This window comes from Fibrisoma montanum (genome assembly GCF_003583365.1).
Taxonomy (GTDB): Bacteria; Bacteroidota; Bacteroidia; order Cytophagales; family Spirosomataceae; genus Fibrisoma; species Fibrisoma montanum.
On sequence record NZ_QXED01000014.1, the window covers coordinates 1 to 57,671 of the forward strand.

44 protein-coding genes (1 of these 44 running past the window's edge) are annotated in these 57,671 nt (G+C 57.4%); 28 read left to right on the forward strand and 16 right to left on the reverse strand.

The annotated features are described in order from the left end of the window. The first annotated feature begins 303 nt into the window (after positions 1 to 303). The 9 genes from DYU11_RS29855 to DYU11_RS33395 all read left to right on the forward strand — a co-directional run bounded on the left by DYU11_RS29855 (position 304) and on the right by DYU11_RS33395 (position 7,331). On the forward strand, positions 304 to 1,203 hold the full coding sequence (locus DYU11_RS29855) for a helix-turn-helix domain-containing protein (RefSeq protein ID WP_119671414.1): 900 nt from the start codon (positions 304 to 306) through the stop codon (positions 1,201 to 1,203). Positions 1,204 to 1,292: 89 nt separating this feature from the next. Next, on the forward strand, positions 1,293 to 2,123 hold the full coding sequence (locus tag DYU11_RS29860; protein ID WP_119671415.1) for an SDR family oxidoreductase: 831 nt from the start codon (positions 1,293 to 1,295) through the stop codon (positions 2,121 to 2,123). Positions 2,124 to 2,325: 202 nt separating this feature from the next. Next, on the forward strand, positions 2,326 to 3,303 hold the full coding sequence (locus tag DYU11_RS29865; protein ID WP_119671416.1) for a GntR family transcriptional regulator: 978 nt from the start codon (positions 2,326 to 2,328) through the stop codon (positions 3,301 to 3,303). Positions 3,304 to 3,445: 142 nt separating this feature from the next. Next, positions 3,446 to 4,423, forward strand: a complete 978-nt coding sequence (locus DYU11_RS29870) for a helix-turn-helix transcriptional regulator (RefSeq protein ID WP_119671417.1) — start codon at positions 3,446 to 3,448, stop codon at positions 4,421 to 4,423. 85 nt (positions 4,424 to 4,508) lie between these two features. Then, the gene (locus DYU11_RS29875; protein ID WP_119671418.1) at positions 4,509 to 4,901 is read left to right on the forward strand and encodes a RidA family protein; all 393 of its coding nucleotides are present in this window, start codon (positions 4,509 to 4,511) and stop codon (positions 4,899 to 4,901) included. A 181-nt stretch (positions 4,902 to 5,082) separates the two neighbouring features. Beyond that, the gene (locus DYU11_RS29880) at positions 5,083 to 5,499 is read left to right on the forward strand and encodes a DUF1761 domain-containing protein (RefSeq protein WP_119671419.1); all 417 of its coding nucleotides are present in this window, start codon (positions 5,083 to 5,085) and stop codon (positions 5,497 to 5,499) included. A 195-nt stretch (positions 5,500 to 5,694) separates the two neighbouring features. Then, complete coding sequence (locus DYU11_RS29885; RefSeq protein WP_119671420.1) at positions 5,695 to 6,336, forward strand: YdeI/OmpD-associated family protein; 642 nt, start codon at positions 5,695 to 5,697, stop codon at positions 6,334 to 6,336. Between the two features lie 238 nt (positions 6,337 to 6,574). Next, on the forward strand, positions 6,575 to 6,889 hold the full coding sequence (locus DYU11_RS34040; RefSeq protein WP_374756013.1) for an AAA family ATPase: 315 nt from the start codon (positions 6,575 to 6,577) through the stop codon (positions 6,887 to 6,889). Between the two features lie 274 nt (positions 6,890 to 7,163). Beyond that, positions 7,164 to 7,331, forward strand: a complete 168-nt coding sequence (locus DYU11_RS33395) for a hypothetical protein (protein ID WP_158600395.1) — start codon at positions 7,164 to 7,166, stop codon at positions 7,329 to 7,331. Between the two features lie 182 nt (positions 7,332 to 7,513). On the opposite strand, the gene DYU11_RS29895 is transcribed toward DYU11_RS33395, so the two are convergent. After that, the gene (locus DYU11_RS29895; RefSeq protein ID WP_119671422.1) at positions 7,514 to 9,097 is read right to left on the reverse strand and encodes a sulfatase family protein; all 1,584 of its coding nucleotides are present in this window, start codon (positions 9,095 to 9,097) and stop codon (positions 7,514 to 7,516) included. Between the two features lie 402 nt (positions 9,098 to 9,499). On the opposite strand from DYU11_RS29895, the gene DYU11_RS29900 reads away from it, so the two are divergent. Together DYU11_RS29900 and DYU11_RS29905 are read left to right on the forward strand one after the other, a co-directional pair. Further along, the gene (locus DYU11_RS29900; protein WP_199736830.1) at positions 9,500 to 10,033 is read left to right on the forward strand and encodes a phage tail protein; all 534 of its coding nucleotides are present in this window, start codon (positions 9,500 to 9,502) and stop codon (positions 10,031 to 10,033) included. A gap of 103 nt (positions 10,034 to 10,136) precedes the next feature. Next, positions 10,137 to 20,828, forward strand: coding sequence for a putative Ig domain-containing protein (locus tag DYU11_RS29905; RefSeq protein ID WP_119671424.1), 10,692 nt, complete (start codon positions 10,137 to 10,139; stop codon positions 20,826 to 20,828). Between the two features lie 335 nt (positions 20,829 to 21,163). Here DYU11_RS29905 and DYU11_RS29910 read toward each other — a convergent pair whose 3' ends face one another. From DYU11_RS29910 to DYU11_RS29925, 4 genes are all read right to left on the reverse strand, one after another. Further along, positions 21,164 to 22,720, reverse strand: coding sequence for a tagaturonate reductase (locus DYU11_RS29910; protein WP_119671425.1), 1,557 nt, complete (start codon positions 22,718 to 22,720; stop codon positions 21,164 to 21,166). Positions 22,721 to 22,753: 33 nt separating this feature from the next. Beyond that, the gene (locus DYU11_RS29915) at positions 22,754 to 23,407 is read right to left on the reverse strand and encodes a bifunctional 4-hydroxy-2-oxoglutarate aldolase/2-dehydro-3-deoxy-phosphogluconate aldolase (protein WP_119671426.1); all 654 of its coding nucleotides are present in this window, start codon (positions 23,405 to 23,407) and stop codon (positions 22,754 to 22,756) included. 118 nt (positions 23,408 to 23,525) lie between these two features. Further along, positions 23,526 to 24,521 (reverse strand): sugar kinase, encoded by a 996-nt coding sequence (locus tag DYU11_RS29920; protein WP_119671427.1) that lies wholly within the window; start codon positions 24,519 to 24,521, stop codon positions 23,526 to 23,528. Between the two features lie 12 nt (positions 24,522 to 24,533). Beyond that, positions 24,534 to 25,889 (reverse strand): MFS transporter, encoded by a 1,356-nt coding sequence (locus tag DYU11_RS29925; protein ID WP_119671428.1) that lies wholly within the window; start codon positions 25,887 to 25,889, stop codon positions 24,534 to 24,536. A gap of 145 nt (positions 25,890 to 26,034) precedes the next feature. On the opposite strand from DYU11_RS29925, the gene uxuA reads away from it, so the two are divergent. Both uxuA and uxaC read left to right on the forward strand, forming a co-directional pair. Further along, a complete protein-coding gene (uxuA, locus tag DYU11_RS29930) occupies positions 26,035 to 27,222 on the forward strand; it encodes a mannonate dehydratase (protein WP_119671429.1) in 1,188 nt (395 codons plus the stop codon). Between the two features lie 217 nt (positions 27,223 to 27,439). After that, positions 27,440 to 28,870 carry a glucuronate isomerase gene (gene uxaC, locus DYU11_RS29935; protein ID WP_119671430.1) on the forward strand — a complete coding sequence of 477 codons (1,431 nt, stop codon included), beginning with the start codon at positions 27,440 to 27,442 and terminating at the stop codon, positions 28,868 to 28,870. 111 nt (positions 28,871 to 28,981) lie between these two features. On the opposite strand, the gene DYU11_RS29940 is transcribed toward uxaC, so the two are convergent. From DYU11_RS29940 to DYU11_RS29965, 6 genes are all read right to left on the reverse strand, one after another. Continuing rightward, positions 28,982 to 31,213: a xanthine dehydrogenase family protein molybdopterin-binding subunit gene (locus DYU11_RS29940; RefSeq protein ID WP_119671431.1), complete on the reverse strand. Its 2,232-nt coding sequence runs from the start codon at positions 31,211 to 31,213 to the stop codon at positions 28,982 to 28,984. Positions 31,214 to 31,288: 75 nt separating this feature from the next. Further along, positions 31,289 to 32,338, reverse strand: a complete 1,050-nt coding sequence (locus tag DYU11_RS29945; protein ID WP_119671432.1) for an FAD binding domain-containing protein — start codon at positions 32,336 to 32,338, stop codon at positions 31,289 to 31,291. Positions 32,339 to 32,376: 38 nt separating this feature from the next. After that, positions 32,377 to 32,895 carry a (2Fe-2S)-binding protein gene (locus tag DYU11_RS29950; RefSeq protein WP_119671433.1) on the reverse strand — a complete coding sequence of 173 codons (519 nt, stop codon included), beginning with the start codon at positions 32,893 to 32,895 and terminating at the stop codon, positions 32,377 to 32,379. A gap of 192 nt (positions 32,896 to 33,087) precedes the next feature. Then, positions 33,088 to 33,801 carry a head GIN domain-containing protein gene (locus DYU11_RS29955; RefSeq protein WP_119671434.1) on the reverse strand — a complete coding sequence of 238 codons (714 nt, stop codon included), beginning with the start codon at positions 33,799 to 33,801 and terminating at the stop codon, positions 33,088 to 33,090. A gap of 53 nt (positions 33,802 to 33,854) precedes the next feature. Next, complete coding sequence (locus DYU11_RS29960; RefSeq protein WP_119671435.1) at positions 33,855 to 36,380, reverse strand: PspC domain-containing protein; 2,526 nt, start codon at positions 36,378 to 36,380, stop codon at positions 33,855 to 33,857. 15 nt (positions 36,381 to 36,395) lie between these two features. Further along, the gene (locus DYU11_RS29965) at positions 36,396 to 36,800 is read right to left on the reverse strand and encodes a PadR family transcriptional regulator (protein WP_119671436.1); all 405 of its coding nucleotides are present in this window, start codon (positions 36,798 to 36,800) and stop codon (positions 36,396 to 36,398) included. A 257-nt stretch (positions 36,801 to 37,057) separates the two neighbouring features. On the opposite strand from DYU11_RS29965, the gene DYU11_RS29970 reads away from it, so the two are divergent. From DYU11_RS29970 to DYU11_RS29995, 6 genes are all read left to right on the forward strand, one after another. Next, positions 37,058 to 37,942 (forward strand): alpha/beta hydrolase, encoded by an 885-nt coding sequence (locus DYU11_RS29970; protein WP_119671437.1) that lies wholly within the window; start codon positions 37,058 to 37,060, stop codon positions 37,940 to 37,942. 141 nt (positions 37,943 to 38,083) lie between these two features. Further along, positions 38,084 to 38,953 (forward strand): tetratricopeptide repeat protein, encoded by an 870-nt coding sequence (locus DYU11_RS29975; protein ID WP_119671438.1) that lies wholly within the window; start codon positions 38,084 to 38,086, stop codon positions 38,951 to 38,953. Between the two features lie 100 nt (positions 38,954 to 39,053). After that, a complete protein-coding gene (locus DYU11_RS29980) occupies positions 39,054 to 40,061 on the forward strand; it encodes a bifunctional heptose 7-phosphate kinase/heptose 1-phosphate adenyltransferase (RefSeq protein WP_119671439.1) in 1,008 nt (335 codons plus the stop codon). Further along, the gene (locus DYU11_RS29985; protein ID WP_119671440.1) at positions 40,058 to 41,329 is read left to right on the forward strand and encodes a beta-1,2-mannosidase; all 1,272 of its coding nucleotides are present in this window, start codon (positions 40,058 to 40,060) and stop codon (positions 41,327 to 41,329) included. The genes DYU11_RS29980 and DYU11_RS29985 overlap by 4 nt, the downstream gene beginning before the upstream one ends. 85 nt (positions 41,330 to 41,414) lie before the next feature. Next, complete coding sequence (gene porU2, locus DYU11_RS29990) at positions 41,415 to 44,795, forward strand: putative type IX secretion system sortase PorU2 (RefSeq protein ID WP_119671441.1); 3,381 nt, start codon at positions 41,415 to 41,417, stop codon at positions 44,793 to 44,795. After that, entirely contained in the window at positions 44,792 to 46,072 is a 1,281-nt protein-coding gene (locus tag DYU11_RS29995) for a glycosyltransferase family protein (protein WP_119671442.1), read from the forward strand. The genes porU2 and DYU11_RS29995 overlap by 4 nt, the downstream gene beginning before the upstream one ends. Here DYU11_RS29995 and DYU11_RS30000 read toward each other — a convergent pair. Further along, entirely contained in the window at positions 46,028 to 47,197 is a 1,170-nt protein-coding gene (locus DYU11_RS30000; RefSeq protein ID WP_119671443.1) for a M50 family metallopeptidase, read from the reverse strand. The genes DYU11_RS29995 and DYU11_RS30000 overlap by 45 nt on opposite strands. 596 nt (positions 47,198 to 47,793) lie before the next feature. On the opposite strand from DYU11_RS30000, the gene DYU11_RS30005 reads away from it, so the two are divergent. Genes DYU11_RS30005 through DYU11_RS30015 form a run of 3 tightly spaced genes read left to right on the forward strand, consistent with a single transcriptional unit; the run spans position 47,794 to position 49,647 of the window. Continuing rightward, positions 47,794 to 48,642, forward strand: coding sequence for a methylated-DNA--[protein]-cysteine S-methyltransferase (locus DYU11_RS30005; protein WP_119671444.1), 849 nt, complete (start codon positions 47,794 to 47,796; stop codon positions 48,640 to 48,642). A gap of 55 nt (positions 48,643 to 48,697) precedes the next feature. Then, entirely contained in the window at positions 48,698 to 49,387 is a 690-nt protein-coding gene (locus DYU11_RS30010; protein ID WP_119671506.1) for a 2OG-Fe(II) oxygenase, read from the forward strand. After that, a complete protein-coding gene (locus tag DYU11_RS30015; protein WP_119671445.1) occupies positions 49,384 to 49,647 on the forward strand; it encodes an Ada metal-binding domain-containing protein in 264 nt (87 codons plus the stop codon). The genes DYU11_RS30010 and DYU11_RS30015 overlap by 4 nt, the downstream gene beginning before the upstream one ends. A 30-nt stretch (positions 49,648 to 49,677) precedes the next feature. On the opposite strand, the gene DYU11_RS30020 is transcribed toward DYU11_RS30015, so the two are convergent. Continuing rightward, a complete protein-coding gene (locus DYU11_RS30020; RefSeq protein ID WP_119671446.1) occupies positions 49,678 to 51,225 on the reverse strand; it encodes an aminotransferase-like domain-containing protein in 1,548 nt (515 codons plus the stop codon). 24 nt (positions 51,226 to 51,249) lie between these two features. Here DYU11_RS30020 and DYU11_RS30025 point away from each other — a divergent pair, with 24 nt between their 5' ends. From DYU11_RS30025 to DYU11_RS30035, 3 genes are all read left to right on the forward strand, one after another. Then, the gene (locus tag DYU11_RS30025; RefSeq protein WP_119671507.1) at positions 51,250 to 51,873 is read left to right on the forward strand and encodes a pyridoxamine 5'-phosphate oxidase family protein; all 624 of its coding nucleotides are present in this window, start codon (positions 51,250 to 51,252) and stop codon (positions 51,871 to 51,873) included. Positions 51,874 to 51,919: 46 nt separating this feature from the next. After that, entirely contained in the window at positions 51,920 to 52,693 is a 774-nt protein-coding gene (locus DYU11_RS30030) for a GNAT family N-acetyltransferase (RefSeq protein ID WP_119671447.1), read from the forward strand. A gap of 157 nt (positions 52,694 to 52,850) precedes the next feature. Further along, a complete protein-coding gene (locus DYU11_RS30035) occupies positions 52,851 to 53,489 on the forward strand; it encodes a 3-keto-disaccharide hydrolase (RefSeq protein WP_119671448.1) in 639 nt (212 codons plus the stop codon). A gap of 106 nt (positions 53,490 to 53,595) precedes the next feature. On the opposite strand, the gene DYU11_RS30040 is transcribed toward DYU11_RS30035, so the two are convergent. Beyond that, the gene (locus DYU11_RS30040) at positions 53,596 to 54,564 is read right to left on the reverse strand and encodes an SMP-30/gluconolactonase/LRE family protein (RefSeq protein WP_119671449.1); all 969 of its coding nucleotides are present in this window, start codon (positions 54,562 to 54,564) and stop codon (positions 53,596 to 53,598) included. Between the two features lie 199 nt (positions 54,565 to 54,763). Here DYU11_RS30040 and DYU11_RS30045 point away from each other — a divergent pair, with 199 nt between their 5' ends. The 3 genes from DYU11_RS30045 to DYU11_RS30055 all read left to right on the forward strand — a co-directional run bounded on the left by DYU11_RS30045 (position 54,764) and on the right by DYU11_RS30055 (position 57,066). Further along, a complete protein-coding gene (locus DYU11_RS30045) occupies positions 54,764 to 55,126 on the forward strand; it encodes a hypothetical protein (protein WP_119671450.1) in 363 nt (120 codons plus the stop codon). A 115-nt stretch (positions 55,127 to 55,241) separates the two neighbouring features. Next, positions 55,242 to 56,285: a tRNA preQ1(34) S-adenosylmethionine ribosyltransferase-isomerase QueA gene (gene queA, locus DYU11_RS30050; RefSeq protein ID WP_119671451.1), complete on the forward strand. Its 1,044-nt coding sequence runs from the start codon at positions 55,242 to 55,244 to the stop codon at positions 56,283 to 56,285. Positions 56,286 to 56,346: 61 nt separating this feature from the next. After that, complete coding sequence (locus tag DYU11_RS30055; protein ID WP_119671452.1) at positions 56,347 to 57,066, forward strand: 2-C-methyl-D-erythritol 4-phosphate cytidylyltransferase; 720 nt, start codon at positions 56,347 to 56,349, stop codon at positions 57,064 to 57,066. Between the two features lie 7 nt (positions 57,067 to 57,073). Here DYU11_RS30055 and DYU11_RS30060 read toward each other — a convergent pair whose 3' ends face one another. Both DYU11_RS30060 and DYU11_RS30065 read right to left on the reverse strand, forming a co-directional pair. Then, positions 57,074 to 57,502: a nuclear transport factor 2 family protein gene (locus tag DYU11_RS30060; protein WP_119671453.1), complete on the reverse strand. Its 429-nt coding sequence runs from the start codon at positions 57,500 to 57,502 to the stop codon at positions 57,074 to 57,076. 96 nt (positions 57,503 to 57,598) lie between these two features. Further along, positions 57,599 to 57,671, reverse strand: the 3' end of a protein-coding gene (locus DYU11_RS30065; RefSeq protein ID WP_119671454.1) for a serine hydrolase domain-containing protein. The gene runs 1,226 nt beyond the window's last position; 73 of the gene's 1,299 nt are visible here — the last part of the coding sequence; the start codon falls outside the window, past its right edge; it ends in the stop codon at positions 57,599 to 57,601.

The window sequence follows — 57,671 nt, forward strand, 5'->3', positions numbered from 1 at the left end:
GACTCCTGGACGATGGAATAGCGGTCCTCGGGGGTGAACGTTCGTCTGGTTTTGCTCATCATTTCTGAAGTTAAAAGGACTTAATTGTTTTTACAATTTTGTCCAACTCTTCAGGGGGCTAAGACATCCTTAAGCTCATAATCAATACACGCCAACAGTGACCTGCGTCAAATATAACAAAAAGATCTAACTGGTACGAACTGGTACGATTTATTATTAACAATGCATCAAAATATCGGTTGTGATGATGTAGTGAAGTACAAGGTAGAACATTTACGGCTCTCATAGCCGGACAATTCAGTCATGACAAAACATCAGAACATTGCTGACTTTGCTCCCTCCCAGGCGGCAACATCACCGCCGGTGTCCGGTACGATTGCCGTTATTCGTTTAGATGATTTATCGGCTGAAAGCGTGGCGGCAACGGCCGTTTACACCCGAAAAGACTTTTACAAAATATCGCTCATTACCGGGCATGCTACCTACCACTACCGGGACCAGTCTTATCGAGTGGAGCCTGGTCAGTGTGCGCTGGTATTTACCAATCAGGAAACACCGTATCGCTGGGAGGTGCACAGCGGTAGCTGTAGTGGCTATGCCTGCTTGTTCACGGCCGATTTTTTACCGATGCATACCCATCTCCGCCCCGCCAACTTGTTGGTGTTTGATGCAGACCGGCAGTCGGTCTATCAGCTGGCCCCTCAGGAGAAAGAGACCTTTACCGCTTTGTTCCTGAAAATGTTGGCGGAGCAGGATTCTGACTACGTCGGTAAACATCAGTTGCTGTTTTTGTACGTGTTGGAGTGCATCCATCAGGCGCTAAAGCTGCAGCCCGAGTCTGACATCCGGAAGCAAACCGCAGCAACCCGGCTAACAGAGTCGTTCAAAACGCTACTGGCCGGGCAGTTCCCGCTGGTTACCCCATTTCAACCCATCCGACTGCGCAGTCCTCAGGCCTTTGCTCAGGAGCTGGCTGTTCATCCTAATTATCTGAATCAAGTCCTGAAGACCGTAACGGGCCGGACCACCACGCAGCTCATTGCTGAACGGCTCATGCAGGAAGCCCGCGCGCTGCTGATGCATTCGAATTGGTCAATCAGCCAGATCAGTAACAGTCTGGGATTTGAGGAGCCAACGCACTTTACGAAAGCTTTTCGCAGTCATACCAGACAGACGCCTTCGTCGTTCCGACAAACCAGTTGAATTAGGTCAGCTTTCCTTTGAATCTCGTCAGAGGGGGCGCTGACACGCCGTATACCTTTGTGGTGTACTTTTAGCTACTATTATTGCTCATGAAAACATGGTTCATTACCGGAGCTTCTTCCGGCCTGGGACGAGCGCTGACAGAGAAACTGCTCCAGCAAGGAAACCAGGTAGCCGCAACCGTTCGTAAAGAAGGTGCGCTCGATGAGTTAAAGCAACAGTATGGCGATCAGTTATGGATAGCTTTGCTGGACGTTACCCATACAGATGCCATTCGACAAACTATCGACCGGGCGGTGGCTGACCTGGGTAGGCTTGACGTCATTGTCAATAGTGCTGGCTATGCCCTGTTCTGTGCCGCTGAAGAAGCAGAAAACGAGCAGATTCAGCAGTTATTTGATACCAATATTACGGGCTCAATCCAAGTCATCAGAGCTGCATTGCCCTATCTTCGTGAACAGGGTGGGGGGCATATTCTCCAATTGTCGTCGGCGGGGGGACAAACTACGTATCCTAACTTTAGCTACTACCACACGACGAAGTGGGCTATCGAAGGCTTTTGCGATACCCTCGCCAAGGAAGTGGCGCCTTTTCACATTGACGTGACTATTGTGGAGCCAGGAGCTCATCACACATCATTTGGGTCAGCCATGGTTACCGCTCCTGTAATGGACGTTTACGAAAACACGCCCGCTGGTGATACGCGCCGGGCTATCGCGGAAGGGACATTTCCAATTACCGGCGACGTTAATAAAACGGTGCAGGCGATGATCGACTGCGTTGGGACTTCGCCAGCACCCAGGCGACTGGCTCTTGGCAAAGATGCTTACGAAGATATGCGGGCCTCACTCATGGCGCGACTGGCCGAACTTGAGGCTCAAAAAGACCTGGCGCTGTCTAGTGTGATCGATACGCAATAGAATAGTTATCAATTTAGCTATGTGTTTACAGAACCGGCGTTACTACGTCCGGTTCTTTTTGTTTGGGAGATGCTACCGTTGAGAAGCTACTATAAAAAAGTAAGTACCAGGGTAGGGCAACTCACCTCCGGGAGAACAACGCGTTTAGTACGTTGAACAGGTAGCCTTCAGACAATGTATCTTTGCGGCATACCCTGCCTACGTGAAAGAGAACAAATCAAAATACAACCTGATCGTTAGCCACGTAACGAACCGAATCGCCAGCGAGGAATACAAGAAAGGGGACTGGATACCGTCCATCAACGAGTTCCGAAGTCTGTACAATCTGTCGCGTGATACGGTTTTTGCGGGTTTACGCGAACTGGTCGCTAAGGGAATTATTGAGTCTAATCATGGAGTGGGCTACTTTGTGACCCGTACCCAAATTGAAGCCGGTCATAACATATTTCTGCTCTTCAATGAACTCAACGAGTTTAAAGAGGTGCTGTTTAAATCGTTTATGGAGTCGGCTGGCACCTCAGTAACCGTTGATATCTATTTCCACAATTACAATCGGAAGGTGTTCGAAACGCTGGTGCGTGACGCCAACCACAAATACACCGACTACGTCATCATGTCGGGAAAATTTCAGGGTATTGCACCGTTGCTGGACTCGCTTGCTGGACGTGTGTTTTTACTGGACCATTTCCATCCTGAGTTAAAAGGAAAGTATTCGGCCGTGTTCCAGGATTTCGAAAAGAACACGTACGAAGCCTTAGTTTCTGGACGGGACCTGCTTCGAAAATACAAGCGGATTTTTATGGTTCAACGGGAAGAGAAAGAGCCCGAAGAACGGTACGATGGACTTAAGGCTTTCTGCAAGGAATACGGGTTCGATCATGATTACATCCCCACAACCGCAGACCGGATGATCAGCCAAGGGGATGTTTACATCGTTGTGAAGGATGAAGATCTGGCAGCCCTTATTAAGCAGGCGATCGCTCAGCGGCTAACCCCCGGAACTGACTTCGGCATCATCTCCTATAACGATACCCCATTGAAAGAGATCTTGGCCGGGGGCATTACCACCCTTTCTACGGATTTCAAATTAATGGGAAAAACCATGGCGCAGCTCCTTGATACGAAAGCCATTTGCACCATCGAAAATCCCTGGCAGCTTAACATTCGTCAATCCCTTTAATGCTGACCCCAGTTTGTTAGCGTTACCAACGGGTTACGGCGCCATTGTCCCTTTAGCAGGTCAGATGTGAGCGTCGGCGACTGTAAGTAAAGTCAATGCCGCTTGCTTGAATTTCATTAGTAAAAAGCATATTGTCTGCTACATGATTGACAACGAAATAACCCGCCTTTCCCGACTGGTTGCCCTTTTAACGCTGCTTCAGACAAAGCGCCTGCTGACCGCCACCGAACTAGCCCAGCGCTTTTCGGTCAGTACGCGGACGATCTACCGCGACATTCGTTCCCTCGAAGAAGCGGGCGTTCCGGTCGTCACCCAGGAGGGCAAAGGCTACATGCTGATGGAGGGGTATCGGCTCCCCCCCGTTATGTTTACCCGGGAGGAAGCCATTGCCCTGCTCACGGCCGAAAAGATGGCCGCTCAACTCACGGACGCCCCCACCGCCCAGCTCACCGGCTCGGCTATGGACAAGCTGCGCTCGGCCCTGCGCCGGAATGACCGCGACCACCTTGAAACCCTCAGCCCACACATTCAGGTGCTGGGACCCGTTAATCAACCGGGTCATTCGAATGCGTATCAGCAGTTGTTAACGGCCATCACCAATCAGCGCGTGGTGCAGCTGACCTACTGGGCACCCGACGCGGAGGCTCCTTCCCAACGTGAGGTAGAGCCGATTGGCCTGTACATGAACTATCGCTGGCACATGGTAGCCTATTGCCGACTCCGGCAGAACTTCCGTGATTTTCGACTCGACCGCATCCAGCACCTAACCGTTAGCCAGGAAAGGTTTACGGCTCGCCCCGAAACCCTTCGGCAGTACCTGACGGCCGAAGCTGAACGGGGAACGAAGCTAAAAGTTGTTATTCGCTGGCAACGGGAGGCTATCCTGCCCGCGCTGGCCCAGCACTGGCAGGATACCAAATATCAGTATGGCTGGGCACATGAGCAGCTCCTACCCGACGGGCAGGTGGAGATGACGTTCATTATCGGCTCGCTGACGTACCTGGCCGCCTGGCTGCTGCCCTACGCCGGTGCGGTAACCGTAGTTGAACCGCCCACGCTGCGGCAGCACCTGTCCGAGCTCTCGGGACGGGCCCAAAACTTTTTTGCGTTCCCTGAATAGGGTATGACATAAGGCTGTCACTGGCCGGAACGACCTTTGTAATGTCAACCGACAAACATCCTTATTCACAAAAACGCAAACGCAAATGCAAAAGCAACTTATTGATCCCTGGAAGTGGGGCGAGCGCACAAACTCAGTACAAGCCGTTGAGGTTAAGCAGGTTGAAGGTACGTTGTATTGCTCGGGCCAGGTAGCCATCGACGCGGACGGGCAAGTCGTTGCCGCCGATATGCGAACCCAACTGCTCCAGACGATCCAGAACCTGGAACAGCTTATCGAAGAAGCGGGCTACGCCTGTAGTGGGATCGTTCGGCTAAACGTGTATACCACCTCGACGGCCGAGTTTTTCAGCACGTGTATGGATGTGTATCCGGGCTGGCTGGCCAAGCATGGCATCAAGCAAGCCACCTCGATGGTTGAAGTGAACGGGTTGTTTGGCGGATTGACCATCGAACTCGAAGCGACGGTTGTCAAGTAAGTCTTCGGCTACACTGGGGCGGCTGCGTAACTGCCCCAGTGTAGCTACTAAATGCCCTCCGTTTTTCGTAGTCCCGAATAGAATAGGCCTCGGGCTTTCAGTAGGGACAGCGACCGCTCGGGCGGGTCGGCTTTATCATAATTACCGGTCAATATCTCGTTCACCTCTCCTCCTTATAGCCATGTTTACTGTATTATCCGCTATCAACTGGTTTAGTGTTGTGGTCGCTTTTGTCGTTTATTTTATGCTGGGTGGCCTGTGGTACACGAAGCTTTTCCCGCAGGCGTATAAGGTGTCGCTGGGCAAAGCGAACCAGACGCTCAACAATCAGTCGCCCCTCTACATTGTCGGCCCCGCCTTGTGTGTACTGGTCATTCTCTTGGCCAGCACGGTGCTGATGTATGCGCTGGACATTCATTCGTACGGTAGTGCGCTGCTGTTTGCCTTATTTATTGGCATGGGTTTTCTGGTGTCGAATACGACCAACATTGCCATTAATCCGAACATTCCCCGTCCTTTTCTCTACAGCGTGATCACGGGTACGTATCACCTGGTAGGCATTACGCTGGCCTGTCTCATTTTGGTCGCCATGCGTTGATGAATTAGTCGGTACCAGGCAGTATTCATAACGGCTGGGTACTAGTTATATAATTCGACTTTCAAGCACGCTTAAGCTATCACTGGATGTGATAGAGCTTTTTGTCGGGATGACAAAAGCTCATTTAGATTTGGAGACTATCCATAACTCACGTTAACGTAAAACTAGGCTCATTCACCTTAAGATCTTACCCGGATGCAACAAGCCATTAATTCGTTTGCGCCAACGAGTCGCCAGCACTGGCGGGCGTGGTTGCAGGAACATCACCAGACCGCCCAGGCCGTTTGGCTGATCTATCCCAAGAAAAAAGCCCCGACGGTAGGCGTAAATTATGCGGAAGCCGTTGAGGAAGCCCTTTGTTTCGGTTGGATTGATAGCCGGGCCCAACCCATCGACGACTATCATTACCGTCAGTTTTTCAGCCCTCGAAAACCCACCAGCGGCTGGTCGAAGGTCAACAAAGCGCGCATCGAGCGGCTGACAAAAGCCGGACTAATGACCCCAACCGGTTTAGTCTGCGTTGAACGAGCGCAGCAAAACGGATCGTGGCTCTTGCTGGATGACATCGAAGCGCTGGTCATCCCGGCCGATCTGGAGGATGCTTTTGGCCAAAAACCAAACGCCAAAGCGTTCTTTTGTGGTCTGAGCCGGTCGGATCAACGCACGTTGTTACTGTGGCTGGTATTAGCCAAGCGGACCCAAACCCGCCAGAACCGCCTGGCCGAACTGGTCGAAGACGCTAATCGACAACAGAAACCAAAAATTTTACAGCGAGTGCGTGGGCAGCGTTCGGATAATCTGTTAAACGACGGGATCAACCAGGAACCTGCCTTGTGACTATCGGATAGCCGAGACTTCGACTGGGGCCAAGCGAAATTGAATGTGATGGCTGACCACGTATATTTATGGGTCTGGTTTTTATTGGAGTTACTTCGTTTGTCCGGTGATTCCTTCAACACATGTTGGCTCTTGTAATAATTGTATCCGGCGGCTATCAGCGTCACAATAAGTACGGCATCATGGACAAATTTGCATTCGGAATGCAAATTTGTCCATGATGCCGGAGCTTTGTGGCATGCTCCAACGCCTGCTCACCCCTAAGCTGCTTCAACTCGCCCAGTACTACCCCGTCATTACCCTAACCGGGCCTCGGCAGTCTGGCAAGTCAACCTTGGTACAGACCGCTTCCCCCGACCTACCATGTGTGCTCCTGGAAGAGCCTGATGTACGAACTCTTGCCCAAACGGACCCGCGTGGGTTTCTGGCCAATTATACCAACGGAGCCATTTTTGATGTGGTTCAGCGAGTGCCAGACCTGTTTGGGTATCCCCTCGTCCAACAGTTACGTCGTCTACGGCGGCCCGCTGCTGCAAACTACCTCGTCCGGTAGTTTTGTGCCTCTATCAGGGTTAGCTCGTTTGTTAGCGGGCGAGTTGAGCTAATAAACAAGTTGCTGTGCAGAACGAATGGATGATTTGATCAGTACACTCTACTGATCAAATCATCCTGACAGTTTCCAATCAATGAAAATGGCTAACCCATGCTCCTGGGTTAGCCATTTTCCTAGTGTGTTGACAAAGTCACCTGATGACTCGTTAGCCGGGATCGCTCATGGCTTCACCAGACGCCCCCCGGAGTTGCCGTTACCCGGCCAGAGCAACACAATGGAGACGGAGGGCTCACCAACCTCCTCTCACAATGGGCTGCTCATCTTCGACGACAACGACGTCATCCGGGCCTATGTGCGCCCGGTGTTTGCCGCCGACTACCCGATTGTCAAAGCCGCCGACCTGCTGGCCACGGGTGAGGCTACTGTCCCGCCGGTGGCTTAAGCGGTTGGGGTTGATAGGCTGTCGTATTTAGGTAAAGTGGTTCAGCATCGGTATGGGGGCGTCGCAGTATAGCCAGGCCGCTGATAACCATCGACCATTCCCTAGTGCGCTAAGGAATGGTCGATTCATGCTAGGCCGATACCGCCGATATAAGGCCGTAAATGAGCAAGGCGTAATGAAGGTTACTGCGCCGACGACGCCGGCTGCCGTTGGTCAATAGCGGCCCCTACGTCCTCTGCCATAGCCATTGCACCCAGTTTCTGGGCTTCGAGCGTTAGGAGTTTTTGGTGAAGCCGTTCGCGTTCGGCAGCAATCAGTTTGTCATTATAGAGCGGATTGGCTGGATTGGCCAGGTTGTTGGTTTCCAGCGGGTCGTGTTCCAGGTCATACATTTCGTATTCGCGGGGGTAACTCTGGGGCGGATCCTGCTCGGGGGGCGCAATATAAAAGTAGTACGCATACTTCCAGCGCTCTTCGCGGATGCAGCGAATGCGGTTGGCCGCTGGCAGTGGGTTGATTGCGTTGCCGTTGCCCGCCCGGAAATCGTCGAACGTAAACAGAATGGCATCCTGCACCGGCTCGCTCATCCGGGGATGCCGGATCACGGGCGAAAGATCACAACCCCGGAAGGTATAGCCCAGCGGATTGCCCAGCTTCAGAAACCCATCGATGGTGGGCATCATATCGACGAGGCTGAAAAACTGGTCGCTCACCGCCGGTTCGGAAAACAGCACCGGGTTGGAAATCACCAGCGGCACGCTCATGGTTTCTTCGTAGGCATTGAATATCTTCTGCCGCATGCCGTGGTGGGTCATGCCCATTTCGCCGTGGTCGGCGGTGCGTACCACCAGGGTCGTATCGGCCAGCGAGCGTCCGGTTTTGGTGTCGTACACCTGATAGAGCACATCGAGCACGGTATTAATCTGGGCGTCGGTGTGTTTAATGAGGTTAGCATAGAAGTTCAAATACTGCCGCTTCATCTCGTCGGTGGGCAACGGCCCCAGCCCCCCCGCCAGATACGGCACCAGCAGTTGCTGCACGGTTGGCTTGAGGCTCAGGTCTTCGTGAACTGTTTCGGGCAACTGAATATCGCCCTCCAGAAATTCAGGACCATAATCGTCCTGCCAGGTTTTGGGGAAGGCCAGCACGTCGTGCGGATTTACCAGCGACAGAAACAGCGCAAATGGTTCGGTGTTGTTGCCCTGCTGCACATTGTAGAGAAAATTGATAGCCTGGTTTATGTAAGCCAGGTCGCGGTTGGCTCGCCCACCCCCAAAGTGTTCCGGGGCCACATCTTCGCCCGCGTCGGGGGGCAGCCAGCCCGCAAAGCCGTACTCCATCATTTCTTTAGGCACCATGTTGTCGAAGCCCCCGTAGGTATCTTTAGAGAGGTGCCACTTGCCAATGTAACTGACCGCATAACCTCCCGCCGTCAGCATCCGCGACATATTCTGGAAGTCGGTGGCCAGGGTTGGCTCCTGGTCCGAGTAGGTCATAGCCTGGGTGAGCGTCAGAATAACCCCGTGCTCGGGCGGGAACGTACCTGTGAAAAGAGTAGCGCGGCTGGGTGAGCACATACAGGTGCTGCAATAGGCGCGGGTGAAGGTGATACCATGCCGGCGCAACCGGGGCATGGCCGTCAGGTTCTGCATTTCCCAACCGGGTGGAAAATGCATCAACCCCCGATCCTGATCGGTGATGATGAAAAGCAGGTTAGGCTTTTCGGGGAGTGTACCCTGGGTCGGTACTGGTTTTTGGGATTGCATAAATGCGTAGGAAGTAAACGTGAACGATGTATTTACCCCGGCAAGTAAGACCTAATAACTAGCATCCGCTAACACTCTCGTTACGTTAATTAACACTAATGTTTCATTAACTCGTTTTTTTTGTGTTAGTGTACAAAATTTGTTTAGAAGCAGTTTTGATTAATGATTTATGGTAGTAAGTAACTTTTTTGGGCCATAGTGCTTCGCTCAAATCGCTACTTAAAAAAATAAAATCAGCCCTTTTTGCGGAGAGTGTAACGAGAGTGTTAAACAATGCAACGAGAGTGTTAGCGCCTGAGCGGGCCGGGATGGTACTTGCGCGTACATTCCCGTCAGTCGCCAATCCTTTGTAAAAGACGGGGCCGTCGTTGTTTCACTTTCTCACAACCGTCTTAGTATATTATGGAACCATTTATCGGTCAGGTCCAACTTTTTGCTTTCGATTTCGCCCCCAAAGGCTGGATGTTGTGTAACGGTCAACTGCTGTCTATTGCCCAGAATTCAGCCCTCTACTCCCTGCTCGGTGTCAAGTATGGGGGGGATGGTATCAACACCTTCGCCCTGCCCGATCTGCGGGGGCGCGTCGCTATTGGGCAAGGACAGGGACCCGGCCTGAATCTGCGCATCATAGGCGATGAATCAGGCACCGAACATGTAACGCTGCTGATTACTCAGATGCCGCAGCACAACCATCTTATGATGGTGTCCGACCAGCCCGCTACCGAAAGCTCGCCCCAAGGCCACCTCCCGGCCGTGGCCGCCATTGCTACCCCCGGCGGTGCAACCGTAAATGCCTATGGCACTTTTATGGATGCCTACTTCAATCCGCAGGCGATTTCCCCGGCGGGTGGCTCGCAGTCCCACGAAAACATGCAGCCTTACCTGACGCTGAATTACTGCATCGCTACGGAGGGGATCTACCCAAGTCACCCCTAAACAATTCCGCTGCTGATCGCGAGCATTCCCCTTCCTGGAAAACAGGAAGGGGAATGTCGTGGCGGTGAGCCATTGCCTAATCCTAATCTATTACCACCTTCGTATGAAAAACTCTTACTTTCCTTCGCTATTTCAAAGCCGGAGCCGCCGTTTTTGGGCCAGCCAGCCCCTCACAACCCGACTCAGCAGTATACTGGCTGGCCTGTTGCTGTTGAGTAGCTACCTGCTGGCTAAACCCGCCCCGTCCACCCACCGCGTAATAAAACCACTGCTGCTGGCTGACGTAACGTACAGCGTGCAAACCAGTCCGTTTGCTTCGCAGACATTTCAGAATTCGCGGGTGTTTTTCGACGCCGACAATGACGGCGACCCGGATTATCTCTTCCAGACCAGCAACAGCCTGAGCGCCATCGGGTTGCGGCTCAACAACGGCGACGGCAGCTTTGCTACCGCCATCAACGCCAACGCATCGGGTACCTTTACGAGCGGCCCGCTCAATGGCATTACCTTTAGCATCGGGATTGTGATTGGCCGGCAGGTGGTGATCGATTATGATAAAGACGGCGACGAGGATCTGTACGAAAGTTTCGATAGCTCAGCCGGGCGCATCCTGCGCAATAACGGCAACGGCTCTTTTACGGAAATCACCAGCCCCTTTGCCTCCCAGACCTCGGGCACCGCACGGGTGTTTTTCGACGCTGACAACGACGGCGACAGGGATATACTTTTCCAGACCGACAACAGCCTGAGCACCATCGGGCTGCGGCTTAACAACGGGAACGGCACCTTTGCTGCAGCCATCAACGCCAATGCATCGGGCCAGTTCACCAGCGGCCCCCTCAACGGCATCACTTTTGGCACTGCTATTGCCAATAATCGCCAGATTGCCCTCGATTTTGACAACGACGGCGACGAAGACCTGTATGAGAGTTTCGATAACTCGGCCGGGCGCATCCTGCGCAATAATGGTAACGGGACGTTTACGGAAACTACCAGCCCTTTTGTCTCCCAGACATCAGGTTCATCGCGGGTATTCTTCGATGTAGACAGCGATGATGACCTGGATGTTCTTTTCCAGACGGGCAATACGGTCAGCACCATCGGGCTGCGGCTCAACAACGGCGACGGCAGCTTTGCTACCGCCATCAACGCCAACGCATCGGGCACCTTTACCAGCGGCCCGCTCAATGGCATCACCTTTGGCGTGGGCATCAACCGGCCCAGCCCTAACAACAGCGGGCTGCATGTAGTGGATTACGACAACGACGGCGACCCTGACCTCTTCGATGCCCTCATCAACAGCACTGGGCGGTTTTTGCGGCAGGAAAATCCCTGTGGTTCTTCTGTCTACACCGTCACCAACACCAACGATACTGGCCCTGGTAGTTTGCGCCAGGCCATGCTCGACGTAGCGGCTACCACCTGCCCCGGCCCGTTTACTATTAGCTTCAACATTGCCGGATCAGGGGTGCAGACCATTACGCCCCAATCCGTGCTACCCATCCTGACCAAACCCGTGTTTATCGACGGGCTGACCCAACCCGGCGCTACCACCGCCGTAGGTGGCCTGCGCATCGAACTCAACGGCACTACTGCCGGCGCAACGGAGGAGCAGACGGGTCTGCATCTGGGTACGGGGTCTGACGGCAGCACCATCCGGGGCTTGGTGATTAACCGCTTTGGGGAGTATGGCATATTTGCCGATGGCAGTTCTAACCACACCATCCAGACCAACTATATCGGCACCGACCCTACCGGCATGACCCGGCAGGGCAACGGTATCAACGGCATCCGCATCAGGGGCAACAATGTGCTGATTGGTGGCACTACCCCCGGCGCGGGGAATGTGGTGTCGGGGAATCTTAGCGATAATATCAATCTGGTGGGCAATGACCATAGGGTGCAGGGCAATCTGGTGGGCACCAATGCCACCGGAACGGCCTCACTGGGCACCAACGTAAGTGGCCTGCGCATCGAACAAGTGATGAACCTCCTGATTGGGGGCAGCACACCAGCCGCCCGCAACCTGATTTCGGGCAACTTCCGGCCCGGTATACTTATTCTCTCTGGCCCCAACTCGGCCACTGTGCTGGGCAACTACATCGGCACCGACATTACCGGCACCAGTTCGCTGTCGAACCTGGTGGGGATTTATATTAGCGGTAACCTCACCAGCACCAACAGCAACACCATCGTGATTGGCGGGACGGGACCGGGCGAAGCCAACCGGATTGCCTTTAACCAGCAGGAAGGGGTTATTCTCGACGATTCTCGAAGGACACTGACGGGGGTTCGGATACGGGGCAACCAGATTTTTGGTAACGGCGCCCTGGGCATCGACCTGGGCAACGATGGCGTTACGGCCAACGACGCCACCGATGCCGACGGGGGGGTTAACCTGAGCCAGAACTTCCCCGTTCTTGGCCCGTTGCTGCCGGGGGCTACCTCGGTGGGCGGCTCCCTGACCAGCACGCAATCGTCTTCGTTCACCATTGATGTGTATGCCAACGCGGTCTGTGGAGCTTCGGGCTTTGGGCAGGGACAGACGTACCTCGGTTCGGCTACCGTCAGCACCAATGGGAGCGGACTGGCCACCTTCAGCGTAACGGTACCGCCCCTGACCAATGGGCAGTTCATTACGGCCACGGCCACTGATGTGGGCGGCAATACTTCGGAGTTCTCAGCCTGCCAGTTGGTGAGTGACCCCACGCCCACCATCGTAGGCTTTGCGGCCAATCCGAACCCTGTTTGTGCGGGCAGCCCTCTGAGCTTTACCGTTACGGTAAGCAACGTAGTGACACCCTACAGCTTCACGCTGTCCAACGGTACGAGTAGCACGATCGGTACTGCCAACAGCACGGCTTTCAGCCAGAATCTGACGGCCAGCGGCAATGGCCCCCAGACCTTCACCCTCACCGTGAATGATGGCGGCCCGTCAGCCACGGCTACCACCAGTGTGACAGTGAACGCGGTGACGGTGAGCAATCCAACCGTCAGCACGGCTATCGTCAGCACCGCTTTCAGCCAGAGCTTTACCGCATCGGGCGGAGTGGGGCCGTATAATTACAGTCTGGCCAGTGGTAGTCTGCCTAACGGGTTGACATTGAATACAACTGGGGTCCTCAGCGGCACCTCCACGGTGGACGGCAGCTTTCTCATCACGGTGCGGGCCACCGATGCCAACGGTTGCGTGGGCGTGGGGCCAACTTACACCCTGACGGTGAATGCCCCGGTAGTGCAATGCCCCACGGGTGACGTGACACTAACCAACCAGGCCCAGGTCGATGCCTTCCCCCCGGGTTGTTTCGTCGTGCCCGGCACCTTAACCATTTCAGGGGCCGACATCACAGACCTGAGTCCGTTGGCATCCCTCACCAGCGTGGGAGCCACTCTGCTTATTCAAGCTAACCCTTTGCTGACGAGTGTGAGTGGACTGAGCGCACTCCGACAAGTGGGGGGGAATCTCGGAATTTACGCAAACAATGCTCTGCCCACCCTGAGCGGTCTCGAGTCACTCACCAGCGTGGGGGTTAGTCTGGGTATTGACGATAACCCCTTGCTGACGAATGTGAGCAGCCTGAGCGGTCTCCGACAGGTGAGGGGTGATCTCTTCATTATTTCAAACGATGCCCTGTCCACCCTGAGCGGCCTCGAGTCCCTCACCAGCGTGGGGAACAATCTGAATATTTCTGCTAACCCCTTGCTGACGAGTGTGAGCAGCCTGAGCGGTCTCCAACAGGTGGGGCGTAATCTCACAATCTTCGGCAACGATGCCCTGTCCACCCTGAGCAGCCTCGAGTCCCTCACCAGCGTGGGGAGCAATTTGAATATCTCTGGTAACCCCTTGCTGACGAGTCTGAGTGGGCTGAGTGAGCTCCGACAGGTGAGGAGTACTCTCACAATTTCGTCAAACACTGCCCTGTCCACCCTGAGCGGACTCGGGTCACTCACCAGCGTGGAAGGTCTGACCATTCAAAATAACCCCCAACTGAGCCTCTGCGCTACCGAGCCCATCTGTCGGTTGCTGGCCACCTTACCAGCGGATAGAAAAAGTATCAGCGGCAATGCGCCGGGCTGCGCTACGCTGGCCGAGGTCGAGGCCAACTGCGCCGGGCCCACCATCACCGGCTTTGCGGCCAGCCCCAACCCCGTTTGTGTGGGCAGCCCGGTGAGCTTTACCGCTACGGTAAGCAACGTAGTGACGCCCTACAGCTTCACACTGACCAACGGCAGCAGTCCGCTGTCGGGCACGGCTAACACGACTGCCTTCAGCCAGAGCCTGACGGCCAGCGGCTCGGGCATACAAACCTTCACCCTGACAGTGAGTGCCAGCGGTCGGAGTACCACGGCCACCACCACCGTCACGGTCACGGCGGCTCCTTCGGCCACCATTGCCTATGCGGGTTCGCCTTTCCTCACCAGCAGTGGCCCCGTCAACGTGAGCCAAACGGGTACGGCGGGTGGCACCTACAGCAGCAGACCGACGGGGTTGAGTTTGAACACTGGGACCGGCCAGATTGTACCGGCCAACAGTAGTCCGGGTAGTTATACGGTAACCTATACCCTTGCTGCGGGCGGAGGCTGCGCGGCCTTCAGTACCACGACTAGTGTGGGCATTCAGGCTCCTCAGATCGGTGCAAGCATCACCAGTACCAAGACCGTCTCGGGGTCGTTTAGTCCAGGTAGTACGGTGACCTATACCATCACGCTGACGAACACCGCTGCAGCAGGAGGTACCCAGGCTAATAATCCCGGCAATGAGTTTACCGATGTGTTACCCAGTAGCCTAAGTTTAGTGGCCGCATCCGCTTCCAGCGGGACGGCGATGGCCAACCCAGGCACTCGAACCGTGACCTGGAATGGGAGTATTACGGGGGGGAGCTCGGTAACCATCACCATCACGGCCGTGATCAACTCCGCCACCAGTGGGCAACAGATCAGCAATCAGGGCACGATCAATTACGATAACGATGGCAATGGTACCAACGAAACTTCCGGCCTAACCGATGATCCGGGCACCGGTGCGGCTAATGACCCAACGTCCTTCACGGTCAGCTGCCCTACCTTGATTGTAAATAATCCGGCCACCGCCACCGCCACGGTGGGGCAGCCTTTCAGCCAGCCCTTCACGGCCAGTGGCGGCAGTGGTCCCTACAGCTACAGTGTGGTCAGCAGTAACTTACCGACTAGCCTGAGTGTGTCGACTGTGGGCGTGCTGAGTGGCACGCCCACAGTAGCGGGCAGCTACTCGGTGTTGGTGCAGGCCAGCGACGCTAACGGTTGTGTAGGCACAGCCAGCATGGCCTATAGCCTCACAGTAAATCCGGGGGCAGCTCCTACGTTAGCTGGGTTGAGTGCCACGCCAAATCCGGTCTGCTTAGGTAGTGTGGCAACCTTTACTGCTACAGTGGGCAACGCAACAGAGACGTATAGCTATACCCTTACTAATGGAGCGGGTACCTTTATTACCGCCACGAGTAGCAGCCCTGTTTTCAGCCAGAGCCTGACGGCCAGTGGCTCCGGGGTGCAACCCTTTACGCTAACCGTTACCAGCGGAGGGCAGTCGACCACCGCCATTACCAGCCTGACGGTGAATGGAGCCGCCCCCACCCGGCTGTACGTGAAGGCCAATGCGAGTGGAGCCAACACGGGCCTGAGCTGGCAGGATGCCTTTACGGACTTGCAGTCGGCCCTGAACTACAGTTGCCGACAGAACCTCACCGAGATCTGGATTGCCAGGGGCATCTATAAACCCACCAATACCACGGCGCGTGGCATCAGTTTCCAGATGTTGCCCGACGTAGCCATCTACGGCGGCTTCAACGGAGACGAAATGGACTTGACGCAACGCCCCCCCATCACCCCGGATAGCCCTTCTTCGACAACTCTCTCGGGTGAGATTGGCGACCCCACCAGCACCGCCGACAACTCCAACGCCATTATTGATAACCGGATTCGCCTGACCAGCACCGCCATTCTCGATGGGGCTGTTATCACCGGCCCTAGTTCCAATAGTGAAACCGGAGCCATTCGCAACACGAGTAACCCCAGCTTCGGTTCGGGTGATGTATGCAGTCCTACCATTCGCAACTGTCTGTTTATCAACAACGGCCCGGTGTCAAGTGGCGGGGTATATAACGTGGCTTCTGGGAGTACGTCTGTTGCCAGTCCTACGCTGATCAACTGCGTATTTAGAAATAACCGGAGTAGGGGTACCATAGATAATTTAGTCATTAGTGGGGGAACAGCCAGTCCGCTGCTCATCAATTGTTTGTTTGCTGACGAATCCCAGGGAAGTGCCGTTTATAATTTAATTTCCAATGGGGGGCAAATTAGACCGCAGCTGGTCAACTGCTCGTTTCTGAATAATTCAGCCGGTGTCGTGGATGGCCGGATCCTTTCTGGTGCAGGAACCATTGCCACGATCCTGACCAACTGTGTGCTGTTCAACAACAATGGCGCGAATCCTTTTCCCAACCAGACAGCTGCCAACACCTCCGTCACGGTTCAGAATAGCCTGCTGGAAGCCTCGGTAACAGGCTACATCGATGGGGGTAACAACCTGACCACGGTAGCTTCACCCTTTGTGTCGGCTACAGACTTGCGGCTCCTGCCCTGTTCGCCCGCCATCGACGCGGGCCTCAACTCGGCCACCGGCCTGATGGGCATCACTACCGATGTGGCGGGCAACCCCCGCCGGTTCAACAACGCCGGAGCGCCGGCCGGAATCGTGGACATGGGCGCCTATGAATTTCAGGGTACTACCTTACTCACCGTCACCAACCCCACCGTTACCACCGCCACCCAGGGAGTTGCCTTCAGCCAGCCCTTTACTGCGTCGGGCGGCAGCGGTTCTTTCAGCTTCTCCTTGGCGGGCGGCACCCTGCCCACCGGACTGACGCTGACAGCAGGCGGGGTGCTGAGTGGTACCCCCACGGTGGAGGGTAACTTTCCCCTCACTGTGCGGGCCACGGATGTCCTTGGTTGCGTGGGCGTGGGGCCAACCTACAACCTGACGGTTACAGCACCACTGGGGGGCCAGCCCAGCATCACCGGCTTTGCCGCTGTGGACAACAGTGTCTGCGTGGGCAGTCCGGTGAGCTTCACGGCCAGCATCGGCAACGTAACGGGCTTCTACAGCTTCACCCTGACCGATGGGGTAACGACCCTGGCCAACTCGACCAGCATGAGTGCCTTCAGCCGCAGCCTGACGCCCACCCAGACGGGCCCGCTGACGGTGACGCTGATCGCAGGTGACAACGGCTTCACCAGCACGGCTACCACCACGATCACCGTCAACGCCCTGCCCAACGCGGGGCTGGTCAACAACGGGCCCCTGACCTGTAGCCAGACCTCGGTCACGCTGACGGCCAGTGGGGGCACGAGTTACAGCTTCAGCGGGGGCGCTCTTCAGCTTGGCAGCAGCAACCGAACTACGGTAAGCGCAGCGGGCAGCTACTCGGTGAGTGTCACCGATGCCAACGGCTGCGTGAGCAGTGCCAGCACGACGGTGACTAGCACCACGGCGGTGGTGAGTGTGGCCAACCCCACCACCACCGCCGTAGCGGTCAACACTCCCTTCAGCCAGAGCTTTGTGGCCAGTGGCGGAGTGGGGCCGTATAGTTACAGTCTGGCCAGCGGCAGTCTGCCCACTGGGCTGAGCCTAAGCACGGCGGGTGTCTTGAGTGGTACGCCCAGCCAGGGTGGCAGCTTCACCATCACCGTTCGGGCCAGGGACGCCAACGGCTGCGTGGGCACCAGCCCCGCCTACGTACTGACGGTGAGCAATGCCACGCCGACTATCACCGGCCTGGCCGCCATACCCAGCACCGTCTGCGCAGGCAGTCCGGTGACCTTCACCGCTACCATCGGTAACGTCACCGGCTCCTACGCTTACACGCTTACCAGCGGCTCCAACAGCCTCACCGGTGTCAGCAGCAACCCCGCCTTCAGCCAGAGCCTGACAGCCAGCGGCTCGGGCGAACAAACCCCCACGCTGACCGTCGAGAGCGGAAGCCAGCAGACCATGGCCGTCACCAACCTGACGGTCAATCCTCTGCCCATGGCCAGCATCCTGCCCCCGGCCAGCACCACGCTGAGCTGCACCAGCCCCAGTGTGAGCCTGACGGCCACCGGCGGAGCGACCTACCGCTGGGAGGACAACTCCACCAACGCCGTGCGCACCATCAGCGCAGCCGGTACCTACTCGGTGACCGTCACCGCGGCCAGTGGCTGCTCGGCCACTGCCAGCACCGACGTGCTGAGCACCACGGCCACGGTGGCCCTCACCAACCCTGCGGTCAGCACCGCGACGGTGGGGGTAGCCTTCAGCCAGGCCTTTGTGGCCAGTGGCGGCAGTGCCCCCTACAGCTACTCGCTGGCTAGTGGCAGTCTGCCTCCCAGTCTGAGTCTATCCAGTGCAGGCGTACTGAGTGGCACGCCCACCGAGGCCGGTAGCTACTCGGTGCTGGTCAGTGCCCGGGATCAGAACGGCTGCGTGGGCACCAGCCCCCCCTACACGCTGACGATCCAGCCCGCAGATCTGCTGGTCAGCCTGACGGCTAGTCCTCAGCAGCTGCTGACCAACCAGAGCGCCACCCTGACAGCCACCGTCACCGGCGGCACGGCCCCCTACGGCTTTACCTTCAGCGGACCGGGCACTATCACCCCCAGCGGCAATTCGGCCACCGTGGCCGCCCTGCCCGCCGGGGTGCAGACCTTCACCGTCACGGTGACGGATGCCACCCAGCCCACGGCCCTGACCCGTTCGGCGACCGTCAGTCTCACCGTCAGTCCGGCCAACACCGCCCCGACAACCACCGGCCTGGCCGACCAGACGGCGACCGTCGGGACGGCCTTCAGCCTGGTGGTAGCCACGGCCTTCTCTGATGCCGAAACGCCAGACGACCTCAACCTGGTGGCCACGGGTCTGCCCGATGGCCTGACTCTGGCGGGGGGACGCATCAGCGGTACGCCCTCGATGAGTGGCGTGTCCAGGGTCACCATCACCGCTACCGATCCCGCCAGTCTCTCGGTCAGCACCGGCTTTACGCTCACCGTTGGTCCGGCGGATGAACAACCCGCCGGCCCCTTCGCCATCACGGCCGTCACCACCATCAGTTGTACTCCGCTGGTGCCCAATCGGTTCGCCATCAGCTTCACACCCCGCTACAGCGGCCTGACGGGGCAGCCCGTCAGCTTCTCGGTGGCCAATGAGCTGCTGCCCACCACCCAGCCCGGGCCCTACACCCTGCAGCTCTACACCGATAATCCGGTGATTACCCTGCGGGCCACCCAAACGGGCACACCCGCCGAGGCCGACTTCCGCTACAACTGGCTGGAAGCCTGCCGTACCATGGCCGGCAGCAACACCCCGCCCCGGCTGGTCAACGCCCTGAGCAGCCAGACGGCGACGGTCGGGCAGGCTTTCACCTATGTCATACCGGATGGTACGTTCACCGATGAGCAGACCCCGCTCACGCTGACGCTGTCGGCCCGCGGGGTGCCCGCCGGGCTGAGCTTTGCCGGCGCCACGCTCAGCGGGGTGGCCTCGACCACAGCCGGTTCGCCCCTGTCGGTAACGATTACGGCTACCGACCCTGGGGGGCTGTCGGCCAGCACCATCCTGACGCTGGTCATCAAAGCGGCTACCGGCACGCCCCCCCCCACGCAGCCCTTCGCCCTGACGGGGGTCACCACGCTGCGTTGTACGCCGGTCGCCGACCGCATCAACGTGGTCTTTGTGCCCCAGTACGCGGGCCTCAACGGGGAGGCCGTTGCCTTCGAGGTCCTCAATGAACTCGTGGCGACGACTGACCCGGCTCCTTACTCGCTGACCTTGTACCGGGACAACCCCCGCCTGAGGTTGCGGGCCACCCAGACGGGCAGCGCCGAGCCGAGTACGTTTGAGTACGACTGGCTGGCGGCCTGCTCTCAACTGGGCCAGACCAACACCCCGCCCCGGGTGGTAAGTCCGCTGGTCAGTCAGACGCTGGTTGCGGGCAGTGCCGTGAGCCTGGCGCTGGGGAACACCTTCGCCGATCAGGAGACGCCAGCCAGCCTGACGCTGACGGCCGAAGGGCTGCCGGTGGGGGTACAACTGACGGGCACGAGCCTGACGGGCACCGTCTCCCAGACAGGCGTGTCGGAAGTGCGGGTCACGGCCACCGACCCGGGGGGACTGAGCGTGAGCAGCAGCTTCCGTCTGACGGTCACGGCCCCGGGCTCAGCGACGGTGGGTGAGCCGGCTGGCTTCACCATCAGCAGCGTGCAGACACTGGGGTGCCAGGCGGTCAGCGCGGGCCAGCGCCGGGTGAGCTTCAGTCCCCAGTACGGTGGTCTGGACGGCTCGCCGGTGAGTTTCTCGGTGGCCAATGAGTTGCTGCCGACCACGGCCCCGGGGCCCTACAGCCTGACGCTGTACACGGACAACCCGGTCCTGACGCTCATCGCCCGGCAGGGGAATACGGTGGTGAGCTACCGGTATGAGTGGCTGTCGGCCTGTGGGTCGGGCAGTCGTCGGGCGGCCGAAGAGGTCCCGACGGCCCTGCGGGTGACGGTGCTGGGCAACCCGACGGCGGGTGAGTGGGTAGACGTGGAACTAGCGGGCGTGGGCTCGGAACCGGTACGTCTGGTGGTGAGCGATGAGCGGGGCCATGTGCTCAGCGAGCAGGGGCTGTCGGCCGGTCAGGGCGATGGGCGGCACCGGGTGAAGCTGGGTTCGAGCGGGGGCGTGTACCTGCTGCGGGTGAGTACGCCCAGCCGCCAGCAGGTCGTCAAGCTGCTCAAACACTAATGTGAAATGGGGCAGGCCGTATGCGCTGAATGCGGTTTGCCAGGCAGTCAGGTTAACAAGTAAACGAGCCGCAGGGGGATCCCTCTGCGGCTCGTTTACTTTCCAGTAGTATGGCTTTTACGCCTGGGTGCTCTGATCAGGCTTAGCTTGTTCGAGGCTACAAGCTGCTGAGGCTTACCCAAACCGAGCAGGTCCTTTACGATTTTGCGTTCCTTACGTATTGGTGTAACCTCCGCCTATTTTAAGCCATTTGCGGTGTATTAAGCTTAGGTAGCTAAGTGTCAGCCGATTTTGATGAGGCCCTTGGCTCTTTACATCGTCGTAGAACCAGTCGGTTACGACTGCACCGCTTTGGCAAGCGTCGGCTCAACGCCCTCGGTCAGCAGACTGCCGAGCTGTTCGGTTACCCGGTCAACAAAGTCGGGCAGCACACTCAGGTCAATGCCCCAGAGCTCGTTGTCGGCACAAACGGATACGACCAACTGACGAACCGTTGCGGTATCCGTTGGAGTTACCGACTGCCACCGGTCGTAGAAGTATTTCGCCTTTTCGTCGCGGATGGGGTAGGTGATAACGCCACCGCCGGTCGCGATCTCCCCGACGTAGCGACCGCCCTCCTCCCGAACCCCTTTCATGAACAGCAGGTAGGCCGCGAAGCCCAGCGCCATGAAAGGTGGAGCCGCTTTGAACTGCTCGTAGTACCGTTGCAGCGTCGCTACGTTGCGGGCCTGCATTTTGGCCGACTGCTGAAGCGAGATGTTCAGCAGCAGGTGGTCGAGGTGCGGGTTCCGGAAGCGGTCGAGCACATCATTGGCAAACTGTCTGATGGCCGCTTTGTCCATACCCGGTGTTTCGTAGGCCGGAACCGTCGGCACGATCTCCTCCAGCATGAGCCGCTCAACGAACCGGCTCATGATTGGGTGCTGCATCTCGTCGGCTACGGTTTCCAGACCGAGCAGGTAGCCCATCGGGGTTGCAAAGGTGTGCGTGCCGTTCAGGACCCGCAGTTTACGCTCGCGGTAGAACAGGATATCTTCATCGATAATGATGGCCGGCGAAGCCGGATCAACAAATGTAAGCGTCTGCTTCACCCGGTCGTCGCCCTCGATGGCCCAGAGGTGATACGGTTCGGTCAGGGTCAGCAGCTCGTCTTCGTAGCCGAGTTCCTGCTGCAGCTTCTGCTGCGCTTCGGCATCGGCCGGGCGGGTCACGATCCGGTCGACGAGCGAGTTGCAGAACCGGACGTGGAACTTCAGCCACTTGGTAAACAGCTTACCCAACTCGTTGAACTGCGCCAGCTTTTCGACGGCCCCGCGTAGTTTCAGGCCGTTGTCGGTGACCAGTTCGGTGGGAATCACAACCAGTCCTTTACCTTTGGCCCCGCCGACGCTCCGAAAACGCTCGTAGAGAAACGCCGTCAGCTTGCCGGGGAACGACTGGGGTGGGTTCTGGAAAATGCTTTCCTCCACGTAGTCGAGGCCAACCTCGGTCGTATTGGAAATAATAATCTGGAGGTTTGGATTGCGGGCAATGGTCAGAATCTGCTGCCACTGCGTCTGGGCCGCCAGGACGCGGCTAACGACCGATACGACCGTAGTTTCCGCTACGTCCTGCCCCTGCTGAATCCCCCGCACAACAACCGTGTAGAGGTTATCCTGTCTGGCAAACTCATCCGTTTGCGAGTCCGTCGATTTAACCACGACAATCGAGCCATTGAACCGGCCTTCGGCGTTGGCTTTCTGTACCAGGTAGTCTGGAAGTCCACGGAGCAGAACCCCGGTGCCGAATTGCAGGATTTTTTCCGGGTATTCGGGGGCCGGGTGGATAGTGCGGTTCAGTTGCGCCATAGTCGGAGAGGAAGCTGTCTGCGAAGGTTGATCGGCAGGTGTCATTGTCGTGTTAAAAAAGCCGTTTCCGGACGTAAACTATAATTCAGCAAGTATACGAACAACGTCCCGAACTGTGTGTTCTATCGTGTCAAAATTCCGATTTGCGAGTACATCTTTTGGAAAAAGATGCGAACCCATGCCCACGGCCACCACGCCGGCCCCGAACCACCGCGAGAGATTGTCCCGGGTTGGCTCGACGCCCCCCGTTACCATAGCGCTTACCCACGGGAGCGGCCCCCGCAGCGCCTTGACAAAACCGGGGCCCAGCACCTCGCCGGGGAATAGTTTTACGATCTCAACGCCAAACTCGTAGGCGGTGGTCACTTCGGTCAGCGTTGCGCAGCCCGGCATATAGGCTACCTTCCGCCGATTGCAGATGCGGGCCACTTCCTCACTGAACGACGGTCCAACGATAAAGTCGGCACCCATCTGGAGGTATAACGCGGCCGTTGGTGCATCCACGATCGTGCCAGCGCCCAGCGCCAGATCCGGAAACTCCCGGGTACACAGCCGGCGCAGCTCGGCAAATGACTCGTGGGCGAAACTCCCCCGGTTCGTGAACTCAAACGCCCGGACGCCCCCCCGGTAGCAGGCCGCCACCACCCCGGCCGCGGTTTCGGCATCGGCATGGTAGAACACCGGCACCAGCGGCACCTGACGGATGGTTTGGTATACAGTTAATCGATCCATTTTTTGGTTCGTGGTTTGTGGGGTGGGGTTTGTCGTTCGTGGTTTGTAGTTCGTAGTTGTGGCTCAGGCCAGCTAACAACAAACTACAAACCACGAACCACAAACCCCACACTCATTTTCACCTTTTCAATTTTCCCGAGCTATCCCCCCGGGCAAGGGTTTCAACTTCGTCTACGGTGGCCAGGCTGGCGTCGCCGGGAATGGTGTGTTTCAGCGCCGACGCAGCGGCTCCGAAATCGACCGCCCGCTGCAGGTCATCAAAGGCCAGCAGGCCATAAATCAAGCCGGCCATGTAGGCGTCGCCCGTGCCGATCCGGTCCACAATAGGCTGAATGTCGTGGGTAGGCGACTGGTACGTGTGCTCCCCGTCGAACAGCCAGGCGGAAAGCCGGTTGTGCGACGCACTCAACTGCTCCCGGCTGGTATCCGTTACGTAGCGGACCTGCGGAAACTGCCGTTGCAGCGCCCGTGCCGAGGCTTCAATATCAGTTTCGGTAATGCCGTACAGGTGATTGAACAGGCCGGGGTTGCCAAGTACCAGCGTACAGCCTTCCGTCAGGGCAGGTAGTACGTCCTGCGGCCGACGGCCATACTGCCATAGATTACTGCGGTACACCGGGTCGCCCGACACCGGAACCTTCAGCCGGTTGGCCGTCTGGATGGCATTCAGCAGGCAGTCGGCAGCGCCCTGCGACAGCGCCGGGGTTATGCCGGTCCAGTGGAACCAGTCGGCGCCGGCCAGTACGGTTTCCCACTCGACGGCATCCGGCTGAATCTGGGTGAAAACGGACCCGGTCCGGTCATACACGATCTGACTGGCGCGGCTGCCGGCTCCCGTTTCCAGGAAATAAAGTCCCAGGCGTCCGGGGGCGTATTGGATGTATTGGGTATCAACGCCGTATCGGCGCAGGTAGCTGGTGGCGGTGCGGCCAAGCGGATGATCCGGAAAGCAGGTGACGTGCGCCGTGTGGCAGCCGAACTGCGCGAGCGATACGGCTACGTTGGCTTCGGTGCCGCCAAAGTGCATCTCAAGCGTATCGGTCTGAGCAAACCGCCCAACACCCGGCGGACTGAGTCGGAGCATAACTTCTCCGAACGTAATAATTTTCTTCAATGAGTAAAGATGTTACGGTTTCGCACTAACGGTCAGTTCGCCTACCAGCTCTTCTACCCGCACCGGTTCCAGCCGCGGCAAAACCAGATGAATGATGATCAACGCGATCAGGTAGGCGCAACTGGAAATGATAAACATGGGCAGATAGCCAAAACTGGTAATGATCCGTCCGGCCAGCAGAGCCAACAAAATGCCGCCCACTGCCCCGAACATACCGCCAATACCGGTTACGGAGGCCACTACGTTCTTCGGGAACAGATCGGAGGCAAAGGTATACATGTTCGCCGACCAGCCCTGGTGCGCGGCCGTAGCCAGGGCAATCAGGGCAATAGCAACGGTCAGACTGCTGGTCTGGGCGGCAAAGAAAATCGGCACGACGCACAGGGCGCAGATGAGCATGGTCGTTTTGCGGGCGCGGTTGGCCGTCCAGCCCCGTTCCATAAACCGGGTGCTGAGCCAGCCGAAGAATACGCTGCCCGCATCGGAAACTACGTAAATAATCAGGAACGGAATGCCAAAACTCTTGAGGTCGAGCTTCTGATCGAGGGCGTCGTTGGAATTGAAAAAATCGGGGAGCCACGACATATAGAACCACCAGATGGGGTCGGCCATGAACTTGCCCACGGCGAAGGCCCACGTCTGTTTATAGCCCAGCAAACGGCCCCACGATACTTTCAGCGCCGGTTCGTTCTCCTGGTCGCTGCGGATGTAGGCCAGTTCTTCGGCCGAAACCTGTTTGTTCCGTTCGGGTTTGCTGTAGGTAAACCACCAGAGTGCCAGCAGGCCAAAGCCAAGGATGCCCGTGACAAAGAACGAACTTCGCCAGCCAAAATGCAGGATCAGGTATGGTACGGCAATGGCCGTGAGGATGATCCCGACGTTCGCGCCGGCGTTGAACAGGCCGTTGGCAAAGGAGCGTTCGCGCCGGGGAAACCACTCCGAAACGGTTTTGATCGATGAAGGGAAGTTAGCGGCTTCGCCGAGTCCCAGCAGGGTGCGGGCCCACCGCAGGCCGCTCATGTTTTGCACAAACGTAGTCAGCACGGCCGCGATACTCCAGATGATAATACCCAGCGAAAAGCCGCGTCGGGTACCGATCCGGTCAATCAGCCAGCCGACAATCAGGAATCCGATCGCGTAGGCAAATTTGAACGCAGCATCCACGTCGCCGTACAGTACTTTAAACCGATCGGTGGCTTCTTTGGAAAGCGTCTGGTTGGGGGCCAGATCAAGCATCTCTTTGCGAAACAACTCGTCGGTCATCGTGAACGACAGCACCTGCCGGTCCACGTAGTTAATGGTCGTGGCGAGGAATAGCAGCGCAACAATTCGCCAGCGAAAGCGGCCGGAAGTAGTTGAGTTCTGCAAAACTATTTGCGATTTTTTATTAGAAAGGACGCGTTACGTGCCTTTTTACTCAAAAAATCGTGATTACGTTGCTACCAGAGGGGTAGCCGTTCTCCGGTCTTCACCTTTCCAACAGCGGGTCAGGCCGTGTTCTGACCAGATAACTATGCTTGAGCAAACCTGGCGGTGGTTCGGTCCAACCGACCCCGTAACCCTCAGCGACGTCCGACAGGCCGGCGCTACCGGCGTCGTAACGGCGCTCCACCATATTCCGAACGGCGAGGTATGGCCTATTGATGACATCCGCGAACGGAAGGCGTACATCGAGCAGGCGGGGCTGACCTGGTCGGTGGTCGAAAGCATTCCGGTTAACGAAGCCATCAAGACCCGCAGCGGTAATTTCCGGCAGTGCATCGAGAATTACAAAGAGTCGATTGCAAACCTGGCTCAGTGCGGCATCGATACGGTTTGCTACAATTTTATGCCCGTGCTCGACTGGACCCGTACCGATCTGGACTGTCCCATGCCCGATGGGTCGACAGGGCTGCGGTTTGATGCGGCTGAGTTTGCCGCGTTTGAGCTGTTCGTACTTCGGCGGCCGGGGGCTGAATATCACTACACCGACGAGCAGAAACGCCGGGCGCAGCAGGTGTTTGAGGGGCTGGACGAAACCCAGGCCCGGCGTCTGACCCGTACGATCATCGCGGGCCTGCCCGGTTCGGAAGAAAGCTACACGGTCGAGCAGTTTCAGGATGCACTGGGTGCGTACAAGGACATCAGCGACCGGGACCTTCGGCAGAATCTGTACGCGTTTCTGCGCGAGATTGTGCCGGTTGCCGAATCGGCAGGTGTCCGGCTGTCGATTCACCCGGATGACCCTCCGTACCCGATTCTGGGGCTGCCCCGGGTAGTCAGCACCGAAGCGGATGCCCGGGCGCTGCTGGCCGCGGCCGATTCGCCGGCGAATGGAATTTGTTTCTGCACGGGCTCGTACGGTGTCCGGCCCGATAATGACCTGGTCGGGATGGTCGAGCGACTGGGCCCGAAGATTCACTTCATTCACCTGCGCAGTACCCAACGCCATGCCGACGGCAGTTTCCACGAAGCCAATCACCTCGACGGTGATGTCGATATGTTCGGCGTCATGCGGGCGCTGTTGCTGGAGCAGGAACGGAGAAAAGGAGCAGGGAGAGAGGACCTGCGAATGCCGTTCCGTCCGGATCACGGCCATCGAATGCTGGATGATCTGCGCTCGTCCAAGCGAATCAATCCGGGGTATACAGCCATCGGGCGGCTGCGCGGCCTGGCTGAGCTGCGGGGGTTGATGCTGGGCATTGTCCGCAGTGGCCTTTAAGACAAGAAGCCGGGATGATCTGTTATCTTGCCAGCAAACGGGGGGAGTTATGGAAGTTACCGACAAACCGAAACGGCCGGCTCCTTGGGTTATCCGGGACTGGAGCCAGCCGGTTGACGTGTTGTCTGACTGCCGGTTTAGGCCGGATGAACTGATTGCTTCACCGAAAAAATAAAGAAAGCCGGGAGAAACAGCCCGGCTTTTGCTTTATACAAGTATGGAAACATTGACCGGCCCCAAGGCTTTTCTTACCGACGACTTCCTGCTTCAGACCGAAACGGCCCGGCGGCTTTATCACGACTTCGCCCGCCCGATGCCTATCATCGATTATCACTGCCATCTGCCGCCTGATCAGATTGCAGCCGATAAACGCTTCGAGAACCTGACCCAGATCTGGCTTTATGGCGACCACTACAAGTGGCGGGCCATGCGTACCAACGGGGTACCGGAGCCGTTTATCACCGGCGACGTGAGCGACTACGAGAAGTTTGAAAAGTGGGCTGAAACCGTGCCGTACACCCTGCGGAACCCGCTCTACCACTGGACACACATGGAGTTAAAAAATCCGTTCAGGGTGGAGGAAATTCTGACGGCCCGGACCGCCCGGACGATTTACGAAACCTGCACCGAACAACTGCAAAGCCAGTTTACGACGCGGGCGCTGCTTCGTCATTTCGACGTGCGGGTGGTCTGCACCACCGACGACCCGACCGATTCGCTCGACTACCACCGGGCTATCTCGGAGAGCGGATTTGGGATAAAAGTTCTTCCGACGTTCCGGCCCGATAAGGCCATGGCCGCCGAAAATCCGGCTGCGTTCCGGGCCTACGTTCAGAAACTGGGCGAAACGGTCAACGTCGAAATCCGGACGCTGGCCGAGTTTCTGGATGCGCTGAAAGCCCGCCATGACTACTTTGCCGAGATGGGCTGCCGGCTGTCTGACCACGGCCTGGAAACGATCTACGCAGAGCCGTACCTCGACCGCGAGATCCGGGTGACGTTCAACAACCTGATGCACCACTGGCCCGGCGACATCGACCTGCTGAGCCCGTCCGACGTAGCTAAATTCAAGTCGTTCATGCTCCAGCAGTTTGCCGAGTGGGACTGGGAGAAGGGCTGGACGCAGCAGTTTCACCTGGGGGCGCTGCGGAATAACAACCGCCGGATGCTGCGCCAACTGGGACCCGATACGGGCTGGGACAGCATCGGCGATTTTCGCCATGCGTCGGCCACGGCCAGATTTCTGGGCGATCTGGATGACCGCGACAAGCTGGCCAAAACGATTCTGTACAACCTCAACCCCGCCGACAATGAAGTGATGGCGACCATGATCGGTAACTTCAACGACGGGTCGGTTCGTGGCAAGGTGCAGTTTGGGTCGGGCTGGTGGTTCCTCGATCAGAAAGACGGCATGGAAAAGCAGATGAACGCCCTCTCGAACATGGGATTGCTCAGCGCGTTCGTCGGGATGCTGACCGACTCCCGGAGCTTTCTGTCCTACAGTCGCCACGAGTACTTCCGCCGGATTCTGTGCAACCTCTTCGGCAACGACGTCGAGAACGGCGAACTGCCGAATGATGTCGAGTGGATTGGCCAGATCGTACAGGATGTCTGCTACAACAACGCCGAGCGGTATTTCGGATTTTAATGAGAATGAAAAATGGCACGCAGATTTTCAGGATGCTTATGATTAACTATGATTTTACATATCATAATCAATCATAAGTATCCTGAAAATCTGCGTTCTAATAACCACAAATTACATCACCTTATCCAACTGGATCGGCAGGTCATAGATGCGCTTGCCGGTGGCGTGGAAGATCGCGTTCGCAATGGCCGCGGGCATGGCCACCAGGCCGATTTCGCCTACACCCTTCACCCCGAGCGGATTGACGATCGTATCATTTTCTTCCACAAAGACGACATCGAGGTCGTGAATGTCGGCGCAGACCGGAATGTGGTACTCAGCCAGATCGTGGTTCATAAACCGGCCGTAGCGGTGATCCATCACGCTTTCTTCCTGCAGGGCATGGCTGATGCCCCAGACCATCCCGCCGATAATCTGGCTGCGAGCGGTGCGGGGATTTAGAATCCGACCGGCCGCAACCGCCGTAACGGCCCGGGTTACGTGTACGGTTCCGAACTCCTCATCGACCTGCACCTCCACAAACGCGGCTGCATGGGCATTGCGCGAATGGCTGTTATGTTTGATGAGGTTGGGAATGGACGTAGCCGTTTCGGTGACGGCCCGGCCTCTGTTCCGGCTGACCACTTCCAGCAGTGATACCCGTTTCGACGGATTTTGTCGTAGCTGAATTGCCCCGTCGATGAACTGCACATCGTCGAAGCCAACCCCGACAAACGGTGATTTGGGGAGCCGCTTAGCCATCCGGAAGAGGGTTTTGGCTAAGGCGTCACAAGCCGATTTTACGGCCGAACCGACCGTTGAGGCTGTCCACGATCCGCCTTGAATGGGAGCCGGGGGCATGGTCGTATCGCCCAGGCGGAAAACCACATCGTCGATCGGCATCCCGAGCGTATCGGCGGCAATCTGCGTCATGATCGTGTACGTACCGGTGCCGATGTCGGCCGTGGCGCTCCGAACCCGTAGTTTACCGTTGACGGTCAGGGTGGCTTCGGCGCGGGCCGGCACCTGAGCCGCATCCCATATCCCCGTGGCCATGCCCCAGCCGATCAGATTATGCCCCCGCTGCATCGACCGGGGCTCGGGGTTGCGCGTTGCCCAGCCAAACCGTTCGGCTCCCTGCCGGAAACATTCGCGCAGTTCCTTGCTCGAAAACGGTTTGTCTTTCTCCGTCCAGTCGCGCTCGGTGTAGTTTTTAAGCCGGAAGTCCAGCGGGTCCATGCCTAGCTTATAGGCCAGCTCATCGACGGCGCTTTCAATGGCATGAAGGCCGGTGACGCCACCCGGTGCCCGCATATCGAGGGGCGTATACAGATCCAGCGATTTTATCTTGTAGCGGAGGGTGGCGTTTTCGGACGGATAAAGTTTACCGGTCCAGTTAACAACCGTTTCCATGTAGTCCTCAAACTGCGACGTAGCGGCCATGGCCTCGTGCGTGATGGATGTCAGCGTCCCGTCGGGTCGTGCGCCGAGTCGAACGTTCTGAACCGTAGCGGGTCGGTGGCCGAAGCTCCACATCTGCTGCCGGGTGAGCGATACCCGTACCGAGCGCTTCAGGTCGCGGGCGGCCATCACCGCCAGAAACAACTGATATTGCGGCCGCAGTCCCGAACCAAACGCGCCCCCGACGTAGGGTGATACCACCCGAACCTGGTTGAAGGGAATGTTGAAGGCCTGCGTGACGTACAGCAGGCTGTTGGTCACGCCCTGCGTTTTGTCGTAGATGGTCAGAAACCCGTTTTTGCCGTATTCGACCGTACTGGCAAACATTTCCATTGGATTATGGTGCTGCATGCCGTGAATGTACTGCGCCGACTGCTGCACGGGGGCTTCGGCAAAGGCCTGATCGGCATCCCCACGCGGCTTGGGCGGCAGCGGTTTGAAGATGTTCATCACCCCCGGATTCGGGTCGCGAACCGCATCGAGGTGCTTCAGCAGATCGGTATCGCAGGGCGTAGCTTCATACGCTACATCCACCAGCATGGCCGCGTACCGGGCCAGCTCGAAGGTTTCGGCGACCACCAGCGCGACGGGCTGGCCGTTGTACTTGATTTCGTTGTCGTACAGCGGCCGGAAGGGAGAGCCCGGAGGGGCGTCCTGATCCTTGTAGCTGACGTCGAACCAGGCCGTTTTGGGGCGATTTTCATGCGTGAAAACCGCGATGACGCCGTTGACCGCCAGTGCCCTGCTGGTGTCAAGGCGGATGATCCGGCCTTTGGTAATCGTACTCGACACAACCACGCCGTAGGCCAGATCCGGTACGTTGAACTCAGCGGCATATTTCGCCTGACCCGTCACTTTCTCGTGACCGTCGACGCGGGTGATGGGTTCTCCGATGTATTTCATAATAAGGGGGATAAAAGGGAGAAGAGGAGGAAGGGGATGAAGGGGATTGGAACCAGACCGTGTCCTTTCATCCCTTTACTCCCCTTCCTCCCTTTTCTCCTTATTTATAGCCATACCCAACGCCCGAACGATGGCGCGTTTGGCGAGGTCAATTTTAAACGTATTGTGGCCGTAGCCGACGGCGCCTTCGAGCAGGGCTTCGGCCACGGGTTGAAAGTGTTCGCGGGTGGCGGTCCTGCCGATAAGCAACTGTTCGGCCTCGGGTTTCCGCCAGGGTTTGTGCGCTACTCCACCCAGCGCCAGGCGGGCGTTGGTAACGACGTCGCCGTCCATTTCAAGTCCCACCGCGACCGACACCAGCGCAAACGCGTAGGAGGAACGATCACGCAGTTTGAGGTAGGTATAGTGGTCAGGAAACCCCTGGGGCGGCAGCTCGATGGCCGTAACGAGTTCGTCCGGACGTAGCGTATGGTCAAACTGGGGTTCGCTGCCGGGGAGCCGGTGCAGGTTGCCGATAGGTACCGTACGGTCGCCGTTGGGACCCGTCACGTGAATCGTAGCGTCGAGCGCCGTCAGTGCCACGGCCATGTCCGATGGATGCGTGGCAATGCAGTGCACCGTACCGTCCGACGCTTCGGTGCCCAGAATGGCGTGGATGCGGTTGTAGCCACCCAGGGCTCCGCAGCCCGCTGGTCCCGTGCCGGTTATCTGGTCGCTGTGATGCATCTGCCGTTTGTTGCAGGGCATGGCCGTATCGTAGAAGTAATAGCAGCGCGTCCGCTGAAACAGGTTGCCGCCGTTGGTGGCCATGTTGCGCAACTGAGCCGAAGCCGCCGACAGGATCGCCTGCGACAGCAGCGGATACCGTTGTTCAACCAGCGGGTGATAGGCCGTATCGGCGTTGGTGACTAGTGCGCCCAGTCGTAGACCGCCGTTGTCCAGTTCGTCGATGGTGTTGAGCGGCAGCCGGTTAATGTCGATGAGCCGGTTTGGCTGTTCCACATTGACCTTCATCAGATCGAGGAGGTTCGTACCTCCCGCGATGAATTTAGCCCTGGCCGGACCGGCGAGCTCGTGAACTGCTTCCGTCACTTCGGTGGGGCGGGCGTAAGAAAAAGGGTGCATGATTCCTGAGTTTTAGGTGTACCATACGCTGAAACCGGCTACTTGCCGGTATCCAGTTGCATCACGTCGCAGATCGCATCGACAATGTGCGGGTAGGCCCCGCAGCGGCAGAGATTACCGCTCATCAGTTCGCGAACGTCGGCAACGGTCCGGACCTGACCTTCGTTGATCATCCCTACGGCCGAGCAGATCTGACCGGGGGTGCAGTAACCACACTGAAAAGCGTCATGGTCAATGAACGCCTTTTGTACGGGGTGGAGAGCTCCGTCCGTAGCCAATCCTTCAATGGTCGTGATGGCATGATCGTCGTGCATGACAGCCAATGTCAGGCAGGCGTTGATCCGTTTGCCGTTCACGAGAACCGTACAGGCCCCGCACTGACCGTGATCGCAGCCTTTTTTAGTGCCGGTCAGGTTGGCATACTCGCGCAGGGCATCGAGCAGGGTTGTCCACGGAGCCAGGTTGAGTTGATAGGACGTACCGTTGACGGTAAGCGTAATGGGTTGAAGAGGAACAGGGGCGCTTTCAACGGTCGGAGCGGGCAAGGTCGTCTGCATAAATTTTGGTCGTTGAGTACCTGGCTGAACCCAATACGGGTGGAGTTGTTCAGGGAAGTTAGTGAACCGGCCCGGGTGGTATCGCCGGTAAGGGTATAAACGCCGGAAGCCGCCCACATGGGCGGCTTCCGGCTTATCACGTATATTGTTGTTTACCAGATCAGGCTGCCTGGCCTGAAGGGCCGTTTTGAATTAACCATCCCGGCGGACCGAACTGGCACCGGACGTATTGCTGCTGATCGACGGCGCCCCTTTGTACCGAACGCTGCTGGCTCCGCTGGCTTCAACGGTCAGTTCTTTGGCCGCGTTGATCTGCACACTGCTCGCTCCCGACGCATCGACCGTAGCGGTTTCCGTTTTGAGGTCATACGCCCGGAGCCGGGTAGCGCCCGATACATCGCCTTTTACTTTATCGGCGCGGCCCTTCAGCGTTACGTTCGACGCGCCCGACAGGTCCATCGTCAGCCGGTCGGCGTCAACGTCGATGGTTGAGGTCGATGCGCCCGAAACGCTTAGATCCAGCGCATCCTGTTTGCGAAAGCCGGTGATGGTCGACGTACTGGCTCCCGACAGGTCGGCCCCGCGCAGGGCCGGCATCACTACGTCGATGTTGACCCGCTCGCGGTTGTTCCGGCGCATGTTCTGCCGGTAACGAACGACCAGCGTACCGCCCGATACGTTCGCTTCCAGGTCATCGATGTCCTGTTTGCGGCCGGATGCTTTCACGCTGTAGTTGCTACCCTGCCGGACGCTGATGGTGAAAGCGCTGCCCAGGCTCACCTTATCGAAGTTGCTAAGCGAAAAGGTGCGGGTTTCGTCTTGCGCGACGGCGGCTATGGAAGCCAGGGTTAGCAGGAAGGTGCCGGCAAACAAAGCCAGACGGGATGCGATCGGATTGCGTTTCATACGATTGATTAGGTTTGAGTAAGGACAGATAAAAACAGGTAACGTTGCATTCACTATTCACCTTGCTGACGGGTAACCTTGCTGGCACCGGAGGTTTCGGAATCCAGCGACTCTACCCGACCTAGTTCGGCGTTGCTGGCGCCACTGGCTTCGACCGATGCTTTGCCCACGCGGAGGCCCGTCGCTTCGATTTTGCTGGCACCACTCAGATCGGCTTCCAGGCGGTCGGCCGTTCCGCGCAGCACGGCGTTGGACGCCCCCGACAAGCCGATAGTCAGCGTTTTAACGTCACCGTCGAACACCGTCCGGCAGGCTCCGCTCAGATCAATATCCAGGTTGTTCAGCGGTCCGAAATCGGCCAGACTGGCTTTCGACGCGCCCGACATGGTCAGGGCCTCGATGTTCGGCGTAGTGATCGTCAGGCCGACGCGCTGCCGGTCTTTCCAGTTGAAAAGTCCCCGGCGGTCAATGAAGGCTTTCAGGACATTGCCCTCAGTCTTCACCGTGATGTCTTCCAGGTCTTCTTCGCGGCCATCGGCTACGACCTTGTAGCGATCGCCCTTGCGGAAACGGACCACAAAGGCGCCCGATACGTCGACTTTTGAGAATCCGCTTACGTCGAACTGGCGGGTCTGATCGCCCAGCGAGTTGAAATCGTCGCCCAGTTCGCTTTCAATGGCTTCCTGCACGTCACTGTTGATGTCTTCTATGTCGTTGTCTTCGCTGTCGTAGCTGCGGTTCAGTTCGCGGGGGTAGTTGATGCAGACCAGCCCACTGCTCCGCGTGAATTTCCACAGACTGGACGTCATGCGATCGATTTCCTTTTGGCCAAACTCGTTGCGGATAAACCGGGCAAAGTCGGCGGTCATGCGGAACGGTTTTTCGTACGGAATCATCAGGTCCATATTCAGTTCCTGTCCCCGGAAGCGGGCCTTCGGTGCCAGACTGATATCATTGTCGAAGCGAACCGTTGAGTCCTTCGTCACTACGTTATACTGAATCTGGCGGGCGTTGGCCTGGGCATCGGCCCGGTCGCGGCCCTGCGATTCAAACCGCTGAACCAGCTGCAGCTGCGTGCCTTCGTATCCCAGCAGTTCGATCGACGGCCGGTCGTGCGACGACCAGTCGACATCGTTTATGGCAAATGTAGGCGTTGTACCCGCTACGTTCAGAACCTTCGTTTCTTCGACCGTAGCTTCCCGGCGGAAGCTATTGGCGAGGGGCGTTACGGTCGCCGACAGGATGATCAGGCTCACGAACCAGATGGCAGCCGCAGTCAACGCCGTGCGGGTGCTAACCATCGTACGGCGGGAAATCAGCATCAGGCCCAGCACCGCCAGCCCCAGGGCCGGAATGAATACACTCAGGAACCCGGACAGCACCATGGGCAGAGTAATGTCCTGCCGGAACAATTCAACCGGGAAATCGCTGTCGCTGAACGGCAGGCCCGCACCGACGCCGATAACCGCGCCCAGAACAGCCAGGCTGGCAATCATGAACGCGAAGGCAATGCACAGCATCAACACCCCGGCCAGCACCCGAACTACGGCGACAATGCCGTTCAGAAAAGGACCGAGTGCACTGCCTAACCCACTGATAACGGTTGCGATGGCCCGGAAGGGAAACAGCAGAATACGGGTCAGTGTGCTTTCCTGCGCCGGATTTTCGTTGATGTTCAGGCCACTTTTGATGGTGTGTTCAATGTTCGACAGCGTAATGGGCCGACCCTGCATTTCCATCTTTTCGGTGAGCGTATTGGCCTGGGGCGAAATAATCCAGAGAATGATATACGCCATCAGGCCCACGCCGAAGAACACGATACCCAGCACAAACAGCAGCCGGATTACGCCCGTGTCGACGCCAAAATACGCAGCCAGCCCCGAGGCCACACCACCCAGCACTTTATCTTCGGGATTTCGGAAAAACTTCTTTACGGATTTGTCATCCTCAATCTGCGTTGTACCGGGCAGGGCGATCCACATGGCGATGTATACCAGCAGCGTAAAGCCCGAAATGCTGGCGCCAAAACCATCGCCGAACGGCGGCAGCGCGAAGAAGAGCACGACGAACAGCAACCGGATCCAGACCACATCGACGTTGAAGTAGTAGGCCAGTCCCGAGGCTACACCCCCGAGGGTTTTCCGGCGCAGGTCGCGGACGAGCCGGCGCGGGCCGGTCTGGGTCGTTGTCGAGTAGGGGGGCGGTGTGCCGCCCGGGTTCTGGGAGTTGGTAAATCCTCTGCTGCCCGCACCGGCCCCTTCGTTGTAGGCTGAGTTGCGACCGCCCGATGTTACCAGCACCTCTTCCTCTTCAACGGCTTCGAAGTCGGCCACGGTACCCATTGCCGCGATCAGTTCGTTCACGTCTTCGAGGGAAACCGCCTGCTTGTCGGCTGCTTTGAGCTTGGCCAGCAGTTTTTCGGCGATCCGGTTTTCAATATCGGTAACAATTTCCTGGCTGTCTTCGTAGGTTGAAAAGTACTGCTGTACCGACGACAGATAACTTTTCAGTTTGTCGTAGCCGTCCTCTTCAATATGGAAGATGGTGCCACTTATATTGATACTGATGGTTTTTTTCATGGCGATGTGAGTAGGTTAAGCGTTGGTAGAGGAATCAGTTGGATTATTTGGTAGATCAGCGGTTACGCCATTGGCGGGCTTTTTGTGCTGCTCGGTCCGGCCGATGATGTGGTTGACCGAATCAGACAACTCCTGCCAGGTTTCATTCAGCGCGTCCAGCGAGGTGCGGCCGAGTTCGGTCAGCAGGTAATATTTACGCGGTGGGCCGGAGGTAGACTCCACCCACTTGTAATCCAGCAGTCCGGCGTTCTTCAGCCGGGTTAAAAGCGGGTAGAGGGTGCCTTCCACAACCATGATCCGGGCCGAGGTCAGCTCGTCCAGCATGTCGGAGGCATACACCTCGCCCCGGGAGATAATGTGCAGAATGCAGAACTCCAGAATTCCCTTCCGCATTTGCACCTGGGCGTTTTCTATATTCATTGGTTTACGGAGTTTAAAATAATCAAATGACGGTTAAGTGCCATCGACTGATTGATTGATGGTTCAAAGGTACTGTAAGGTACTTTGCAATGCAAGGTACTTGATGAAAATTATTATAATTCACGTATGAATGGGTAAAATTTCGGGATGAATGGTAGAAATAAGCGGCTAGTATTTTTATAAGATGTTTACTGTCCGATGCCAGGCCGTATCGTTCGGAACGTACCACTTGGTTGTCAATCGTATCTGCCTTGTCAATGCTTCGTCTTTTTTTAACAGTATGGTTATCCGCCCAGTTGCTGTCGCAGGCGCTGGGGGCCCGGGTCGACACGATCGACGTACCGAGTGCTCGTATGAACCGGACCCTGCGGGCGGCTGTCGTGCTGCCCGAGCGCTACCTGAACGCCAGAAAACGGGATGCTCAGCCGTTTCCGGTGCTGTATCTGCTGCACGGCGGCTCGGGAAGCTTCCGCGACTGGCTGACCAAACCGGCCGATACCCGTCTGCTGCACCGCCTGGCCGATCAGTACAACCTGATTATCGTGACGCCCGATGGCGATCCGGTCAGCTACTATTTCGATAGTCCGCTGGTGCCGGGCAGCCAGTTCGAGACGTTCATTTCGCAGGAACTGATCGCTAAAATTGATGATACGTACCGGACCGTCCGGGATCGTAAGGGCCGCGTCATCGCGGGGCTGTCGATGGGTGGGCACGGAGCCATGTTCATCGCCAGTCGCCATCCGGACCTGTTCGCGGCTGCGGGAAGCATGAGTGGCGTCATGAACATCAACACCGCTACCTGGAAGGTCGAACCCGACTTTGCCAAATCCCGGGCCGACAATTTCGCCAAACTGCTCGGGCCACCGGCCGGGGGAGATACGCCCTATCCGGGGTATACGATGGTAACGCTCGCCGACCGCCTGAAAACCAACGGCCTGCCCTTGATTTTTGACATTGGCGTTGACGATTTCCTCATTGAAACCAACCGCGATCTGCACCGGCGGCTGCTGGACAACGAGACTCCGCACGAGTACACCGAGCGCCCCGGCGCGCATACGTGGCCGTACTGGGAAAACGCTCTGCCGTACCAGGTACTTTTTTTCAATTCGGTGTTAAAAGCCAATAAGGTGACGGTACCGTAGCCGGGAAGGGCGAATCCAACCGATTTCGGGTATCGTTCAGGAAACAGAAAGGCGGCTTTTGATGGTTATATGTCCGGAGCATCGTCTGTTTGAACTGGCCTGTCCGGGATGCCGGGCCGCTGACCGTCGATCTCAACGCTTATGCTGGAACTCCTTACGTTATCCGCTTTCATTGGGTACCTGATCTATTTGCGCTATTACGCTGACCAGCGCACAAATGCCGAAAAAGAAGCCGACCGGCTGCGTGAGGGCATTACGATGTATGAGAACCAGGAATACGCCAAAGCACTGACGTATTTTGACAAGGCCATCACCGCAAAACCTCAATCGGCCGTGGCGTATCTGTACCGGGCCCGCTGCTACCGGGCGCTGGGCGATGTTCAGGCGGCTCTGAACGATCTGGCTGCGGGCAAGAGCTACGACGATACCGTGTCGGACCTGCACCTCGACAGCGGCCGGATTCAGTACGAGCAGCAAGCCTACCAGGCCGCCTTTCAGGATTTTGACAAGGCCATCTTTTTTGCGCACGGCCAAACAGCCGAACCGTACCGCTGGCGGGGAATGACCCGCCGGCAGCTTGGCGAAACCACGGAGGCTGATCAGGACCTCGCCCGGGCCGAACAGATCAGCCAGGACAACCAGGCCCGGGCCAATGCCACTCCCGCCAGAAAACGCGCCTTTTTCGACCGTCGGCTGGCCCTCAACGCGGGCCTGGTGGTGCTGATGAGTCTGATCCTGCTGTCTATCATCAAACGAAGCCCGGTCATTCACTGGCCCTACCTGTGGGCCGCCAGTTCGGCCGTGGGCATCGGGTTCGCCGAACCCCGCAAAGGCTGGTTGCTGGCCGTATTGCAGACCCTGCTGATCACGACCGGCTATTACCTCGTCGTTGGTCCCAGTCCCCAAAGCACCCACCGGGAGGTAGAGCTCTTCAGCCTGTTTGGCTCCATCGGGCTGACGTTCGCGGGGAGCCTGATCGGCAGCGTACTGAAACGGGCCCAAACCGCCTGACTCGTTACGTCCTTTCCGGCTCAATAGTATACAACGGACGGATTCCGCTTTTGTGGCCAGTAAGCCTTAACCAAGTATGGCCTGAGGGTGGGCCGCTTCTATGACAAGTTCCGACATTACGGCCCTGTTCGACCGGATGGCAACCCTGCACGTAGGCGTCATCGGTGATTTTGCGCTCGATCTGTATTATTCGCTGAACACCGAAACCGGTGAGCGGTCCATTGAAACCGGGCAGGTCGTTTTCTGGGGAAGCCGGCCCCGGTCGTCGCTGGGGGCGGCAGGTAACGTAGTTCAGAACCTGACCGCTTTAGGTATCCGGAACATCAGCGTAGTAGGCTGCATCGGCGATGACCTGTACGGTCGGGAGATGCGGTCGCTGTTTGAACACCAGGGGGTTCGTACGCAGCATCTGGTGGCCGTTACCGATGGCTGGGATACCTGCGTGTATACCAAGCCGATGGGAGGAAACCGTGAACTGAACCGCGTCGATTTCGGCACGCACAACCAACTGCCCGATACGCTGTTTGCTGACCTGCTGCGCAGGCTGGAGCAGGCCTTGCCGGGGCTTGATGTCCTGATCATCAACCAGCAGTTTCCCAATCCCCTGTTGACCGAAGACCGCGTACTGCGGCTGAATGACCTGATTGGCCGGTACGCTCAGCTGCGGGTGGTTGCTGATATGCGTCAGGTCGGTCGGCAGATTCGGGGGGCTATCCTGAAAGTGAACACTGCCGAACTGGCGCGGTTTCTGGGGGTGCCGCTGCCGGGCCTGCCCGATCTGGACTGGTGCGTACAGCATGGGAATCTGCTCAGTCGGCAACTGCAGGGACCACTGCTGATTACCCGGGGCGAACACGGCATCGTATTTCTCGATGGGCGTGATGTGTACCGGATCGATGGCCTGCCCCTGACCGGGGAGGTTGATACGGTCGGAGCCGGAGACACGGTCGTGGCTGCGTTTGCGGCCGGTATCGGAGCCGGCGCGGCACCCGCCCAGGCGCTCGAAATAGCCAACCTGGCCGCGGCCGTCACCGTTCGGAAACTGCATCAGACCGGCACCGCTACCCCCGCCGAAATCATGGCGCTTCAGCGCACCTATTCCGTATGACTACCGAAGAGCTACACACCTGCCGGCAGGAACTTTATCACCACCTGACCGAAGAACTGCTACCCTTCTGGACGGCCCGGACCGTTGACCAGACCCACGGAGGATTCATTACGCATTTTGATCAGTACGGCAACGATTCGGGCGAAGACGAAAAGTCGCTCATTGCCCAGACCCGTTCCATTTATACCTATGCTTCGGCCCACCGCGCGGGGTATGGCAACGGCACGCTGGCCGACCTGGCCCGGCACGGGGTCGACTACCTGCTGAGCCGGATGTGGGACGCCGAACACGGTGGCTTCTACTGGATGACCAACCGCGCCGGGGAGGTCCTGATCGATGAAAAGATCGTGTATGGCCAGAGCTTCGCCATCTACTGCCTGAGCGAGTACACCCTGGCCACGGGCGATCCGCGTGGCATCGACTACGCCCGGCAGGTGTTCGATCTGTTGCAGAAATACGCCGTCGATACGGCCCACGGCGGCTACTTCGAGATGTTTCACCGCGACTGGACGCTGAAAGGGCCGGGCCCGGCCGGGGGCGACCGCAAGACGCTCGATGCGCACATGCACCTGATGGAAGCCTTCACAACGCTCTACGAGTGTACCCGCCAGCCGATTCACCGCCGGAAACTACTGGAAGTCATTGATCTCCTGCTCCGTCGGTTCATACACCCGGACTTTGGTACGGGGATGCCGCAGTTCTGGGCCGACTGGCGGGTGGCGCCCCAGATCAAGTTTGATATTATCTGGGGGTGGGATCGCTTTACGGAAGATGGCGTGAAGCGCTCGGCCGAAGACAACACCAGTTACGGTCACAACGCCGAGTTTGCCTGGCTGCTTATACACGCCCTTGACATCCTGGAGATTCCCTACGATACGTACGGCGAACAACTGACAAAGCCATTGAATCATGCCGCTAACTACGGTGTCGACTGGGGGTTTGGGGGGATTTTCGTCGAGGGATCTCACAACGAAGTGGTGTATGACCGCGAAAAGGAGTTCTGGCAGCATGCCGAAGCGCTGATCGGCTTTCTGGATGCGTACCGACTCACTGGCTTCGATTGGTACCTGGAGGCATACGAATGTGTCCACCGCTTTGTGTTCGACAAAATGATCAACCACGCCGTTGGGGAGTGGTGGCCGCTGATGACCCGTAAGGGCGTACCGATCTGGACCCACATGAGTCATTCCTGGAAGATCAACTACCATACCGTACGCTCAATGATCCAATCGATCCGGCGGCTGGATCTGATTCTGGCCGAAATGTAAGGCGATGTGCCAATTGGTTGATTAATGGTGAATTAACATGGCCGGTGTAACTAATGTGTACTTTTAGCGCACATTGTTATACCGTATGCACCGTACTTATACGATTCTTTTTCTTCTGACTGCTTTGCTTAGCCGTTTGACGGCGCAGCCAGTACCACCCGGCAACACGCCCGATGCTACCCGTTGGATCAACTACCAGCAAACGTACTATAAACTTTCCGTTGCCCGCACCGGCCTGTATCGCATCAGCCCGGCCGAGCTGCAAAAAGCGGGGGTTCCGGTAAACACCGTTGACCCATCTACCGTGCAGTTGTTCCACCGGGGCGTGGAGCAGGCGATTCTCGTCGTTGGGGAGACCGACCACCGCTTTGATCCCACGGACTACCTGGAGTTTTATGGGCAGGCTAACGATGGGTCTATGGACTCCCTGCTGTATCAGCCCGGTACCCAGCCGCATCCCTACTATAGTCTATACAGCGACACCACGGCCTATTTCCTAACCTGGCGGTTCGACGGGCAACCCGGTAAGCGCATGGCAGCGTATGCCGATACAACGTACGCTGGGTTGTTGCCGGAGCCGTATCACTGGGCCGAAGAACGGCGGGTATTTACGCAAACCTACCCGGCCGGAAACATCTACCCCATGGGCGCAGACTACGGCAACGGCGCTATCCTGACGGGGTACGACGTGGGCGAAGGCTGGACCGGACCGGTGGTGAAAACGGGCGGCCGCTACGATCAGGTGTTTACAATGACGAACCTGGTTACGACAATCGGCGTGAGCCCGCGGGTCAGTTTTCTGGTGGTAGGACGTAACGCCCAGCCGCATCAGGTAGCCTATGCCGCCGGAGCCTCCACAACAGGCGCCCGAACGCTGGGCGACCAGTCGTTTGAGAACTACAATACCACTCGCTTTGGCGCTGACCTACAGCCGACGGACCTAAGCCCGGCGGGGTCCGTAACGCTGAGTGCTGTACCAACCGGGGAGGGGGATGAATTGTCCGTGTCGTACCTGATTCTACGCTATCCGCAACGGATGGACCTCGGCGGGGTGCCTGAAAAATACCTGCAGCTACGGCCAAATGCCGGTAGTCGTTCGTATCTGGAGCTGGCCAACGTTAGCGCGGCTACCCGGCTGTTCGACATTACCGACCCGAATGCCGTGGAACGGATCGATGGGCAGTTACGTACCAATCGCTGGCAGGGCGTGGTTCGCAGCAGCCAGGTCCCGCGGTCACTGCTGGCAACGGCGCAGCCTTTGGCTGTCCCGGCAATCAAACCCGTTACGTTCCGGCGCATCGACCCGACGAAACACAACTTTCTGATTGTGACGCATCCGGCGTTACGGCAACCGGCCGGCCATGAGCCCGACCCCGTGCAGACCTACGCCCGCTACCGGGCTTCGGCCGCGGGTGGCCGTTACGATACGTTGACGGTCAACGTCGACGCCCTGTTCGATCAGTTCAGCTACGGCGAACGGACCCCGCTGGCAATCCGGCGGTTCGCTGATTACATGCTGTCATCTGATAACGCCCGGCCCATGTTTCTGTTCCTGATCGGGCAGTCGCGCGACCCACAGAGCGTGCGTAAAAATACGAATGCCGCTCTGCTCGACATGATACCGAGTGCCGGCTGGCCGGGCTCCGATCTGGCGCTGGTAGCCGGGCTGAACGGCGAGCCGGCTCACGTACCGGCAATGGCCGTTGGTCGCCTGAATGCCGGCCGGTCGCAGCACGTAATTGATTACCTGGCCAAAGTACTTGAACACGAACGTACGGCAGAGCCGGCCCTGTGGCGGAAGGATGTGCTGCACCTGAGCGGTGGTACGAATGCGTATGAACTCCGGTCGTTTCGCTCATTCGTGGATGATTTTAAGGCTGTCGTGGAAAACCAGTACGTGGGCGCGCGGGTCACGACCGTTGTCAAGCAGACCGACAACCCCACCGAAGCCGCAGATATTACCGGTTTGGTCAATCGGGGCGTTGGCATGATTTCCATGTTCGGGCATTCGGGTCTGGACGTGGCCGACCTCGACATCGGCTTCGCCAGCAACGACCGGCTGGGGTACCGCAATAAAGGCCGGTACCCGTTTGTGCTGGCCAACGGCTGCGCGGCCGGTAACTTCTATTTTGGCCGCCCTACGTTCGGAACCGACTGGGTACTGACGCCAGATCGCGGAGCGATTCTGTTCATGGCGCATACCTACAACGGCTTCCCGTTTGCCCTGAAAAGCTATACCGACCAGCTATACGGCCTTCTGGCCGACAGCAGCTACGTAGCCCGGCCGATCGGTCAGCTGCAACGGGAGGCTATCCGGCGGTACCTGGCCGATGATGCATCCATTTATGCCCTCACTACCGCTGAACAGGTAACTCTCCAGGGCGATCCGGCAGTGAGCGTCTTTCCGTTGACCAAACCGGATCCGGCTATTGCACCGCGGAGCCTGACACTGACCGGCCCGCGGGGTGATGCGCTGACGATTCGTTCCGATTCGATGACCGTGCGGGTAGTGATCGTCAACTACGGGCGTGTGACCAACCAGCCGTTGACCCTCCGGATTCGTCGGTTCAGTGCGGCCGGACAACTGCTGCGCGAACAACGGGTTACGCGCCCCACACCTTTCTATGCCGATACCGTGGAGGTAAAGCTGCCCAACGACCGGGCTACGGGCGAACAGGTCGTGGAAGTCCGGCTCGACCCCGACGACCGGATTGCGGAGGGCAGCGAAACGAACAATACTGCGGAAGTTTCGACGGCCGGTCCGCTGACGAATCTGCCGTTTCCCGTCGACCAGACGCCCCCGCTCATTGAGGTCGCGTTTGACGGCCGACGCATTGGCGACGGCGATATTGTATCGCCCCGGCCGGTTATTGATGTCCTGCTGCTGGACGAAAACCCGCGGTTGATCCGGGCCGATACGACAGACCTCGCGCTGTATCTTCAACGGCCGTGCGCGTCGGAGCCGTGCCCGTATGAGCGGCTGAGTTTACAGCGGGGTACGGTTCGATGGACGCCCGCCGGTCCTGACAATGCCTTTCGGTTTAGCTACCAACCTGGACTGCCCCTGCCGGATGGCCGGTACGCCTTCGAAGCGACGGGCTATGATCTCAGCGGCAACCGCGCAGCGCCCTACCGGATTCACTTTGTCGTCAGGACCAATCCCGAACTGGCAACCGTTAGTGTCTATCCGAACCCGGTTGTGCAGACCACCCGGTTCGCGTTTCTCCTGACCGGTACCGTACCTCCAGCCGACGTATCGGTGCAGATCAGCGACCTCAACGGCCGGATTGTCCGGACGGTACGGTATCCGGCCCGGATTGGTCTGAACGAATGGGTCTGGGACGGCACATCGGATGCCGGTAGCGGCTTGCCTGCCGGCGTGTACGTGTATCGGCTTGCTGGGCAGGATTTGCCCAAAGCGGCTGCGGGTGCTTTGACAGAGGGCCGTCTGCTGCTGAGCCGATGAGCCGCGCTGCCCTGTCGCTCCTCGCCGGTTTCGCTGGCCTGTCGGCGCTGCTGACTCTATTGGTCCGACTCGATGCCCGGTATCTGACCAGTCCGGATTCCGGTTATTATTTGCAGTCGGCGGCCCGGTTGCTGGCCGGACAGGGGTATGTCATGGCCAGTGATGGCCGGTTGGTCTGGAACAGTACGTTCCCGATCGGCTATTCCGCCCTGATTGCCGCCGTATCGGGCCTCACGGGGTTGTCGGTACTCGCAGCGTCGAAACTGGTGAACGTACTGGCCATCGGCGGCATGGGGTGGCTATGGACACGGCGGCTGGGGGCCAACCGGGCCAGCTGGTTGGTATCAGTCTGGTGGCTGGGTCAGTTTGTCAGAATTGCGGCTTATACCTGGTCGGAAACGGTGTTCCTGGTACTCCTGGCCGAATGGGTCTGGCAACTTCATCAATTTGCAGAACGGCCCGACGTAGCGCGTGGCTTGCGTATCTGGGCGGTGGCAACGGCTCTGTTCCTGACCCGCTACGTCGGCGGTTACGTGGTCGGACTGATGCTTCTGGTTGCTCTGTTGAATGGGCGGTTGCCAAACAGGATGCGCCAGACGACTGGGCTGTCTGGGAATCGGGCCGCTGCTACGCGGCTAGTGGTGATTTCTTTCGTCACCCTCGCCGGCATGCTGGCTTATTTCGGGATAAACGACCGGTTGTCGGGGTCGGCCTTCGGTGGTGAGCGGTTCGTGTCTACCGAACCGGCTGGTCCGCTGGCCGTGTTACTGATCCGGTCGCTGCTCAACGAAAGCCTGTTGCTGCGCGACCTTGTTCCTGGCCAGGATACTACGTTGGTATGGCTTGGCGTAGGGCTGCAAACGGTGCTGGTAGGGGTGGGGCTGATTCGGTTCTGGCGGGTGCGGCCTGCGGCTGTGAATGCCTCGCGGCTAAGTCGGCTAGCCGGCTGGACCGGTGTCGCTTATTTCCTCGTGCTGTTTGCGTTGCGCGTCGTTAGTCCGTTTGCGGGGCCAAACCTTCGGCTGATGGCCCCCGGTACGTTTTGCCTGCTGACGGCGGGGCTGTTGTGGTGCAGCGAGCAGCCTACCGCCGTGCAGCGTACTCTGCGGCCCTACTGGCTTGCAATCCTGATCGCGTCCGGTTTGCAGCTACTGCCCCAGATCGACAGCAGTCGGAAACTGCGGCAGGTCTGGGAGCAGGTAACCGCGACACGAAGCGCTTTGAGCATGAGTTCAGACAGTCAGCGGATTAACCCGTTCCTGCACCAGAACCAGTAGCTTTTTGTATAATTTATCATCGCTTTTAACCGGGGGCTCGGGTAATACGCTGAGGCCTTCCTCTGCAAACTGACGGGCCTGATCCGGTTGTCGATCAGCCAGGGCCATGGCGGCCTGAATCATAAACAGATGCGCCGTTTTTTGCTGACGAAAAGCCGGAAGAATCCGATTCCAGGTTTGCCGGGCCGCATCGGCGTCGTTACGGATGAAAGCCTGCGCAAAAGCAAGGTCTTTCCAGATTTCATTTTTGAACGTGCTGGGTTGTTCGTCGGATAGAGCGTTGGCCGTTTCTATGTGCTCAAAAGCGGCATCCCACTCACCGCGATCGAGGTGCCGGGCGTAGGCCAGGCCATGCGCGTAGGAACGGAAAAACGGCTCCGGCTCATTAATGAGCAATGAAATCTGGTTCAGGTTCAGATCGGCATGGGGCAAGCCGGACTGACTGTGGGCGATCAGTTCCAGAACCGCCTGTTCAACTTCCGCGTCATGGCCTCCGCTTATCAGCCGAAAAAACCGCGCCCGGTCGGTGAAAAACGGCCCCGTGCGGCTCGGAACGGTTGTCGCCAGAAAAAGTAACAGCGAAATCAGGCCAAACACCAGACCAAACATCAGCAAAACCCGCGTCAGGGGCGAGTCCAGGGTTGACCGGCTGATGACATAAAACGAGAGTCCCATGGACAGGGCACCGGTCAGCAGACTGGCCAGCGGACCAGCCGCGCAGATAGCCGCCAGTTTCTGCCGCAGGTGGCTTTCCTGCCGGACTGGAACTGTACCGGCCAGTCCCCCAAACATATTCGGGTCGCGATTTACGTACCATTCCACCCGATCGGTAGTGGGGTTTCGCCGAACCCCCAGAAAACCGGCCACGTACAGGTAAAACCGGAAGCCAAGGGCCAGGCCCGTCAACAGGTGCGCCAGTTCGTGAACTGCAATGCCGCCCCATACGCCGACTAATCCGAAGATGGCCTTGGCGATTCCTTCGCCCGGCCCGGCAGGAGCGCCGAAAAGCAGTTGTGCCGTTTCTTTGGGAATGAGTGCCAGCAGCAGCCGCATGGACAGAAAACCGGCCAGGCCACCGATCAGACCGCCAGCAAGAAGCTGGAGTACTTTCTTTTTGTTCTTCATGGATGTTGTGGGAGCGTTTAGGTTGTGATCAGCTAAGTTAATCGGCTGATTGATACATTCGTACCATTTCTGTGATAAGCGGCAAATTGATGGTCAGGGTCTCAGGATCAAATAAAAGATGGGCTGAGATGATAACCTAAAAGTGATGAAAAGCAGAGAAACTGAGATCAGAGATACGGGCGGTTATATCATCTTTAGCACGATCGAAATTTTCTATATAGCATCTAAAGAATTGATTTTACTGCTAGCTAACTTCTTTCTACTTTGGCGCTCCATTTCCGAGAGGGTGGCATAGACAATTGACGATCAGTAGATAAAGAGGTGTTGATTCATTTATGTAGTCTGGTACAACAGACGACTACACTGACCGAATTAACACATACAAACATAAGCGCAATACGTTGCAGGCAGCCATAGCGCGGGCAGTATGCGTTGGGTAGCCCACATTCATTTTTAGCTGTTTTGAATAAAGTTGGAAACGCCAGGCAGCTCTGCCCGGCGTTTTTTGTTTAGTTCAGAACGTAGTAAATCCGCAAGAATCGGGTTTGGTCAGCGACTAAATCCAGGCAACTTTGTAGGGTCAAACAACGGATATAATGACGACTTCAGCAACGTATACCTACCAGCAGGTTGCCCGCGCCATCGAACACCTGACGGCTAATTTCCGCGATCAGCCATCGCTGGCCGAACTGGCCGATCAGGCGAACGTCAGTACGTATCATTTTCAGCGACTGTTCACCGAGTGGGCCGGCATCAGCCCCAAAAAATTTCTGCAATACCTGACCCTCAACCACGCCAAACAACAACTCCGTAACGGTGTTCCCCTGGCCGAGGCTGCGTACGAAACCGGTCTGTCGGGGACGGGGCGGCTGCACGACCTTTTCGTTACGATTGAGGGCATAACCCCCGGCCAGTTCAAACAACTGGGTTCCGGTCTGGTGCTGACCTACGGCGTTTTCGACAGTCCGTTCGGAAGGTATGTGCTGGGAATGATCACCGGTAAAATCTGTCAGCTTCAGTTCCTCGACGAGGAGGAAGATCCGGCGGTTATCCTGCGGGCCGAGTGGCCGGGCGTTGGGCTTCAGTATGATGCTGATTCGCTGAAGCCGCTGGCCGATCAGATTTTTCCAACCAGGACAGAGCCCGGCAGGCTGTCACAACCGCTGAGCGTGCTGGTGAAGGGCTCACCGTTTCAGGTGAAGGTATGGGAAGCGTTGCTGCGCATACCGGAAGGCCGGCTGGCGAGCTACGATCAGATTGCCGGGGCGATTGGGATGCCGTCGGCTTCGCGGGCGGTGGGGACAGCCATCGGCAGCAACCCGGTGGGCTATCTGATCCCGTGCCATCGGGTAATCCGGAAAACAGGGTTGTTTGGTGGTTACCGGTGGGGCACTACCCGTAAAAATGCTCTGATTGGATGGGAAGCCGCCCGCATCAATGCCTGAACAGAGTCCGGGCGGCTACCTGTTGAGCGCCCGTTCGGTTATTGACCTTACTGTAATGCAAAAACTAAACTGGGACCTGCATGGACACGATCTGAACGAGAACGGCTTTACCTGCCTGCCTCCTTTGGTATCGGTCGAGGAGTGCCGTGACCTCGCTCAAGGGTACGACGATCCGGATCGGTACCGAAAAACGGTTACCATGAAGCAGCATAACTTCGGCCGTGGGGAGTACAGGTATTTCAGCTATCCCCTGCCTGGTCTGGTCGATGAGTTGCGGCATGCGCTGTTTCCGCCCCTGGCCCGGATCGCCAACGACTGGCACGAAAAGCTGAACATCGTGCAACGCTATCCTGACCATCTGGATGAATGGCTGGCGGTTTGCCATCAGGCCGGACAGACTCGACCGACGCCCCTGATTCTAAACTACCAGACCGGCGACTGGAACGCGCTGCACCAGGATATCTACGGCGAACTGTACTTCCCGTTTCAGGCGGTTCTGTTTTTGACCCAACCCGGTCGCGATTATGCAGGCGGTGAGTTTGTAATGCTGGAACAGCGCCCGCGTAGGCAGTCAAAGGCTATAGTGCTGCAACCGGAGCAGGGACAGGTGCTGGTATTCACAACCCGCCACCGGCCCGCTAAAGGGACGCGTGGTTACTACCGCGTTAGTATGCGGCACGGTGTCAGCGAAGTTCGTCAGGGTACCCGGCTAAATCTGGGCATTATCTTTCATGACGCTCAATGATCCGGCATACCGCGCTCAGCCGCAGTCAGTTGCACCGACTATTGCGTGAGAAGAAACTAACCTGGGGTGGTAACCGAACGCTTCGGATCTACGGACGGCTTGATTGCCGCGCGGGCAAGCGCATGAAAGCCGAAAACCGCGTCTTTTTCACCGACGAAGCGGAAGCCCTGGCGCATGGTTTCCGGCCCTGTGCGGTGTGTATGCCAGATGCGTATCGCCATTGGCAACAGTGCCTTTCACGGATTGCCCAGGTCAGATGAGCAGTAGCTCACCGGCGAAGCCACTGATTTCTAGAACGTCTTCAGGGCTTTCTTCAGCATCGATACGCTTTGCTCCAGTTCGTCTTCGGTGCTTGACGCGAAGCCCAGCCGAGTGCCGTTGAGTAGCCGGCCGGGTGGGTTATGCGTTAGCCCATTGGCAATAAACAAACCCAGTTCGCCGGCCCGTCTGGCAAGGGCTTCCGGATCGATGGTTGGTTTAAAGGTTGCCCAGACGGCCATGCCGCCATCCGGTTTGGTAAAGTGAATCACATCCGCCAGTTCATTGTAAAGCAGTTCGCAGAACCGATCCCGGCGGGCGTGATAGGTACGAAGGGCCTTACGGAAATGCCGCTGCATTTCGCCGGTTTTAAACAAATGAGCCACCGCAAACTCCAGCATGGGATCGCCCTGCCGATCGATGATCCGCCGGAGCCGGGCCAGCTCGTCGATCAGGGCGGTAGGCGCTACGACGTACCCAATCCGAAAGGCCGGCGCAACCGACTTGGTCAGCGAACCGACATACACTACCATGCCGCGCTGGTCGGCACTGGCCAGCGGCAGAATCGGTCGGCTCAGGTAATGAAAATCATAGTCGTAATCGTCTTCCAGCACGGCAAATCCGTAGTCTACCGCCAGTTGGAGCAACTGCACACGCCGGTCGGCCCGCAACGTAACGGTGGTGGGGTAATGGTGGTGCGGGGTGACAAACACCAGCCGGATCGGGTGCCCCATTGTCCGTTGCTTGTCACAGAGTTCGGCCAGCGCCACTACGTCCAGGCCGTGCTGATCGACTGGTACGGTACGAATCGTTGCGCCGGCTTGCTGAACGTTCATGACAGCACCCGCCCAGGTCGTTTCGCCGGTAGCTACTACGTCGCCGGGACGTAGCAACACCTGGCTAGTCAGATAAAGCCCCATAATGCTGCCCCTGGTAATGAGAATGTTATCGGGCGTCGTGTGTAAGCCGCGGGTGTCGTTCAGGTACAGCGACAACTGGTTGCGCAACAGCGGATGCCCTTTCGTGTCGCCGTAACCAAAGTGCTGCTGCGGATTGCCCCATCGAAAATACGACCGGTACGCCCGGCTCAGTTCGGCCATCGGAGCCAGTCGGCTGTCCGGAAAGCCGTCGTCCAGGTGCAGACCCGCCTGATTGGTCAGCAGCGGACGGGCCAGAACCGGATTCGTTTCAAAGGAATAACCCGGTTGCTCAGTTGGCGTCCTGACGGCTGTTGGTGCGCCGAGCGATTGGGGATGAACCTCGGGTACGTGGCCGGCCACGTACGTACCGCTTCCCGGCCGGCTCTCCAGCCAACCCTGGGCAAGCCCTTCGTCGTAGGCGGCAACAACTGTTTGTCGGTGTACGGCCAGTAAGTCGGCCAGCCGGCGCGTTCCCGGTAGTTTGTGGCCGGCCCCGAGTGTCCCGGCCTGTATAAGTCGGCGAAACTGTTCACTAATCTGTACGTACACCGGCACCGACGACGAGGCATCAAGCTGGATTAAGGTCTTGTAGGGGATCACAACTGGTCTATTGGTTTTATACAAACCGGTCGATTTAGATAGACCAGTAAAGCAAGACATTTGTCCTATAAATTGCAACTGTCAATGCAGACCATCCGTACAACACCCAGCCGTTTGGCCAAACGCACGTACTACGACGAAGCGACCATTCACCCGATTCTGGACGAAGCGTTGTTTTGTACCATCAGCTACGCCGTTGATGGACAGCCTTTTTCAATACCTACCGCCTTTGCCCGGCGCGGAAATACAATATACATCCATGGTTCGGTGGGTAGCCACTTTATCCGCGAGATCCAGAAAGGCCGGCCGGTTTGTATGTCGGTCATGCTGGTCGATGGGCTGGTGCTGGCTAAATCGGCGTTCAGCCATTCGGTGAATTACCGGTCGGTGATCCTGTTCGCTACGGCCGAAACCGTGACGGATGACACCGAACGGATGGAGGCCCTGGCCCTGCTTACGGACCAGCTGATTCCAGGACGCTGGGCTGACCTTCGCCCTACTACGGCCAGCGAAATGCGTAAAACGACCGTACTGGCATTCACCATCTCGGAAGCGTCGGCTAAAGTTCGGACGGGCGGCCCCAACGATGAACCCGAAGATCTGGACCTGCCAACCTGGGCGGGCGTAGTGCCGATGCGTACCGTGCGGCTCGCTCCCGAACCAGCAGCAAGTAGTCTGGATACACCCTTGCCGAATTATTTGCAGTAAGTTGCCGGTTTGGTAATTTAGGCTAACCAATCAATACGCTTACGCTGTGAACATCCGGGCGTTCAAATCCACCGATGCGGAGGCTCTGCTGACCGTATTTCGAAAAAACGTACCCCACGCGTTTGCCGAAGAAGAGGTTGATGACTACGCGACCTTTCTGCAAACGAACACCGACCCATACTTCGTGGCCGAGCATACGGGTCAGGTTGTGGGGGCCTGCGGGTTTTACGTGACCGGCGACGAAGTACATATCTGCTGGATACTGGCCGACCCCGACTGCCACGGTATGGGCGTCGGCAGCGCATTGATGCGGTACAATCTGGATGCCATCCGGCAGTTGCGGGTGCAGTCGGTCCGACGGATCGTTTGCCGGACATCGCAGGTGGCGTACCGGTTCTTCGAACGGTTTGGTTTCCAGTTGCAATACACGACCCCTGACTTCTGGGCTCCCGGCCTGGATCTGTATTACATGACTCATTTACCTTTTAACACGTTGTTCTCGCCCGAAGACGGCATGGCCCGGTTGCAGCAGCATGCTGCCGAGTTCGCTACGGTATTCACCCACGGAACGCTGCTGGTAGAGTTTTACAAGCCCGATAAGGTTGACAAACAGCAGCCCCACGACCGCGACGAAGTCTACGTGGTTGTCGCCGGTACCGGTACGTTTGTGTGCGCGGGCGAAACCATGCCGTTTAAGCCCGGGGATCTGCTGTTTGTCCCGGCCGGCACTGACCACCGGTTCGAGCAGTTTTCCGATGACTTCGCAACCTGGGTGCTGTTCTACGGCCCCGTTGGGGGAGAAAACCGCATGAACGGATAACCGGACGGGCGGTCCGCGAAAGGCCGATACTAAAAAATCCCTTCCTTCCGAGCCGGGTAGAATAGTAGAAAACTGATCTGGTTGATTTATTAGATGCGTGGGGTTTACGCAGGCTGCGTGAATCTGAACCAAACATTAACCAATCAAACCTACGTCCATGAAAACCCGCATGTCCCTGCTGGTGGCAGCATGTCTGCTTTCAATCTGCCTGGCTCTGAAACCCAACGAACGCGCCGACGGCTGGGTAAGCATCTTTGACGGTAAATCCCTCGATGGCTGGAAGGCGGCCGAAAACCCCGCTACGTTCTCGGTACAGGACGGGGCTATTGTCGTTTTTGGGCCACGGGCTCACCTGTTTTACGACGGCCCGGTCAATAACCACAACTTCAAGAATTTTGAGTTTAAAGCGCAGGTCATGACCATGCCCGGGTCAAACTCCGGCATGTTCGTGCACACGGCGTATCAGGACAAAGGCTGGCCGTCGAAAGGCTACGAGATCCAGGTCAACCAGACGCACACCGACTGGCGTAAGACGGGCAGTGTGTACGCGCTGCAGGATGTGAAAGAAACGTTCGTGAAGGATAACGAGTGGTACACCGAGCACATCATCGTGAACGGCAAGAACGTAACGATCAAGATCAACGATAAGGTGATCAATAACTACACCGAGCCCGACAGCATCAGTAACGGCCGCAGCCCGAAGAAGCTCAGCAGCGGAACGGTAGCCCTGCAGGGACACGATCCTAAAAGCAAGGTGATGTTCAAAGACGTGATGATCAAGGTACTACCTGATTAAGAGGGGAGACGAAAAAGGAGGAAGGGAGGAGAGGAGGAAAGGAGAAGAGGGGCTGTAACCGTACCCTTTCCTCCTTTTCTCCCCTTCCTCCTCTCCTCCTTTTCTTTTACCTGAACCGCTGGATGCTGAAATCCCGGTCGTTGGCGTTTTGGCCGATGCGGGCGTTGAGCGTATAAATCTGGTTGTTAACCGCTACGCTGGTCGTTGCTCCGGTATAGACATCGGTATCGTACTTCACCACAGTCGCCGTTTGCCAGTTGTCGGTGCTGCGGACCTGCGCGACACGGGTGCCGCCCGTCACTACGTACAGGTCGCCATTGAGCAGCGTCAGGCCGTCGCCGGGAAGACTATTCGGCGTGGGACTGGTATTGCTTACTACAATTTCCGAAATGGCGTTGCCGTTCTGCAAATCAACTTTGTACAGCTTCCCCTGCCCGGTGTTGGCAACGATCAGGAAATTATTGGGGTGGTACACGATCCCGTTCAGGCCGAACGTAGGACTGGCAAACCGAACGTCATCTCTGACCAGAATGCTGGCCGCACCGTCGGGGGCTACTCTGTAGATGACTGGTGAGAATGAATCCGTCACGTAGGCCGTCCCATCCGGAGCAAGGGTTACATCGTTGGCGAAGTTGGGGTCGGCCGCCGGTAGCAGCGCATCCAGATCCGTCCGACGTTCCAGCTGGCGGGTAGTGAGGTTAAACACCAGCAATTCGGCCGTCTGCCGGGCGGTCGCGGTGGTGCTTCTGACGGACCGTCCCTGATCGCTGTTGCAGACAAATACGCGGTCGCCGGCCACCTTCATCCCAATCCCCGCAATGAATTCGGGGGCGGTGAGCAGATCTTCATACCGGCCGTCGGTGTCGACAGTCCCGATTTTCCCGAATGGAATGGAGGTAACCAAAAACTTAGCCAGTCGCGAGGAATAGGCGATCCCTTCCGGATACAGGCGTTCGGATACGAAGTTGATTCGTTCCGGAAACGGGGCATTGGGGCTGTCACGGTGATCTTCGCACGCGGTGGTGCCAATGAGGGCCGCCATAAACAGGCCCCAGGAAAGCAGTTGTTTGTTCATACGAGAATTGTTTGACTGAAAAAGTGTAGTAGGTACGTGCAAGTAGCCGCTTATCAGGCTCGTACAAAAAAAGAAGTAGCTACACGTAATTTTGTTTGAAGATATTATGATATGGGTCTATTTTTTTGACGCGCCGGTTCTCAAACCATTTGGGGGCTGACTTGTTACGTTTCTGTAACCCTAAACATTCGGCTACGTTATGAAACATTTTACGACCGCAACCGAGGCAATGGAGGACCTTCGGACACGCGGCTATACAGCAGATTTTTCGCCGGCCCGGGAGTACCTGAAGGTGACCGGATCGGACACCAAACTGCGGAGTGAAGAATTCAACGTGGATGAATTTCACCGCTTTGAAGGTACCTCAGATCCCGGCGACGAAATGACCGTGTATGCGATTACGGCCAGCAACGGCATGAAAGGCATCTTTGTATCCGCACAGGGCACCTATTCCAACGAAGTTTCGTCGGAACTGATGGCCAAATTCAACGTATCGGACCGCGGACCGGTCAATATGGAAGGAGCCGTGAAACCGCTCGACCAATCGTCGCATAATCAATAAACATTTAATTCGTAAATCCAACAAAAAAGCCCGGAATCTTAACCGTTTCCGGGCTTTTTTTGTATATTTGCGGTCTTTACCAAACGAGACCGTTCTTTTTCGTGTTTGATACGCTATGAAGCTATCCGAATTTAAATTTGACTTACCCGAAAGTCTCATTGCCAAATACCCGCTCGAGCGCGGTGAGTCGAGGTTGATGGTGGTTCACCGGAAAACCAAACAAATTGAACACAAGCAGTTTTCGGATATTCTGAACTACTTCGATGACGGTGACGTCATGGTGATCAACAACACGAAAGTCTTTCCGGCTCGGCTGTATGGCAACAAAGAAAAGACCGGAGCCAAGATTGAAGTCTTTCTGCTGCGCGAACTGAACCGCGAGATGAAGCTGTGGGATGTTCTGGTGGACCCCGCCCGCAAAATCCGGGTCGGTAATAAACTATACTTTGGCGACAGCGATCTGGTAGCCGAAGTGATTGATAACACAACCTCGCGCGGCCGGACGATTCGCTTCCTCTTCGACGGCAACCACGAAGAGTTCATGAAAGCCGTTGATGAACTCGGCGAGACGCCACTACCCCGCGAAATCAAACGGAAAACGGAGGACGCTGACCGCGACCGCTACCAGACGGTTTTTGCGGAGCACATCGGGGCCGTAGCGGCTCCAACGGCGGGTATGCACTTCACCCGCGCGATGATGAAACGGATGGAAATCAAAGGCATTCACTTTGCACCCGTTACGCTGCACGTTGGCCTCGGTACGTTCCGGCAGGTTGATGTAGAAGATCTGACCAAGCACAAAACGGATTCGGAAAACTACCGGATTTCAGACGATTCGGCGCAGATTGTCAACGAAGCCCTCGATGCCGGCAAGCGGGTGTGTGCCATCGGTACTACGTCGCTCAAAGCGGTTGAGTCGTCGGTTTCGGCCAACAGCCGCCTGAAACCGGTTGAAGGCTGGACGGACAAGTTTATTTTCCCGCCTTACGAATTTAAAATTGCCAATTCGCTGCTGACCAACTTTCACCTGCCCGAGTCCATTCTGATCATGATGACCAGCGCCTTTGGCGGGCACGACCTGATCCGGCATGCCTACGAAGTGGCCATCAAGGAAAAATACCGCTTCTTCAGCTACGGCGATGCCATGCTGATTCTATAAAAGCAGTTGGTTCATTGAGCCGTCAGTCAGTACATTTGAGGGGCCAAGCGGCCCCTTTTTTATGACCCATTCAGTAACCGATTTGCCGGCTGAGCAACTCTTTGCCATCATCGTAGCGGGGGGGAGTGGCAGCCGGATGAAAACCGATGTACCCAAGCAGTTTCTGCCTCTGAACGGTAAACCAATCCTGCAACATACCATTGAGCGATTTTTAGCCGCGTCGCCGACTATATCAATTGTACTGGTTCTGCCCGAACGGGACCGGCCGACCTGGGCTACCCTCTGCGACCAGCATCGGTTTCAGCCAGCGCGCGTTCGGGTTGTGAACGGGGGGGCTACCCGCTTCCAGTCGGTACGCAACGGGCTGACTGCGATTCTGGCCGATCAGCAGACCAGCGGAGGCCTGGTGGCTGTTCACGATGGCGTCCGGCCGTTTGTGTCGACCGAGATCATCCGCACCAGTTTTAGCGTGGCCGCGCAGACGGGCAGTGCCGTAACCTGCGTACTGGCCAAAGATTCCGTCCGGCTGGTCGGCAACGACGGGCAGAGTCAGGCCGTCGACCGCAGCCGCGTTCGGCTGGTACAGACACCCCAGACGTTTCAGCTTGATCTGTTCAGGCGGGCGTTTCAGGTCGATGAACAACCATTTTTCACCGACTGTGCCAGTGTGGTAGAACACGCCGGGTTTTCGGTAACGCTGATCGAGGGCGCCTACGAAAACATCAAAATCACGACCCCGGAGGATTTGCTCTGGGCCGCTACGTTTGCCCCGGCCGGCTAGGGGGTGATCACTGCGTCAGCCGCAATGACTGCCAGGTGGCCAACTGCCATTGATTCCCTTTTTTGACGTACACGTCGGTATAGCGCAGCCGGGAACTGAGCGTTTCGCCGTTGCTGACTGCTTTGACCTGACAAACCCCGTTCACGATGGCTGTGTTACCGTACAGCCGCACTTTCTGCTCCAGCGGATCAATGGCCGCATAAGTCAGTTTACCGTCTTTGATCGACTGAATGAACGATTGTTTGTCATCCACGATGCCATTGGAATGGGTATACACCAGGTCGTCGGATAAGGTTTGGTTCAGAACGGTGTAGTCCTTGCTGACCAGGGCGTTGAACCGTCGTTTTTCGGTGTTCATCACGTCTTTTTCGGCGGGCGACTGAGCAAAGGCGACTGGCGCAACGGCAATCAGGCAAAGGGTAAGGAAGTGTTTCATGGGATGTGATTAATAAGAAATTAGGGGTAGTTATCAGTCAGTCGGCTAACCTGAGCGGCCGACCGACTGACAGATAAAGCCAGGAACGGTCAGGGCCTACCGGCTGGTTGCCTGCGTTCGGGTAATAGCCTGGTATACGAGCACTTTAAACTTGTCGAACAGATCACCG

What these genes read in the sequence shown, in the direction of transcription:
- DYU11_RS29855 (WP_119671414.1), top strand. Translation starts at nt 304, where the DNA reads ATGACAAAACATCAGAACATTGCTGACTTTGCTCCCTCCCAGGCGGCA.
- DYU11_RS29860 (WP_119671415.1), top strand. Translation starts at nt 1,293, where the DNA reads ATGAAAACATGGTTCATTACCGGAGCTTCTTCCGGCCTGGGACGAGCG.
- DYU11_RS29870 (WP_119671417.1), top strand. Translation starts at nt 3,446, where the DNA reads ATGATTGACAACGAAATAACCCGCCTTTCCCGACTGGTTGCCCTTTTA.
- DYU11_RS29875 (WP_119671418.1), top strand. Translation starts at nt 4,509, where the DNA reads ATGCAAAAGCAACTTATTGATCCCTGGAAGTGGGGCGAGCGCACAAAC.
- DYU11_RS29880 (WP_119671419.1), top strand. Translation starts at nt 5,083, where the DNA reads ATGTTTACTGTATTATCCGCTATCAACTGGTTTAGTGTTGTGGTCGCT.
- DYU11_RS29885 (WP_119671420.1), top strand. Translation starts at nt 5,695, where the DNA reads ATGCAACAAGCCATTAATTCGTTTGCGCCAACGAGTCGCCAGCACTGG.
- DYU11_RS34040 (WP_374756013.1), top strand. Translation starts at nt 6,575, where the DNA reads ATGCTCCAACGCCTGCTCACCCCTAAGCTGCTTCAACTCGCCCAGTAC.
- DYU11_RS33395 (WP_158600395.1), top strand. Translation starts at nt 7,164, where the DNA reads ATGGAGACGGAGGGCTCACCAACCTCCTCTCACAATGGGCTGCTCATC.
- DYU11_RS29895 (WP_119671422.1), bottom strand. Translation starts at nt 9,097, where the DNA reads ATGCAATCCCAAAAACCAGTACCGACCCAGGGTACACTCCCCGAAAAG.
- DYU11_RS29900 (WP_199736830.1), top strand. Translation starts at nt 9,500, where the DNA reads ATGGAACCATTTATCGGTCAGGTCCAACTTTTTGCTTTCGATTTCGCC.
- DYU11_RS29905 (WP_119671424.1), top strand. Translation starts at nt 10,137, where the DNA reads ATGAAAAACTCTTACTTTCCTTCGCTATTTCAAAGCCGGAGCCGCCGT.
- DYU11_RS29910 (WP_119671425.1), bottom strand. Translation starts at nt 22,720, where the DNA reads ATGACACCTGCCGATCAACCTTCGCAGACAGCTTCCTCTCCGACTATG.
- DYU11_RS29915 (WP_119671426.1), bottom strand. Translation starts at nt 23,407, where the DNA reads ATGGATCGATTAACTGTATACCAAACCATCCGTCAGGTGCCGCTGGTG.
- uxuA (WP_119671429.1), top strand. Translation starts at nt 26,035, where the DNA reads ATGCTTGAGCAAACCTGGCGGTGGTTCGGTCCAACCGACCCCGTAACC.
- uxaC (WP_119671430.1), top strand. Translation starts at nt 27,440, where the DNA reads ATGGAAACATTGACCGGCCCCAAGGCTTTTCTTACCGACGACTTCCTG.
- DYU11_RS29940 (WP_119671431.1), bottom strand. Translation starts at nt 31,213, where the DNA reads ATGAAATACATCGGAGAACCCATCACCCGCGTCGACGGTCACGAGAAA.
- DYU11_RS29945 (WP_119671432.1), bottom strand. Translation starts at nt 32,338, where the DNA reads ATGCACCCTTTTTCTTACGCCCGCCCCACCGAAGTGACGGAAGCAGTT.
- DYU11_RS29950 (WP_119671433.1), bottom strand. Translation starts at nt 32,895, where the DNA reads ATGCAGACGACCTTGCCCGCTCCGACCGTTGAAAGCGCCCCTGTTCCT.
- DYU11_RS29955 (WP_119671434.1), bottom strand. Translation starts at nt 33,801, where the DNA reads ATGAAACGCAATCCGATCGCATCCCGTCTGGCTTTGTTTGCCGGCACC.
- DYU11_RS29960 (WP_119671435.1), bottom strand. Translation starts at nt 36,380, where the DNA reads ATGAAAAAAACCATCAGTATCAATATAAGTGGCACCATCTTCCATATT.
- DYU11_RS29965 (WP_119671436.1), bottom strand. Translation starts at nt 36,800, where the DNA reads ATGAATATAGAAAACGCCCAGGTGCAAATGCGGAAGGGAATTCTGGAG.
- DYU11_RS29970 (WP_119671437.1), top strand. Translation starts at nt 37,058, where the DNA reads ATGCTTCGTCTTTTTTTAACAGTATGGTTATCCGCCCAGTTGCTGTCG.
- DYU11_RS29975 (WP_119671438.1), top strand. Translation starts at nt 38,084, where the DNA reads ATGCTGGAACTCCTTACGTTATCCGCTTTCATTGGGTACCTGATCTAT.
- DYU11_RS29980 (WP_119671439.1), top strand. Translation starts at nt 39,054, where the DNA reads ATGACAAGTTCCGACATTACGGCCCTGTTCGACCGGATGGCAACCCTG.
- DYU11_RS29985 (WP_119671440.1), top strand. Translation starts at nt 40,058, where the DNA reads ATGACTACCGAAGAGCTACACACCTGCCGGCAGGAACTTTATCACCAC.
- porU2 (WP_119671441.1), top strand. Translation starts at nt 41,415, where the DNA reads ATGCACCGTACTTATACGATTCTTTTTCTTCTGACTGCTTTGCTTAGC.
- DYU11_RS29995 (WP_119671442.1), top strand. Translation starts at nt 44,792, where the DNA reads ATGAGCCGCGCTGCCCTGTCGCTCCTCGCCGGTTTCGCTGGCCTGTCG.
- DYU11_RS30000 (WP_119671443.1), bottom strand. Translation starts at nt 47,197, where the DNA reads ATGAAGAACAAAAAGAAAGTACTCCAGCTTCTTGCTGGCGGTCTGATC.
- DYU11_RS30005 (WP_119671444.1), top strand. Translation starts at nt 47,794, where the DNA reads ATGACGACTTCAGCAACGTATACCTACCAGCAGGTTGCCCGCGCCATC.
- DYU11_RS30010 (WP_119671506.1), top strand. Translation starts at nt 48,698, where the DNA reads ATGCAAAAACTAAACTGGGACCTGCATGGACACGATCTGAACGAGAAC.
- DYU11_RS30015 (WP_119671445.1), top strand. Translation starts at nt 49,384, where the DNA reads ATGATCCGGCATACCGCGCTCAGCCGCAGTCAGTTGCACCGACTATTG.
- DYU11_RS30020 (WP_119671446.1), bottom strand. Translation starts at nt 51,225, where the DNA reads ATGTCTTGCTTTACTGGTCTATCTAAATCGACCGGTTTGTATAAAACC.
- DYU11_RS30025 (WP_119671507.1), top strand. Translation starts at nt 51,250, where the DNA reads ATGCAGACCATCCGTACAACACCCAGCCGTTTGGCCAAACGCACGTAC.
- DYU11_RS30035 (WP_119671448.1), top strand. Translation starts at nt 52,851, where the DNA reads ATGAAAACCCGCATGTCCCTGCTGGTGGCAGCATGTCTGCTTTCAATC.
- DYU11_RS30040 (WP_119671449.1), bottom strand. Translation starts at nt 54,564, where the DNA reads ATGAACAAACAACTGCTTTCCTGGGGCCTGTTTATGGCGGCCCTCATT.
- DYU11_RS30045 (WP_119671450.1), top strand. Translation starts at nt 54,764, where the DNA reads ATGAAACATTTTACGACCGCAACCGAGGCAATGGAGGACCTTCGGACA.
- queA (WP_119671451.1), top strand. Translation starts at nt 55,242, where the DNA reads ATGAAGCTATCCGAATTTAAATTTGACTTACCCGAAAGTCTCATTGCC.
- DYU11_RS30055 (WP_119671452.1), top strand. Translation starts at nt 56,347, where the DNA reads ATGACCCATTCAGTAACCGATTTGCCGGCTGAGCAACTCTTTGCCATC.
- DYU11_RS30060 (WP_119671453.1), bottom strand. Translation starts at nt 57,502, where the DNA reads ATGAAACACTTCCTTACCCTTTGCCTGATTGCCGTTGCGCCAGTCGCC.